This is a genomic window from Delftia acidovorans NBRC 14950, assembly GCF_001598795.1.
Classification (GTDB): Bacteria; Pseudomonadota; Gammaproteobacteria; order Burkholderiales; family Burkholderiaceae_C; genus Comamonas; species Comamonas acidovorans.
In genome coordinates this window covers 109,549-151,287 of record NZ_BCZP01000015.1, presented here as the reverse complement: position 1 = coordinate 151,287, position 41,739 = coordinate 109,549, and the positions used below count along the sequence as shown (strand labels likewise).

42 protein-coding genes (1 of these 42 only partly in view) are annotated in these 41,739 nt (G+C 67.4%); 16 read left to right on the top strand and 26 right to left on the bottom strand.

Features of this window, described 5'->3' with window-relative positions; genetic code table 11:
- The 9 genes from DA1_RS29860 to DA1_RS19440 form a co-directional block, all read right to left on the bottom strand.
- A partial coding sequence (locus DA1_RS29860; protein ID WP_218017180.1) for a GTP-binding protein occupies window positions 1-114 on the bottom strand: 114 nt, incomplete at its 3' end.
- 174 nt (window positions 115-288) lie between these two features.
- Entirely contained in the window at window positions 289-2,397 is a 2,109-nt protein-coding gene (fusA, locus tag DA1_RS19475) for an elongation factor G (protein ID WP_013800248.1), read from the bottom strand.
- A gap of 148 nt (window positions 2,398-2,545) precedes the next feature.
- Entirely contained in the window at window positions 2,546-3,019 is a 474-nt protein-coding gene (gene rpsG / locus DA1_RS19470) for a 30S ribosomal protein S7 (protein ID WP_012202326.1), read from the bottom strand.
- Window positions 3,020-3,179: 160 nt separating this feature from the next.
- Window positions 3,180-3,557, bottom strand: coding sequence for a 30S ribosomal protein S12 (gene rpsL / locus DA1_RS19465; RefSeq protein WP_012202325.1), 378 nt, complete (start codon window positions 3,555-3,557; stop codon window positions 3,180-3,182).
- Window positions 3,558-3,714: 157 nt separating this feature from the next.
- Window positions 3,715-4,884: a D-alanyl-D-alanine carboxypeptidase family protein gene (locus DA1_RS19460; protein WP_013800247.1), complete on the bottom strand. Its 1,170-nt coding sequence runs from the start codon at window positions 4,882-4,884 to the stop codon at window positions 3,715-3,717.
- Between the two features lie 92 nt (window positions 4,885-4,976).
- The gene (locus tag DA1_RS19455; protein WP_034397885.1) at window positions 4,977-5,612 is read right to left on the bottom strand and encodes an alpha/beta hydrolase; all 636 of its coding nucleotides are present in this window, start codon (window positions 5,610-5,612) and stop codon (window positions 4,977-4,979) included.
- A gap of 80 nt (window positions 5,613-5,692) precedes the next feature.
- Entirely contained in the window at window positions 5,693-6,067 is a 375-nt protein-coding gene (locus DA1_RS19450) for a (2Fe-2S) ferredoxin domain-containing protein (protein ID WP_012202322.1), read from the bottom strand.
- A gap of 10 nt (window positions 6,068-6,077) precedes the next feature.
- On the bottom strand, window positions 6,078-7,211 hold the full coding sequence (locus DA1_RS19445; protein WP_013800244.1) for a VanZ family protein: 1,134 nt from the start codon (window positions 7,209-7,211) through the stop codon (window positions 6,078-6,080).
- Window positions 7,212-7,242: 31 nt separating this feature from the next.
- On the bottom strand, window positions 7,243-7,671 hold the full coding sequence (locus DA1_RS19440) for a CopD family protein (protein WP_013800243.1): 429 nt from the start codon (window positions 7,669-7,671) through the stop codon (window positions 7,243-7,245).
- A 123-nt stretch (window positions 7,672-7,794) separates the two neighbouring features.
- Here DA1_RS19440 and hemB point away from each other — a divergent pair, with 123 nt between their 5' ends.
- The gene (gene hemB / locus DA1_RS19435) at window positions 7,795-8,802 is read left to right on the top strand and encodes a porphobilinogen synthase (protein ID WP_013800242.1); all 1,008 of its coding nucleotides are present in this window, start codon (window positions 7,795-7,797) and stop codon (window positions 8,800-8,802) included.
- A 4-nt stretch (window positions 8,803-8,806) separates the two neighbouring features.
- Window positions 8,807-10,009, top strand: coding sequence for a magnesium transporter CorA family protein (locus DA1_RS19430; RefSeq protein ID WP_034397884.1), 1,203 nt, complete (start codon window positions 8,807-8,809; stop codon window positions 10,007-10,009).
- Here the strand turns inward: DA1_RS19430 and DA1_RS19425 are convergent.
- Both DA1_RS19425 and DA1_RS19420 read right to left on the bottom strand, forming a co-directional pair.
- Window positions 10,006-11,964, bottom strand: a complete 1,959-nt coding sequence (locus DA1_RS19425; protein ID WP_034397883.1) for a sensor histidine kinase — start codon at window positions 11,962-11,964, stop codon at window positions 10,006-10,008. The two genes, DA1_RS19430 and DA1_RS19425, sit on opposite strands and share 4 nt — an antisense overlap.
- A 19-nt stretch (window positions 11,965-11,983) precedes the next feature.
- Window positions 11,984-12,721 (bottom strand): response regulator, encoded by a 738-nt coding sequence (locus tag DA1_RS19420; protein WP_034397881.1) that lies wholly within the window; start codon window positions 12,719-12,721, stop codon window positions 11,984-11,986.
- Window positions 12,722-12,930: 209 nt separating this feature from the next.
- Between DA1_RS19420 and DA1_RS19415 the strand changes: the two genes are divergently transcribed.
- The 3 genes from DA1_RS19415 (at window position 12,931) to DA1_RS19405 (ending at window position 16,864) form a co-directional block, all read left to right on the top strand.
- Complete coding sequence (locus tag DA1_RS19415) at window positions 12,931-15,543, top strand: choice-of-anchor Q domain-containing protein (RefSeq protein WP_034397880.1); 2,613 nt, start codon at window positions 12,931-12,933, stop codon at window positions 15,541-15,543.
- Complete coding sequence (locus DA1_RS19410) at window positions 15,540-16,184, top strand: molybdopterin-dependent oxidoreductase (RefSeq protein WP_016453577.1); 645 nt, start codon at window positions 15,540-15,542, stop codon at window positions 16,182-16,184. Before DA1_RS19415 ends, DA1_RS19410 begins: the two co-directional genes overlap by 4 nt.
- Before the next feature lie 362 nt (window positions 16,185-16,546).
- Window positions 16,547-16,864 (top strand): hypothetical protein, encoded by a 318-nt coding sequence (locus DA1_RS19405; protein WP_034397879.1) that lies wholly within the window; start codon window positions 16,547-16,549, stop codon window positions 16,862-16,864.
- A gap of 33 nt (window positions 16,865-16,897) precedes the next feature.
- Here DA1_RS19405 and DA1_RS19400 read toward each other — a convergent pair whose 3' ends face one another.
- From DA1_RS19400 to DA1_RS19390, 3 genes are all read right to left on the bottom strand, one after another.
- Window positions 16,898-17,266, bottom strand: a complete 369-nt coding sequence (locus tag DA1_RS19400; RefSeq protein ID WP_034397878.1) for a HepT-like ribonuclease domain-containing protein — start codon at window positions 17,264-17,266, stop codon at window positions 16,898-16,900.
- Entirely contained in the window at window positions 17,263-17,553 is a 291-nt protein-coding gene (locus tag DA1_RS19395) for a nucleotidyltransferase family protein (RefSeq protein ID WP_034399096.1), read from the bottom strand. The genes DA1_RS19400 and DA1_RS19395 overlap by 4 nt, the downstream gene beginning before the upstream one ends.
- Before the next feature lie 122 nt (window positions 17,554-17,675).
- Entirely contained in the window at window positions 17,676-18,368 is a 693-nt protein-coding gene (locus tag DA1_RS19390; RefSeq protein ID WP_013800233.1) for a dienelactone hydrolase family protein, read from the bottom strand.
- Between the two features lie 189 nt (window positions 18,369-18,557).
- On the opposite strand from DA1_RS19390, the gene DA1_RS19385 reads away from it, so the two are divergent.
- Complete coding sequence (locus DA1_RS19385; protein ID WP_012202311.1) at window positions 18,558-19,205, top strand: MarC family protein; 648 nt, start codon at window positions 18,558-18,560, stop codon at window positions 19,203-19,205.
- Between the two features lie 53 nt (window positions 19,206-19,258).
- Here the strand turns inward: DA1_RS19385 and DA1_RS19380 are convergent, their stop codons facing one another.
- The 3 genes from DA1_RS19380 to DA1_RS19370 form a co-directional block, all read right to left on the bottom strand.
- Window positions 19,259-19,759 (bottom strand): hemerythrin domain-containing protein, encoded by a 501-nt coding sequence (locus tag DA1_RS19380; RefSeq protein WP_034365659.1) that lies wholly within the window; start codon window positions 19,757-19,759, stop codon window positions 19,259-19,261.
- Window positions 19,760-20,005: 246 nt separating this feature from the next.
- A complete protein-coding gene (locus DA1_RS19375) occupies window positions 20,006-20,593 on the bottom strand; it encodes a hypothetical protein (RefSeq protein ID WP_013800231.1) in 588 nt (195 codons plus the stop codon).
- 144 nt (window positions 20,594-20,737) lie between these two features.
- Complete coding sequence (locus DA1_RS19370; protein WP_012202308.1) at window positions 20,738-20,956, bottom strand: CsbD family protein; 219 nt, start codon at window positions 20,954-20,956, stop codon at window positions 20,738-20,740.
- Between the two features lie 397 nt (window positions 20,957-21,353).
- On the opposite strand from DA1_RS19370, the gene DA1_RS30560 reads away from it, so the two are divergent.
- Window positions 21,354-21,527 carry a hypothetical protein gene (locus tag DA1_RS30560; protein ID WP_155294337.1) on the top strand — a complete coding sequence of 58 codons (174 nt, stop codon included), beginning with the start codon at window positions 21,354-21,356 and terminating at the stop codon, window positions 21,525-21,527.
- A 229-nt stretch (window positions 21,528-21,756) separates the two neighbouring features.
- Here the strand turns inward: DA1_RS30560 and DA1_RS19365 are convergent, their stop codons facing one another.
- From DA1_RS19365 to DA1_RS19350, 4 genes are all read right to left on the bottom strand, one after another.
- A complete protein-coding gene (locus tag DA1_RS19365; RefSeq protein WP_034397877.1) occupies window positions 21,757-22,425 on the bottom strand; it encodes an ABC-type transport auxiliary lipoprotein family protein in 669 nt (222 codons plus the stop codon).
- Window positions 22,426-22,438: 13 nt separating this feature from the next.
- Window positions 22,439-23,401, bottom strand: coding sequence for an MlaD family protein (locus DA1_RS19360; protein ID WP_013800229.1), 963 nt, complete (start codon window positions 23,399-23,401; stop codon window positions 22,439-22,441).
- A 198-nt stretch (window positions 23,402-23,599) separates the two neighbouring features.
- Window positions 23,600-24,403: an ABC transporter ATP-binding protein gene (locus DA1_RS19355; protein WP_016448536.1), complete on the bottom strand. Its 804-nt coding sequence runs from the start codon at window positions 24,401-24,403 to the stop codon at window positions 23,600-23,602.
- Window positions 24,403-25,533: an MlaE family ABC transporter permease gene (locus DA1_RS19350; protein ID WP_034397875.1), complete on the bottom strand. Its 1,131-nt coding sequence runs from the start codon at window positions 25,531-25,533 to the stop codon at window positions 24,403-24,405. The genes DA1_RS19355 and DA1_RS19350 overlap by 1 nt, the downstream gene beginning before the upstream one ends.
- 321 nt (window positions 25,534-25,854) lie before the next feature.
- On the opposite strand from DA1_RS19350, the gene DA1_RS19345 reads away from it, so the two are divergent.
- Window positions 25,855-27,582: a GMC family oxidoreductase gene (locus tag DA1_RS19345; RefSeq protein ID WP_034397873.1), complete on the top strand. Its 1,728-nt coding sequence runs from the start codon at window positions 25,855-25,857 to the stop codon at window positions 27,580-27,582.
- On the opposite strand, the gene DA1_RS19340 is transcribed toward DA1_RS19345, so the two are convergent.
- Window positions 27,579-28,502 (bottom strand): LysR family transcriptional regulator, encoded by a 924-nt coding sequence (locus tag DA1_RS19340; RefSeq protein ID WP_034397871.1) that lies wholly within the window; start codon window positions 28,500-28,502, stop codon window positions 27,579-27,581. The two genes, DA1_RS19345 and DA1_RS19340, sit on opposite strands and share 4 nt — an antisense overlap.
- 99 nt (window positions 28,503-28,601) lie before the next feature.
- Here DA1_RS19340 and DA1_RS19335 point away from each other — a divergent pair, with 99 nt between their 5' ends.
- From DA1_RS19335 to DA1_RS19315, 5 genes are all read left to right on the top strand, one after another.
- Window positions 28,602-29,630, top strand: a complete 1,029-nt coding sequence (locus DA1_RS19335) for a zinc-dependent alcohol dehydrogenase family protein (RefSeq protein ID WP_230590956.1) — start codon at window positions 28,602-28,604, stop codon at window positions 29,628-29,630.
- Between the two features lie 297 nt (window positions 29,631-29,927).
- Window positions 29,928-30,686, top strand: a complete 759-nt coding sequence (locus DA1_RS19330) for a sulfite exporter TauE/SafE family protein (RefSeq protein WP_034397868.1) — start codon at window positions 29,928-29,930, stop codon at window positions 30,684-30,686.
- 251 nt (window positions 30,687-30,937) lie between these two features.
- Entirely contained in the window at window positions 30,938-31,708 is a 771-nt protein-coding gene (locus DA1_RS19325) for an ABC transporter substrate-binding protein (protein ID WP_013800225.1), read from the top strand.
- Window positions 31,709-31,773: 65 nt separating this feature from the next.
- Window positions 31,774-32,556 carry an amino acid ABC transporter permease gene (locus tag DA1_RS19320; protein ID WP_012202298.1) on the top strand — a complete coding sequence of 261 codons (783 nt, stop codon included), beginning with the start codon at window positions 31,774-31,776 and terminating at the stop codon, window positions 32,554-32,556.
- Window positions 32,553-33,311: an amino acid ABC transporter ATP-binding protein gene (locus tag DA1_RS19315; protein ID WP_012202297.1), complete on the top strand. Its 759-nt coding sequence runs from the start codon at window positions 32,553-32,555 to the stop codon at window positions 33,309-33,311. The genes DA1_RS19320 and DA1_RS19315 overlap by 4 nt, the downstream gene beginning before the upstream one ends.
- A gap of 68 nt (window positions 33,312-33,379) precedes the next feature.
- Here DA1_RS19315 and mrdA read toward each other — a convergent pair whose 3' ends face one another.
- The 4 genes from mrdA to DA1_RS19295 form a co-directional block, all read right to left on the bottom strand.
- Window positions 33,380-35,425 (bottom strand): penicillin-binding protein 2, encoded by a 2,046-nt coding sequence (gene mrdA / locus DA1_RS19310; RefSeq protein WP_034397867.1) that lies wholly within the window; start codon window positions 35,423-35,425, stop codon window positions 33,380-33,382.
- A gap of 13 nt (window positions 35,426-35,438) precedes the next feature.
- Window positions 35,439-35,957 carry a rod shape-determining protein MreD gene (mreD, locus tag DA1_RS19305; protein WP_034397866.1) on the bottom strand — a complete coding sequence of 173 codons (519 nt, stop codon included), beginning with the start codon at window positions 35,955-35,957 and terminating at the stop codon, window positions 35,439-35,441.
- Window positions 35,954-37,009 (bottom strand): rod shape-determining protein MreC, encoded by a 1,056-nt coding sequence (mreC, locus tag DA1_RS19300; RefSeq protein ID WP_034397865.1) that lies wholly within the window; start codon window positions 37,007-37,009, stop codon window positions 35,954-35,956. Before mreC ends, mreD begins: the two co-directional genes overlap by 4 nt.
- A gap of 184 nt (window positions 37,010-37,193) precedes the next feature.
- Window positions 37,194-38,237, bottom strand: a complete 1,044-nt coding sequence (locus tag DA1_RS19295) for a rod shape-determining protein (protein WP_012202293.1) — start codon at window positions 38,235-38,237, stop codon at window positions 37,194-37,196.
- Between the two features lie 212 nt (window positions 38,238-38,449).
- Between DA1_RS19295 and gatC the strand changes: the two genes are divergently transcribed.
- The 3 genes in view from gatC to gatB are tightly spaced (at most 52 nt apart) and all read left to right on the top strand, a layout consistent with a single transcriptional unit that may run on beyond the window.
- Window positions 38,450-38,749: an Asp-tRNA(Asn)/Glu-tRNA(Gln) amidotransferase subunit GatC gene (gatC, locus tag DA1_RS19290; protein ID WP_012202292.1), complete on the top strand. Its 300-nt coding sequence runs from the start codon at window positions 38,450-38,452 to the stop codon at window positions 38,747-38,749.
- Window positions 38,750-38,801: 52 nt separating this feature from the next.
- Window positions 38,802-40,298 (top strand): Asp-tRNA(Asn)/Glu-tRNA(Gln) amidotransferase subunit GatA, encoded by a 1,497-nt coding sequence (gene gatA / locus DA1_RS19285; RefSeq protein ID WP_034397864.1) that lies wholly within the window; start codon window positions 38,802-38,804, stop codon window positions 40,296-40,298.
- 6 nt (window positions 40,299-40,304) lie between these two features.
- Window positions 40,305-41,739 carry the 5' portion of an Asp-tRNA(Asn)/Glu-tRNA(Gln) amidotransferase subunit GatB gene (gene gatB, locus DA1_RS19280; RefSeq protein ID WP_034397862.1) on the top strand. Its footprint extends 11 nt past the window's final position, so the window shows 1,435 of its 1,446 coding nt (coding positions 1-1,435); it begins with the start codon at window positions 40,305-40,307; its stop codon lies off the right edge, out of view.

Sequence of the window (41,739 nt, the reverse complement as noted above, 5' to 3'; positions counted from 1 at the left end):
CTTGGACAGAACGGTAGCGATAGCAGCCGTCAGGGTCGTCTTGCCGTGGTCCACGTGACCGATGGTGCCAACGTTGACGTGCGGCTTGTTCCGCTGGAATTTTTCTTTTGCCATGATTTCTCCGAAAGAGCAAAACCTGTGTGATGTTTAAGGTCTGCACCCCATTGCTTGGTCGCCCCGCACAGGTGACAGGGCGGCATGGGATCGCAGACCGGCAAAAACCGCAGCACCCCGGCGCCAAAATGCCTGGGTGCTGCGATTCAAAAGCCTTCAATTATACAAAAAAGCTTACTTCGAGCGAGCAGCAACGATGGCTTCGGCCACGTTACGGGGAGCTTCAGAGTAGTGCTTGAACTCCATCGTGTACGTAGCGCGGCCTTGCGTCTGCGAGCGCAGCGACGTGGCGTAGCCGAACATTTCCGACAGAGGCACTTCAGCCTTGATGGACTTGCCGCCGCCGGCCATGTCGTCCATGCCCTGCACCATGCCGCGACGCGAGGACAGATCGCCCATCACGGTACCGGCGTAGTCTTCAGGCGTCTCGACTTCCACAGCCATCATGGGTTCCAGGATGACGGGGCTGGCCTTGCGGGCAGCTTCCTTGAAACCGAAGATGGCGGCCATCTTGAACGCCATTTCGTTCGAGTCCACATCGTGGTACGAACCGAAGGTCAGCGTGACCTTCACGTCCACGACAGGGTAGCCAGCCAGCACGCCGGAAGTCAGCGCTTCGATCACGCCCTTCTCGACTGCGGGGATGTATTCGCGAGGAACCACACCGCCCTTGATGGCGTCGACGAACTCGAAGCCCTTGCCGGGTTCCTGGGGTTCGACCGTGAACACCACGTGGCCGTACTGACCCTTACCACCGGACTGGCGAACGAACTTGCCGTCCACGTCCACGACCTTCTGACGAATGGTTTCGCGGTAGGCAACCTGGGGCTTGCCCACGTTGGCTTCCACGTTGAATTCGCGCTTCATGCGGTCAACGATGATTTCCAGGTGCAGCTCGCCCATGCCGGCGATGATGGTCTGACCCGATTCTTCGTCGGTACGCACGCGGAACGACGGATCTTCTGCAGCCAGGCGCGACAGGGCAATGCCCATCTTTTCCTGGTCGGCCTTGGACTTGGGCTCCACGGCCTGTGCAATCACGGGCTCGGGGAAGACCATGCGTTCCAGCACGATGGGAGCGTCCACGGAGCACAGCGTTTCGCCGGTCGTCACGTCCTTCAGGCCCACGCAGGCAGCGATGTCGCCGGCGCGGATTTCTTCGACTTCCACGCGCTCGTTGGCCATCATCTGCACGATACGGCCGATGCGTTCCTTCTTGCCCTTGACCGAGTTGAACACGGTGTCGCCCTTGGTCAGGACGCCCGAGTACACGCGCACGAAGGTCAGCTGACCGACGAACGGGTCGGTCATCAGCTTGAAGGCCAGTGCCGCAAACTTTTCACCGTCGTCGGCCTTGCGGCTGAGCTTGGTTTCTTCGTTTTCGGGATCGGTACCGGTGACGTCAGGGATGTCCACAGGCGCCGGCAGGTAGTCGATCACGGCGTCCAGCATGCGCTGCACACCCTTGTTCTTGAAAGCGGTACCGCACAGCATGGGCTGGATTTCGGTAGCCAGCGTACGAGCGCGCAGGCCGGCCTTCACGTCTTCTTCGGACAGAGTACCTTCTTCCAGGTACTTGTTCATCAGCTCTTCGCTGGCTTCAGCGGCGGCTTCCACGAGGTTCTCACGCCACTTGTTGGCGGTCTCCACCAGCTCGGCGGGGATCTCGTGGTATTCGAACTTCATGCCTTGCGAGGCTTCGTCCCAGATGATGGCCTTCATCTTGACGAGGTCGACCACGCCCTTGAAGTTGTCTTCGGCGCCGATCGGGATCACGACGGGCACGGGGTTGGCCTTCAGGCGCAGCTTCATCTGGTCAACGACCTTGAAGAAGTTGGCGCCGGTACGGTCCATCTTGTTCACGAAGGCCAGACGGGGCACCTTGTACTTGTTGGCTTGGCGCCACACGGTTTCCGACTGGGGCTGCACGCCGCCCACGGCGCAGTACACCATGCAGGCGCCGTCCAGCACGCGCATGGAACGCTCCACCTCAATGGTGAAGTCCACGTGGCCGGGGGTGTCGATGATGTTGAAACGGTGTTCGGGGTAGGACAGGTCCATGCCCTTCCAGAAGCAGGTCACTGCAGCGGAAGTGATGGTGATGCCGCGCTCTTGCTCTTGCTCCATCCAGTCGGTCGTAGCAGCGCCGTCGTGCACTTCGCCCAGCTTGTGGGTCACACCGGTATAGAACAGGATACGTTCCGTGGTGGTGGTTTTGCCTGCGTCAATGTGGGCGGAGATACCGATGTTGCGGTAGCGCTCGATGGGGGTCTTGCGAGCCATGATGGATCCTTGATCGTATGGAGGGAGTCTCTGCCCGTTCCAGCCTCATGGTGCAGACGGACAGCAGTCTTATCTGGGGATGCTCCTAATCGAGACAAGGCCGCAGGCAAAAATGCATGCGGCCTGTCTGATCGGGAGCGAAGCGCTCTTAGAAGCGGAAGTGGCTGAATGCCTTGTTGGCTTCGGCCATGCGGTGAACTTCGTCACGGCGCTTCATGGCGCCGCCACGGCCTTCGGTGGCCTCGAGCAGTTCGTTGGCCAGGCGCTGGGCCATGGACTTCTCGCCGCGCTTGCGGGCGGCTTCCTTCAGCCAACGCATGGACAGGGCCAGGCGACGCACGGGGCGCACTTCGACGGGCACTTGGTAGTTGGCACCGCCAACACGGCGGGACTTCACTTCGACCATGGGCTTGACGTTGTTGATGGCAACAACGAAGGCTTCCAGCGGGTCTTTGTCAGGGTGCTTCTTTTGAATCAGGTCCAGGGCACCGTAGATGATGCGTTCTGCGACCGCCTTCTTGCCGCCTTCCATGATCACGTTCATGAACTTGGACAGCTCGACATTGCCGAACTTGGGATCCGGCAGGATTTCACGTTTGGGGACTTCGCGACGACGTGGCATTTTTTACCTCTATCTTGCTTCAGTTGGCATCTTTTCAGACACCGCGAGAGTCAACAGGACTCCCACTTACTCGACCCGCGCAAAACACTTGCGTTTGGGGTCACTACGCTGAATCTCGCGCCACGCGGGATACAGCACCTTCCTCGAAAAAACGCAGGGCTTACTTGGCCTTGGGCTTCTTCGCGCCGTACTTGGAACGGGATTGCTTGCGGTCCTTGACGCCTTGCAGGTCAAGGGAGCCACGCACGATGTGGTAACGCACACCGGGCAAGTCCTTCACACGGCCGCCGCGCACCAGAACAACGCTGTGCTCTTGCAGGTTGTGGCCTTCACCACCGATGTAGGAGATGACCTCGAAGCCGTTGGTCAGGCGCACCTTGGCAACCTTACGCAGAGCGGAGTTAGGCTTCTTAGGCGTCGTGGTGTACACACGGGTGCACACGCCGCGGCGCTGAGGGCAGTTTTCCATAGCAGGGCTCTTGGATTTGACAACTTCGACCGTGCGGCCCTGACGCACGAGTTGGTTAATGGTTGGCATTAATAAACGTCCCTAAACGTGAATTGCTTGCGAAAAGCGAAAACGTGAATCCCTTCGGAAATTCCGAAAAGCCCTCGACTGTACCAGCTTGCGGGAGATCGCACAACTGCACCCTCTCCAAGCCAGTACGCGAGGGCCTGCGCGACAGGCGCGGGGCTTACTTGATCCAGAGGCGGATCGCATCCCAGGCCCGGCCGAAGAAGCCTGCCTGCTCCACGCCTTCCAGCGCCACCAGCGGCACTTCGGCCACGGTATCGGCACCCATCTTCACCTTGAGCGTGCCCATGGCCTGGCCCTTGGTGAACGGGGCGATCAGCGGGTCCTGGCGCACGACTTCGGTGCTCAGCTTGCCGCCGCTGCCGGCCGGCACGGTGACCACGATGGGCGTGGTGCGGCCGATCTTGACGGTGTTCGCCTTGCCCTTCCAGACTTCGGGCGTGGCCACGGCCTGCTCGGCATCGAACAGCTTGACCGAATCGAAGGCCGCATAGCCCCAGTTCAGCAGCTTCTGGCTTTCATTGGCACGCGCGTTCTCGCTGGCCGCGCCCAGCACGATGGAGATCAGGCGGCGGCTGCCCACGTTGGGCAGGTCGCGCTTGGCGGTGGCCACCAGGCAGTAGCCGGCGGCGGCCGTGTGGCCGGTCTTGAGGCCATCGACGGTCGGGTCGCGGAACAGCAGCGAGTTGCGGTTGGTGCCGTTGGAGGCCGGCGTACCAGGATAGAAGTACTTCTTGGTCGAGTAGTAGTGCATGTACTCGGGGAAGTCCTGCATCAGGCGCTGGGCGAGGATGGACAGGTCGCGCGCCGTGGTCAGGTGGCCGGGCTCGGTCAGGCCTTCGGGGTTCTTGTAGCTGGTGTTCTTCATGCCCAGCGCCTTGGCCTGCTCGTTCATGAGCCGCACGAAGTTCTCGGCCGAGCCGCCCACGCCTTCGGCCAGGGCCATGGTGGCGTCGTTGCCGGACTGCACGATCATGCCCTTGACCAGGTCATCGACCGGCACCTGCATCTTGGGGTCGATGAACATGCGCGAGCCGGGCATCTTCCAGGCGCGCTCGCTCACGGGCAGGCGCTGCTCCAGCGTGATCTTCTTGGCGCGCAGCGCGTCGAAGACCAGGTAGCCGGTCATCAGCTTGGTCAGCGAGGCCTGCTCGATGGGCGCATCGATGTCCTTGGCGCCCAGCACCTGGTTGGCGGTGACATCGACCAGCAGATAGTTGCGCGCCGCGATTTCGGGCGGCTGGGGCGGGGTGATCTGCGCCAGCGCCAGGGCCGGCGCCATGGCGGCCGCCAGTGCCAGGACTCGCAGCGTGGAGGAAAGTGGCTTCATGAGGAAAACTCTCGCTAAAGGGCAGGGAATGCAGGAAAGGCGAAAACATGCCCGCCCGATGGGGCAGGCCTGTTGAGCAGCGGCGCGGGCCGCTAGGGGAGTGAGCGCAAATGGCGGACCACGAGGCTTTTGAGCAGCGGCAATTGTCCGTGAAAGAAATGACCGCCCCCGGGCACGACGGTAACAGGCAGTATCTGCGGGCGCGCCCAGTCCATGACGGCAGACAGAGGCACCGTGTCATCGGCTTCGCCGTGCACCACCAGGGTCCGGTCATGGGCTTCGGGCGGGACAGGCGCCACGGTGAAACGGCTGGCCGCCGTTCCCACCAGCACCGCCTTTTCCACCCGGCCGTCGTTCCAGAGCCCCGCCAGCACATGGCTGGTGACGAAGGCTCCGAATGAGAAGCCGGCCAGCGAGATCGGTCCTTCGGGGGCGACCTGGCGGACCACGGACAGCATGTCCTGGGCCTCGCCGACGCCTGCGTCGTGCTCGCCGGCACTGGCGCCCACGCCGCGGAAGTTGAATCGCACGGCCGTGTAGCCGCACTGCACGAAGGCACGCGCCAGGGTCTGCACCACCTTGTTGTCCATGGTGCCGCCGAACAGCGGATGGGGGTGGGCGATGATGGCCACGCCGCGCGGCGGTGCATCGGCGGCCGGCGCATCGCGCAGGGCCTCCACGGCCCCGGCAAGGCCGGTCAAGGTCAAACGTTCGGTCTGCGCATTCACAATCGCTATCCTAGTAGTAGCAGCCAATCCAAGCTGACAAAGCACTGATGCCCGGAAAGGCCCAAAGTTCCAGCCGGTGCTCAGCGGCCCACGTCGGGCGGCAGCAGCAGGCGCTCCACGGGCTGGCCGTTCTTGAGGTGGGACTCGACGATCTCGTCGATGTCGGACTCGTCCACGAAGGTGTACCAGGTGCCTTCGGGGTAGACCACGGCCACGGGACCGCCCGCGCAGCGGTCCAGGCAACCGGCCTTGTTCACGCGCACCTGGCCCTTGCCGGCCAGGCCCAGCTGCTTGACCTGCTTCTTGCAGTGGTCAAAGCCCGCCTTGGCGCCGTGCAGCGCACAGCAGTCCTCGCCGTTGGGCCTCTCGTTGAGGCAAAAGAAGATGTGGCGCGCATAGTAGTTGCCTGCGCCTTGCTGGCCGCTGTCGGCCCCGGGACGTGGGTGTTCGCTCATGGAGCGGATTCTAGGCCTGCGGCACTGCAGGCGCCGGGGGCGGCGGCGGTGCCGCATCGCGGCGCGCCAGCCTGAGCAGCACATAGACCAGGGTCGCATAAGGCCACAGCCAGCCCAGCCACTGGCCCAGTCCGTAGAAGCGGATGAAGCGGCCCTGCTCCCAGGCCTGCAGCGTTTCCGAGAAATAGGCGCTGGTGGGCGCCTGGTTCAGGATGCTCAATTGCAGCACCAGCACCAGCAGCAAGAGGGCCGCACAGGCCCGGCGCGGCAGCGGCATGGCCACCATGGCCAGGCCCAGGCCACCCCACACGCCCATGCGCACCGGCAGGTCCACCCACTCCCAGGCATGGGCCGGCCCCCAGCTCAGCGCGGCCGACAGTGCCGAGACACCGATGCCGATCACCACCGCAGAGCCCGCCAGCATGGCGCGCCGGCCCATGTGGCGCATCACGCAGTAGGCCAGCAGACAGGGCACCCACAGGCCCAGCATCACGCACAGCATCTCGGTCACGGGCGACAGCGGCGTCAGCGCGGACTCGCGCAGCGGCAGCCACATGAGGAAGGGCGTGCCTTCAAGCAGATCCAGCAGCCCCTGCTCCAGCCGCTCCAGCACCTGGCCCAAGCCAAAGGGCACGGCGGCGGGAAAGAGCAGCGCCCAGGGCCACAGTGCCAGCAGAACCATGGCGCCGCCGCCGTCCTCGCCCAGCCAGTGGGTGCGAAAGGCGCTCCAGCGCGCCAGCGCGCCCAGCCGCTCCAGCAGCAGCGCCACCAGCGCCCCCAGCAGGGTGCCGCCCGCATTGAGCACCAGATCCAGGTTGGAGGGAACGCGCCGCGGCAGGTAGATCTGCAGGAACTCCATGGACAGCGACAGCAGCGTGCCGGCCAGCGCCGCCAGCGGCACGGCCGCGCGCGGGCTGCCGCTGCGCACCAGGGCCAGCGCCAGGAAAAAGCCCAGCGGCGCGTAGCCGACGATATTGATGTTGATGTCGAACCAGGTCCAGTACGGCGGCGGGATCTTTGCCGTCAGGAAGACCAGCGGGTCAATGCCCTGGGCACGCCAGCCATCGAAAGGAAACAGGCTGGCGAAAACGATGAGCACCGCATAGACCAGTGCCAGCGGCCAGGCCGAAGTCTTTTGCACCACGCCCTGCCTCCCTCTTCGTTGGATCGGTTTCTCAGAAAGGTTTGACGACCACCAGGATGACGATGGCCACCAGCAGCAGCACCGGCACCTCGTTGAAGAAGCGGAACCAGCGGTGGCTGTGCTGGTCCCGGTTGTCGATCAGCTTGCGCAGCAGGCGCGCGCAGGCGTGGTGGTAGCCGATGACCAGCAGCACGCCGGCCAGCTTGGCATGCATCCAGCCGTTGCCCGGCCCCTTGCCGATGCCGTAGCCCAGGTACAGCCACAGGCCCAGGCCCAGTGCGGGCACGGCCAGCAGCGTGGTGAAGCGCAGCAGCTTGCGTGCCATCAGCAGCAGGCGCTCGCGCTCGGCCACCGAGCCGGGCGTGACCATGGCCACGTTGACGAAGATGCGAGGCAGATAGAACAGGCCCGCGAACCAGCTTGCCACGAAAACGATATGAAAGGCTTTGACCCACAGCATGCGGGCAGTGTACGTGCGTACAGGGGTGCGCCAGGCTGCGCAGGCGCAAAAGCCGAGTCCCGCGTGCCGGCGTCGTCGCCAGGGTTGCGGGGCCTGCGGCGGGAATGGGGCACAATTTTCGGCATGCATCTGTCCAGCCCCACCCCCTTCCCGCACAACCGCCCTCGCCGCCTGCGCCGCGACGCCTTCACGCGCAATCTGGTGCGCGAGAACGTGCTCACGGCCCATGACTTCATCTACCCCGTGTTCGTGCACGAAGGCACGAACCAGCGCGAGGCCGTGCCCTCCATGCCCGGCGTGGACCGCCTGAGCCTGGACCTGCTGCTGCCCGTGGCCGAGCAGTGCGTGCAGCTGGAGATCCCGTTCCTGGCGCTGTTCCCCGCCATCGAGACCTCGCTGAAGACGCCCGACGGCAAGGAGGCGCTCAACCCTGATGGCCTGATCCCGCGCGTGGTGCGTGCGCTCAAGAAGGAGTTCCCGCAACTGGGCGTGATGACCGACGTGGCCCTGGACCCCTACACCAGCCACGGCCAGGACGGCATCCTGGATGAGTCCGGCTACATCATCAATGACGAGACCGTGCAGGTCCTGGTGGGCCAGGCCCTGAACCATGCTGAGGCCGGCGTGGACATGGTGGCGCCCAGCGACATGATGGACGGCCGCATCGGCGCCATCCGCGAGGCGCTGGAGGCCCACGGCCACATCCACACACGCATCATGGCCTACAGCGCCAAGTACGCCAGCGCCTTCTACGGCCCGTTCCGCGATGCCGTGGGCACGCGCGGCGCGCTGGGCAAGGCCGACAAGAACGTCTACCAGATGGACCCCGCCAACACCGACGAGGCCCTGCGCGAAGTTGCCCAGGACCTGGCCGAAGGCGCCGACATGGTCATGGTCAAGCCCGGCATGCCGTACCTGGACGTGGTGCGCCGCGTCAAGGACGAGTTCGGCGTGCCCACCTTCGCCTACCAGGTCAGCGGCGAGTACGCCATGCTCAAGGCCGCCGCCGCCAACGGCTGGCTGGACCATGACCAGGTGATGATGGAATCGCTGCTGGCCTTCAAGCGCGCGGGTGCCGACGGCATCCTGACCTACTTCGCCATCGACGCCGCGCGCAAGCTGCGCGGCTGAGCGCATGCAGCCGGTGATGCCGCCCGCGGGAGCCGCTCCCGCCGCCAGGAACATGCGCATCTTCCACCTGCAGCCGGGCGGCGCCACCGAGCTGGCCGCCCTGCCCGACCAGGCGCCCGCGCAGGGATTCGTCTGGATCTCCTGCACCCGCGCCACCTTGCAGGAGCGGCTGGCCGAGGTGCAGCGCACGCTGCAGCTGCTGTCGGGCCAGCAGCTGGTGGACCTGCATGTCTCGGACCTGCTCAACGCCCAGCTGCCCTCGCGCTACGACTACACCTCGCAGTACGACCTGCTGGTGTTTCGCCGCCTGGCCAGCGGGCAGGCACGTGCTGCCCCGCAGGCCGGCACGGCCTCTTCGCCTGCGGCGCAGGCGGCGCCCCCCTCACCTCCCGTGCGCCGCACAGGTCCGCCCGTGCTGCGCAACATCGACACCAGCCCCGTGGGCTTTGCCATGTTCGATCAGGTGCTGCTGTCCGTGCACCCCGACGACTGCACCGTGCGCGACGCCTATGCCGCGCGGCTGCTGGCCGCCGTGCCCAATGACCCGCGCGAGGGACGGCTGAACCCCACCTCCGGCACGCGGCTGCCTGCCAGCCCGCCCGACCTCATGCTGCGCGTGGTCAACCTCATCGTGGACGGCTTCCTGGACCTGCGCCGCGAACTGTCGCGCCAGCTGGACCACTGGCAGACCGAGCTGCTGCGCCCGCGCACGCGCTTTGCCAACTGGAGCGCCCTGCTGGACGCACGCCTGGCCCTGCACGAGCTGGACGAGGTCTGCGAAGACCAGCGCGCCGCCGTGCAGGACTGGACGGACGCGCTGGAGACCTGGGCGCCCCCTGAAGATGCGGCGGCGCTGCGCGAGCTGGACCTGCTCAAGGTGCGCAGCCGCGACGTGCTGGAACACATAGAGCGCGTGGTCCACCACGTGCGGCGGCTGGAGCAAAGCACCGAGACCGTGGTGCAGATGCATTTTTCGGTGCAGAGCAACCGCACCAACGACATCATGCGCACGCTCACCGCGCTGACAGCCGTCTTCCTGCCGCTGAACCTGATTGCCGGCATCTTCGGCATGAATTTCGAATTCATCCCCCTGGTGCACAAGCAGGACGGCTTCTGGTGGGCCATGGGCTCGATGACGACGATTGCCGTGGGCCTGACCGTGTTCTTCTGGCGCAAGCGCTACATGGCGCGCACGGCGCAGGACTAGGGCCCTGCCCGCTCCAGCGGCATCCACAGCGTGAAGCGATTGCCGCCGGCCAGCGGCGCCCAGTCCAGCCGCGCCTGCAGCGCCAGCGCGCGCGTGCGCATGTTCGCCAGTCCCTTGCGGCCCTCGGTGGGTGCCTGGGCGCGGTCGAAGGGGTGGCCGTCGTCCTCCACCAGAACCTGCACGCCGGCCCGGCCTTGCAGCGGGGCCTGGGCCGTGCGCACCGTGATCTCGCGCGCGCCGCTGTGCTTGATGATGTTGGTCAGCACCTCCTGCAGGATGCGCAGCACATGCAGGGCGGCCTGCGCGTCCAGCCAGGGCAGCGCGGGCAGGTCGCTCACCTCCCAGTGCAGCCGCAGCCCTGCCCCCTCCAGGCGCGGCCCCAGCCGGTAGCGCAGCCCGGCCAGCAGCGCCAGCAGGTCGCAGTCCAGCGGCTCCAGCGAGTCGATGGACAGCTTCAGGTCATCGATGCACTCCTGCAGCAACTGCACCAGGTCCACCGTGCCGGCCTGGTTGAACTCCACCACGCGCAGCGCGCTCATCAGCGAGGAGCCCACGCCGTCGTGCATCTCGCGCATCAGGCGCTGGCGCTCCTGCATCAGCGTCTGCTCGCGCTCCACGGCCAGCAGGCGCTCATGGGCCTGGGCCAGCTCCGCCTCCTGGGCCTTGAGCCGTTCCGCCAGATGCAGGTTGGCGTTCTCTGCCACGGCCAGCGCGCCGTTGTAGCGCCGGTAGGCCACCAGCAGGAACAGCGTGAACAGCCCCAGGTACACATAGGGCGTGAGGTAGATGCTCTCTATGCTGATCAGGTAGCTCTGCAGCGCCAGGTCATGGAAGCCGATGGGAAACGACAGCAGCATCCACACCGCCAGCATGGTGCTGCCGCCATCGCGCATGCGCCAGGCGCCCGCCACGGCCATGCACAGCACCAGGATCTCCGGCGGCACCATCAGCAGCCGCAGCAGCGGCAGGATGGTCTCGTGCGCCGGCCCCCACAGCGGCACCGCCACCAGCAGCACCGTGCCCACATAGCCCTGCAGCACCCGGGCCAGCCAGGGCCGGCGCCTGCGCTGCATCAGGCACAGGAAATGGAAGGCCGCCACCGTGGCGCCCATGAGGCCGGCCAGCGTCAGCCAGGAGAACCAGCCGTCCGACAGGGCCAGCCCCTCGCCGTCCACCATGAACTGCAGCGAGCCCAGCAACTGGCACAGCGACATCAGGAAGAACAGCAGGAACACCACATCCCCGCGCCGCCGCTGCAGCGTCCACAGCGCCAGCGCGAACAGGCCCAGCACCAGGTAGGAGCCCGCCGTGTAAACCACCAGATCGGCCTGGAGCAGGCTGCGCAGCCGCCAGGACAGGCGCAGCGACTCGGCCGGCCCCGCCCACAGGCTGGACAGCGCCCCGCCCACGCCCTGCTGGCTGGCCATGCGCACATGCACCTGCAGCGGCCTGCCCGGCTGCGCCAGCCCGCCCAGGTCCAGCCACACCGGCCGGTTGAAACTGTTCCACACCCGGCTGCCGCGCGTCTGCCAGGCCAGCGCCCCGTCCACATACACCGCCACCGTACCCACCGTCTGCCAGCGCGGGATATACAGGCGCGCGCCCTGGGGCGTGGGCGCCAGGGCTTCAGGCGGCACCACGGCGCGGAACCAGCGCACCTCTGGCGGCGCCGCGGCCAGGTCGTCGCTGCCCGACACGGCCCTGTCGCCCCCATAGGGCAGGTCCACATCGCTCCACGGCGTCGATGCATCCAGCACCGCGTCGTCGGCCGACGCAAGCGCCGCAGGCGGCGCCCAGTGCGGGCTGTCCGACCGCCACAGCTGCGCCTGGCGCAGTTGCACCGCTTCGCCTGCGGCGGGGCCACGCAGCCCGAACGCCCCCGCCAGCAGCATCGCCAGCGCCACCAGCCCCGCCGAAACCAGCAAGACCCTCCCCTGCAGCAGCGGCTGCGTCATCTGCCCACCCTGGCGGTGCTCATTGCCGCCCCTCGGCCAGCCAGCCGCGCTGCAACGCCACATGCATCATCTGCGTGCGGCTGGACACCTGCAGCTTGCCGTAGATGCGCCGCACGAAGGTGCGCACCGTATGGCGCGACACGCCCAGCTGGCGCGCCACCTCGTCCAGCGTATGGCCGCGCGCCACCAGGCGCAGCACCTCCAGCTCGCGCGCAGACAGCGCCTGCGCGGCGGCCTGCGGCTCCACAGGCCGTTCCAGCCCGGCCACCGCCCCGGCCCGCTGCTGGCGCAGCAGCAGCTTGCGCGCCACCATGGGATTGATGGGGCTGCCGCCCGCGTGCAGGCTGCGCACTTCCTCCAGCACCGCGTCGGCGGCCAGGTCCTTGAGCAGATAGCCCATGGCGCCGGCCTCGATGGCGGCCAGCACATGCTGCTCGTCGCCAAAGATGGTGCTGACCATCACCGCCGCCCCGGGGTGGCGGGTGCGCACGGCAGCAATCACCTCCAGGCCGCTGCCGTCGGGCAGGCCCAGGTCCACCAGCATCACGTCCATGGCACCGGCCCCATCGGCCCGGCCGAGCTGGTGCAGGGCCTCCGCGCGGCTGGCTGCCGCCCAGCACAGGACCATGTCCTTCGCAGCATTGATCACGCCCACCAGGGCGTGGCGGCAGGCGGCATCGTCCTCCACCACGGCCACGCGGATGACTGTGGCGCCACCCGTCGCGGCGGCAGAGGAAGGGTCTGTGTGCGTGTCCATGGAGGTGGAGTGCGTGGAGAGGGCCGCATGTTCACATGGAACAAGACCGCTGTCATGTCGCCCGGATAGGTGACATGGGCGGCATGGCGGCCCCGCCCCTCTCATCGGCCATGTAGCCCGAACGGGGGACATACAGAAAGCCGGACACCCCATAGATTTGCCCTCTTCAGCACATCACCGAGATGCTGTGCCTACCGAGGGGGTCCGCCATGTCCATCATCCACCCGTCTGCTGCAGCCGACGTACCACCCATACCCACGCCTAGCCCCTGGGGCCGGACATTGCCGGGCCTGGCGGGCGGGTTGGCACTGGCCCTTGCCGGCGCCGCGGCCCAGGCCGCCACACTCACCGTCACCACCGCCGGCGAGATTGCAGACACCGAGCCGCTGTCTCGTGCGCAATGCTCGCCTGCCGCAGGCGACCGCAACTGCGACACCCTGCGCGACGCCATCAACCATGCCGCCGATGGCGACACCATCGTCTTCGGCGCGGCCCTGGATGGGCAGACCATCTCGCTGACCCGCTTTACCAACTGCCTGGACACCGGGCAGGCCGCCGGCGCCACCTGCCTGCCGCTGGCCAGCTGGCCCGGCTACGTCTCGCAGTTCGGCCCCAGCGCCTTCTTCATCAGCGGCAAGCGCATCACCGTCGACGCCACCGCGAATGGCCTGACGCCCCAGGGCGTGAGCGTGCAGCGCCTCGGGACCGCACCCGGTTTCCGGCTGTTCGACATCGATGCGCAGGGTGGACTGGTCCTGCGCGGCCTGACCCTGGCCGGGGGGCAGGCCACAGGCGGCTCCAGCCGCTTTGGCGGCGGCGCGCTGGGTGCGGGCGGTGCCATCTTCAATCGGGGCCAACTCACCATCGAACGCAGCACGCTCACGCGCAATCACGCACAAGGGGGGCAAGGAGGCAGGCTTTCCTTGAACTCTTTTGCAGGTGCCGGCGTGGGCGAGGATGGGACTTTGTCCCCGGGGGGACGGCCGAACGCTGGCGGCCCGGACGATGGCGGCCTGGGCGGTGGCAGTGGCAGCGCCAGCGGCAAGAACGGCGGCTTCGGTGGCGGCGGCGGCGGCTCCGGCGGTGGCGGATTTGGCGGTGGTGGTGGCCGTCGTGGCAGCGGTGGCGGCTTCGGCGCCGGCAACGGTGGCGGCGGCGCCTTCGACGCTGGCGGTGGCGCAGGCGGCATGGGAGGGGCCATTTTCAACAACGCAGGCACCTTGACGCTGAACCAGGTCACCCTCGCTGGCAACGGTGCACACGGTGGGCTGGGCAACAGCAGCGGCGGCGGCGCCGGCCTGGGTGGCGCCGTTTTCAACTACAACGGCGTGCTCACCATCCGTTTCTCCACCCTGGCCGGCAATACCGTGCAGGCCAATGGCGACGACAACCCGGCCGCGCAAGGCGGCGCCATCTACAGCCTGGGCGATTCCCAGGCCGCCTGCAGTGCGGGTGGCAACATCAGTTGCACCCGCAGCGGAGCCTCGCTGGAGATGCAGGCCAGCATTGCCCAGGGCAGCGTGTTCGAGCCGGCCACCAAACAGCCCGCTGGCAGGGACGTGGTGCTGGACCTGCGCAATGGCGGCACCAGCGATGCCAGCGGCAGCAACAATCTGCTGGGCCTGGCGCAGGCCCTGAACAATGCCGACATCAGCGCCCTGGCCTTCACCACGGGCAACCCGCAGCTCGGCCCCCTGGCCAGCCACGGCGGCCCTACCCAGACCATGTTGAACGGCACCGGCAGCCCGGCACTGGACGGGGTGGCCTGCACGGCCGCACCCGGCACGGACCAGCGCGGCGTGGTCAGGCCCCAGGGTGCGCGGTGCGACATCGGCGCCGTGGAGGCGAACGTCTTCCAGACGGCATTGACCGTGCTGGCCAGCGGCGCGGGCGGCGTATCGGCGCAGGCCTCCCCGCCTGCGGCCACGGGTGCCGTACAGGACTGCGGCCGCCCAGGCGGCCTGTGCCAGGCCGGCTATGGCTACTTCGAAGGCGCGCCCACCCTGGTGACCCTGGCCGCCACGCCCGACGCTGGCCATGCCTTTGCCACCTGGGGTGATGCCTGCAGCGGCAGCACGTCCACCTGCAGCGTCACCATCGATGCAGCCAGGAGCGTACAGGCCAGCTTCACGGCCTTCAGCGTCACGGCAAGCCTGCCCTCCGGCACCTACGGCACGGCCTACAGCCAGCCGCTGGCGCCCGTGCCCGGCGGCGGCGTGGGGCCGTTCAGCTACAGCGTGGGCAGTTTGCCCGCAGGCTTCAGCCAGGCCGCCGGCACCCTCTCGGCCCCAGCCACGCAGGCGGCAGGCAGCTACAGCTTCACGCTGACTGCCACCGATGCCAACGGCGCCACCACCGAACCCGCAGCCGTGACCGTGGTGATTGGCCCGGCAGCCACCAGCGCCCACCTGTCGGCCTCCCCCACTGCGCCAGGCCATGGCCAGAGCGTGACTTTCAGCGCCCAGGTCACGCTGCCTGCCGGCGCCAGCGGCACCGTGGATTTCTTGAACGGAACGCAGGTGCTGTGCGCCAGCGTTCCGGTGACCGGCGGGCAGGCCAGCTGCAGCGTGCCCCGGCTGCCACCGGGCACGGCCACGGTGCGGGCGCGCTATGTGCCCGGTGATGGCAATACCTCCGGCTCGGACAGCAACACCGTGACCGTCACGGCAGTCGCTGCGGCGCCCATTCCAGCGCTGGGCGCCGGGGGGCTTGCGCTGCTGGGCCTGCTGACCGCAGCGGGCGCGGCGTTGTCGCGCAGGATGGGCACTTCACGGAAAATCGGCGCTGGCAGATCGCCACGCACCCCCAGGAGTTCCTCATGACCGCATCCGCAAGCCGGAGCCCGCTTTCACGCCGCAGCCTGCTGGCCGCCAGCGCAGCCACCGGCCTGGCCCTGTGCGAAAGCGCCCTGGCCGCCCCCGCCGCCCCCGGGAAAAGCACCGAAGCCGCCGTGCTCACCATCAGCGGCCCCGGCGTGCGCGGCAACCGGGGGCCGCTGGACCCGGTGGCCGACCTGCTGCTGAAAAACCATGGCCTGGCCTTCGACTCGGCCTGGACCACAGGGGCCGGTGCGCTGGAGCGCCTGCCCACGGTGGAGATCACGCCCCATATCGAATACGACGGCCAGCCCCACCGGCTGCGCGGCCCGCTGCTGGCCACCGTGCTGCAGGCGGCCGGAGTGGACAGCGCCGCCGCAGCGGCCAAGGGCCAGTGGATCACCCTGCAGGCCATCGACGGCTACCGCGCCCAGCTGCCGCTGGCCCAGGCCCTGCAATGGCGCATGCTGCTGGCCACGCACATGGACGGCCGGCGCCTGGGCCTGGGCGGCCTGGGCCCGCAATGGGCCATGTACGACGCCGACCGCATTGCGGAGCTGGCAGGCAAGCCCCTGAAGGAACGCTTTGCGCAGGCGCCCTGGGGGCTGTACCACATGGGGCTGCACGCGCAGCAGCCGCAGGGCTGACCCCAAGGCCGCGCATGGTTCCGTTTCGGCGGGGCTGTGCAGGACCTCCGCAAGGGGGTGCCGGCTCCTTTGCCCGGCCCGCCAACCTGCACAGCCCTGCCACCCGTTGGCGGCGGCAAGCTCAGCATAGCGTTGACCACATTGCAACCCGGCCTGCGGCGCGCATTTGGAGTACCATTTCACGATCCCTTCGGGGATACGGGCTTGGCGGCCCGGAACAACGTAGGCGCAGCAGCCGCACGCCTTTTGATGAGGCAGCGGCTTTTTCATCTTCCCGGTGCTGCGCCGGGCACGGTTCCGTTTTTGGCGGGGCTGTGCGGGACCTCCGCAAGGGGGTGCCAGTTCATGCCAAAGGAGCCGCCATGTCTGACCTCGATGCACTCAGCGGAGCACACGCCTCCCCGCCTTTCTTCTCTTCCCCGCAAGTGCCGAGGGAAGAGACCGGCCTGTACTACCCCATTTCCGAATACGAGGTCTATCGCATCAAGGACTGCATGCACCAGATGGGCCTGGTGATCGACCTGTGCTGCATGGCCGGCCCAGACCAACAACTGAGTGACCTGGGCGGGCTGATGAGCTTCCTGACCGCGCAGCAGCGTGCGCTGCGGGGCACGTTGCAGACCGTGCAGGCGCGCAAGGCGACGCCGGGGCCGGCATGTGATCCGGACCCCGGGGGTTGATCAGGCCAGTTGCGGACACTCGCGCAGCACCGGTCAACCCGGCCTGGCGCCGTCCGCATCCCGGCGAATGGATGGCCATTGCCTGAGCAATTCAGGCAAGGCCGTCTGTACGGTGTCCCACACCAGATCGAGGTTGATGTCGAAATAGCCATGGGCGATGCGGTTGCGCATACCGCGCATGTTGCGCCATGGCACTTGCCCGTGTGTCTGGGCGAACTCGGCATAGCCATCCATGACCTTCGTGACAGCCTCGCCGATGATGATGAGGCTCATGATGACGGCCTGCTGGGTGCGCTTGTCCTCCAGGAAATCCTCCTTGGCCAAGCCCTCCACGAAGCTACAGGCATCCGTTGCGGCCTGCTGTATGTGATCGAGGTAATCGGGAAGGCGATGCCCGTTCATATCGGCTGCGCCTCCGCAAGCACCTGGGCCCGGAACTTCAAAGGCAGGTCGCCGGGCGTCAGCAGATCAACGCGAAGGCCGAGCAGCGATTCCAGCTCGACCTGCAGGCCGCCCAGGTCGAACAACGTCGCGCCCGGCAATGCATCGACCAGCAGGTCGAGGTCGCTGCCGTCCCGGTCGGTGCCATGCAGCACGGAGCCGAAGACGCGCGGGTTCGCAGTGCGGAAACGGCTGGCCATTTCACGCACTGCGCTGCGATTCATGTCGAGCACCACGGACGGTCGCATGGACATCCTTTCCTGTTGAGACTTCTGGAAAGCCTATTGCATCAGGCACCGGGTTTCAAGCAGCACTCCCGGAAATCCCGATGCCTGGATTTTCCATGCCGGGCCACGCCCGGCACGGCAGATCAGGCAAGGTGCTGGTCGAAGAAGGCCAGCGTGCGGTCGCGCGCCTGCAGGGCGCTGGCCTCGTCGTAGGCGCTGCGCTGGTCGCAGTTGAAGCCGTGGTCGGCGTCGTACAGGTGCACCTGCACATGCTTTTGCGCCTGGGCGAAGGCCTGCACGGCGTCCACGGGAATGTGCGTATCGCGCCGGCCGAAGTGGGCAATCACGGGGCACAGCGGCTCGCGGCCCATCTCCAGCGGCGTGGTCATGCCGCCGCCGTAGTAGCAGGCCGCAGCCGACAGGCTGGGCAGGTTGCAGGCAGCGCGCCAGGCCCACAGGCCGCCCCAGCAAAAGCCCACGATGCCCACCTTGCCGCCGGGCACCAGCGTGGCGGCATGGGCGATGGCGGCCTCGATCTCGGGCAGCACGCCGGGCTGGGGCAGCGCCTCGGCGGCGGATTTCAGCGCCATGCCCTTGGCACGGTCGGCGTCGCCGTAGCCCAGGTCCACACCGGCCTCGACACGCGTGAACAGCGACGGCGCCACGGCCACATAGCCGCGGGCAGCCAGGCGGTCGGCCACGGCGCGGATATGGGCGTTGACGCCGAAGATCTCCTGCAGCACCACGACGGCGCCGCGCGCGGGCACATCGGGCCGCGCCACCCAGGCCGGCGAAGCCGTGCCATCCAACGAAGTCAACTGCACAAAACTGCCCATGTCCGCGTTCCTTTCTGTCTGAGAACCTGTTGTGATTTCCCGGTGGGCGGACGCGCCCCGCAATGCTGTAATGGCGGCGGGCCGGCCCGTGCGGCAATTCTTTCACAGGAGACATTCGATGGAACGAAAAGTCGTGCGTACCGGCAAGCGCCGGGCACAGGTGGGCGGCGGCAACCTACAGGGAATGCGATGGACCTCAAACCGCTGATCACGCTGGTGGCCATCATCAACCCGCTGGCCATCGTCCCCTTCTTCATCCACTACACCGAGGGATTCAGCGCCCAGCAGCGCCAGCAGACCATTCGCACGGCGGCGTTGGCCTCGTTCTGCGTGATCGCGGCCTGCGCCATCATCGGGCTGCAGGTGCTGGACTTCTTCAACATCTCGCTGCAGAGCTTTCAGGTGGGCGGTGGCCTGCTGCTGCTGATCAGCGCGATGAACATGCTCAACGCCCGCCCGGCCGAGGAACGGCCCAACGCGCCCACGCTGGTCGCTGGCGCGGAAAAGGCCGCCATGGGCAACAGCATTGCCGTGGTGCCGCTGACGATTCCGCTGCTGACGGGGCCGGCCTCCATGTCCACCGTGGTGATCTACGCCGACCAGGCACGCACCATCTGGCAGCACCTGGCCCTGGTGGGCTATGGCGTGGTGGTGGCGCTGGTGGTGATGGTCTGTTTTTCGCTGGCGGACCCGATCGCCCGCGTGCTGGGCAAGACCGGCATCAACGTGATGACGCGGCTCATGGGCCTGATCCTCGCGGCCCTGGCCGTGGAGGTGATGGCGGGCGGGCTGGTGAAGATCTTCCCCATCCTGGCATCGCCCGCGATCGTGCCCTGAGCGGGCTGGCTGACTGGTGGCCTTACTGCCGGTTCAGATCGGTTCAGGCCGGATCAGGCCGGCACGGCCCGCGCGCGGTCGGCGCTGCCGTCGCAGGCACCGCCGCAGCCCGTGATGGGCTGCTCGGGCAAGGCCTCAGGGTGCGCCAGGGAGCCCGTGGCGGGATCGAAGCCCGCACTGCGCAGATGCAGGGCCAGCGCCGCATCCATGGTCTGCGCATGGTGCACGAACCAGGCCGCCAGCTCGCCCGCCATGCTGCGGATCACGGCCAGATCACCGGCCGCCGCCTTGGCCGCCCCCTCGCGCATCACCTGCAGCACCACCTTGTGCTGCAGGCTGTGGCAGTTGGTGCTGGTGAAGCGCGTGGACTGCATCCAGCGGTCTTCCTGGTCGAAATGCACCTGCGTATGCGCGATCAGCTCATCCCAGCGCGCGCACAGCTGCGCATCATCGGCCGCCTCCACCTCGGCCAGCAGCAGGACGAACTCCTGATGCACCTCGTCCATGGCCGGCAACTCCAATGCCAGCGCTCCGCTCCATTCCAGCACGGCCATATGCTTCTCCTGCCTTCATCGTGAAAGCCTGCAGCTTAGGAACAGCACCGCCCAACCCGTTTGACCCACATCAGCCAACCCGAAAACAGCAAAGCCCCGCGAGCGGGGCTTGGTCAAGGCGGATAAAACTGGCGCGGCCCAACATCAGGGACGCCAAGCAAGAGCCGCCTCGCGGCGAGGGCGTCGTCCCCCTCCCTCGCGTAGCGAGTCGAGAGGGGGAAGCGGCGTCAGCCGCTCAGGGGGAGCTTACTGTCCAAACTTCCGCTTGGCATCAGCCACGCAGGTGTCCTTGGCAGCGCCGCTCATGGTGTCGCAACGGGCCTTGGCAGCCTTGTAGTCGGCTTCGCGGGTTTCCTCGGCAGCGTCCTTGCGGGTTTCTGCCACGTTGGCAGCCTTGGCTGCGGAGTTGGAAGCGGGCTCGGCCTGGGCCTTGTTCACCTTGGCGGCTTCCACGGCGTGCACGTGGGCGGCCTTGGCATCCTTCACGCAGACATCCTTGGCGTCGCCCTTGAGGTCATCGCACTTTTCCTTGGCGATGTCGTAGTCCGCATCAGCCTTGGCCTTGAGTGCCTTTTCGCTGTTCTTGGGCGAAGGATTGCGGCGCGATTCCAGTTCGGCCTTGGCCACATTTTCCTGGCCCTTGGCCTGCTTCTCGCAGACGTCCTTGGCGTTGTCCTTGAGCGGCTTGCACTGTTCCTTGGCAGCCTTGTAATCGGCCTCGATCTGGTTCTTGGCGGCCGTGTGCTCCGCATTGGTCATGGCCATGGCGCCGGAGGCCATCAGGCCCAGGGCGACGGCGGACAGCATGTGGCGAAAGCGTTGCGGTGTTTGCATGATGGAACTCCTTGTATTTGTACTGAACCGGCCCTTGGTGCCTGCGGCGGCGGGCCATTGGTGCGTGCCCTCAGGCACGCTGGCTGTCGAGGAGCGGATGGCGGCGCCGGCCAGGGCGTCCAGCCCATCCGCAGTCCACCCTCGTCAGTCTTCGAAGCGGAAGTCGGGGTTGCGCTTTTGCCAGTCGGTCAGCTGCTTTTCGGCAGCGTCGCGGGCCAGGCCCTGGCGCTCCTGCAGCTTGCCCAGGAATTGCTCGCGCTTGCCGGCGATCACATCCAGATCGTCATCGGTGAGCTTGCCCCATTGCTCACGGATCTTGCCGGTGAATTGCTTCCAGTTGCCCTTGATTCGGTCTTCATTCATGGCTTGGTCCTTTCAGTGATGTTGAAGTAGCGCTGTGCAATCAGGCCTTGTTTTTTCAAAGCCGCGATCTGCATCAGCGACGGTTCCACTGTAAAAAACCTGGGGGCTGCGCGCCGTAGTCTGGACCTAGTGTTGACGGTCGTCCCAGGGGCAGCCGAGACGGTGGGATCGGGACTACAGCCCCTGACGGACGCGCGGGAAGCGCTGGGTCAGGCGCGGCCCGCCCCTGCCCCGAATACCCGGCCTTTTCCCCGTATGTCCGCGCCTGCGTCGTGGCGGTTGAGCAAGTGCAATGACAGCCGGAGAGTGGGCCGTTCGATGAAGCATCGCCGAGCAAAGATGCTTAAGGCCCCATCGCAAAGCATCGTCGCTAAGATTCATTCAACAGGAGCCTGCCATGCTTACCAAAGAACGCACTGACATCAACACCGAAGTGCTCAGCCTGAAACAGGCCAGCATGTCGCGTGCACTGATGGCTGCCCGCAAGGCGGTGAACACCGGCCTGCTCCGCACGCGTAGCAGCTCCAGCAAGGTGGCCTACACAAGGGAGTTGAGGGTCAAATCCTCCTGATTCAGGCGTAAGGCCTTCGCCCTGCCAAAGCCCAGCTCTGCTGGGCTTTTTGCTTGAAGGAGCGCGGTCAGGCTCACAAGCGCTGCAATCGCCCTGACGTGGCCTCGCCAAAGCGGCTCGAACCTGAGTCCACTCCACGAAGAAACAGCCGAACAGTGCAGTGCACCAATCGGCTGTTGTTGAGAGGGGAAGAAAGGAAAAACGGCGGGCTGGCGGCCAAAGCTACCGCTCAGTGCCCCTGCTGCCCCAGCCACGCATCGATCTGCGCAATGGCGGCATCGGCCGCCGTCGCCAGCGCCTTCGCGCCGCCTGCGGCATCGCCCGAAGCTGCAGGACTGCGCACCTCGAAGAGTTTTTGGCCCAGCAGGCGGTCCACGGCACCGCTTTGCTCGACCAGGGTGGCGCGCAGGCGCACGACGCCGGCACTGGAGCCGGGCGCGTCAAAGACCTGGCTGAACTCTTCGATGTCCACGCGCAGCAGCGTGGGCACGGCGCCCTGCAGGCGCGGCTGGGCCACGCTTTCGCTGCTGGCCAGCACGGGGCGCTGCAGGCCCAGTTGGCTGCGCAGGCGCTGTTGCAGCAGCAGTGCAGGAGGCTGGCTCCAGCGCGCCAGCTGGTAGGGGCGCAGTTCCTGGCCGTTGGCATAGGCCAGGCGGTAGAACATGGCTGTGCTGCCGTCAGACAGGGCGGGTGCCTCCACATCGGCCAGCGCCAGCGGCGTGCGTGCCTGCGGGGGGGCGGATGTGGCGGACTGCGCGGGCGCGGACAGCGGCGCCAGGCCGAAGTCATAGCGCGCGGGCTGGGCGGGGGGCTGCGGCAGGGCCGAGCAGCCGGCCAGCAGGATCAGGGCGGCGGCCAGTCCAGCGCTGGCCACGGCGGTCTTGCGAAATGGGGACATGGGGGTTCCTCGGTCAGGGCTGGGTGGCTGCGGACGGGGCGACGAAGCCGGGCTCGCCCGGCCCCGGACGGGCCTGGCCCGGCCCGTAGATCACGGCCTGCGGGTTGTCGCTGAAGCGGCTGGCCGCCGTGCCCATCTGGCGCGCGGCGCGCGAGACATCATCGGCCGCGCGGTTGGCGTGCGGCACCGTGCTGCGGCCCAGGGAGTCGGCCATGCGGGTCAGTGCGCGCGTGCTCTGGGCGATCTGCTCCAGCGGCCCGTCCTGCGCGTTCACGCGGCGCACGGTCTGCTGCAGTTCGGAGGCCACGGCAGAGGCGCCGTTGCTGGCCTTCTCCAGCGACTGCAGGGTGTTGTGGGCGTCGGCGGCGAGCTGCGGCACCTGGGTGGACAGCGTGCGGTCCAGGTTCTGCGTGAGCTGCTGCACGCCTGCGGCGGCGGCCGCAATGTTCTCCAGCGCCTGGCTCACGCGCTTTTGGTTGTCGGTGTCCAGCATGTCGCTGAGGCGGCGCGAGATTTCATCGGCGCGCTCCAGCAGCACCTGCCCCTGGTCGGCCAGCATGCTCAGCGGCGACGAGCGCAGCGGCAGGCGCGGCAGGCCGCTGGGGCCGGGCGGCAGCTGGGGCTGGGGCTGGTCCGCATCATCGAGCTGCACATGGGCCAGGCCCGTGACGCCCTGGTAGCCCAGCACGGCGAACGTGGTGGGCGTGATGGGCGTGTTCACACCGATGGCGATGCGGATCAGCACATTGCCATTGGTCTGCGGATCGAACCCGATCCGCGTGACCTTGCCCACCGCCACGCCCTTGTAGCGCACGGCAGCCTGGGCCTGCAGCCCGCTGATGCCGTCCTTGGTGGACAGTTCGTACTCGTTGTACTGCCGCGTATCGCGCGTCAGCCAGATCGCCAACCCCGCCAGCAGGGCCGCCACGACCAGCACGAAAATGCCGGCCGCCATGGCATGTGATTTGTTTTCCATATCAATGGTCCATAACGTTGAGCCCAGCAAAACAAGGCATGGGGCCACAGCCCCAAGGGCCAGCACTCAGAGCGCGGCCTTCAAAACCGGCGCACCCCAAGGCGAGGGACACCGAGCAAGGGCCGCCCCGCCGCGAGGGTGTCGTCCCCCCCCGCAAAGCGAGAGGGGGGAAGGCGCGAAGCGACTCAGGGGGGCTTCTCATACCGTGCTCATCGCGCGCCTGCCGCGCTCCCCCTGGAAGAAATGCTCGATGAACGGATGCTTGAACTCGGCCACCTCGCGCGGCGGGCCGCTGACCAGCACCTTCTTCTCGGCCAGCACGGCCACGCGCGAGGACAGGGCGAACAGCGTGTCCAGGTCGTGCGTGACCATGATGACGGTCAGGCCCAGCTCGGCACGCAGCTCGCGCAGCAGTTCGCAGAATTCGTCGGAGCTGGTGGGGTCCAGGCCGGCCGTGGGCTCGTCCAGCAGCAGCAGGGGCGGGTCCATGATCAGCGCCCGCGCCAGCGCCACGCGCTTGATCATGCCGCCCGAAAGATCGGCCGGCATGCGCGAGGCATGCTCGGGCTTGAGGCCCACCATCTGCAGCTTGACCAGGGCCGCGTCGCGCACCAGTTCGTCGGGCAGCGTGCCCTGCTCGCGCAGCGCGAAGGCTACGTTGTCCAGCACGCTGAAGGCCGAGTACAGCGCCCCATGCTGGAACAGCATGCCCACGCGGCTGGCGGCGCCCTCGCGGCCCATTTCGCTGGCCGGGCGGCCCAGCACTTCGACACGGCCCTTGGTGGGCTCCAGCAGCCCCAGCATCTGGCGCAGCAGCACGGTCTTGCCCGTGCCCGAGCCGCCGACGATGGACAGCATCTCGCCGCGCTGCACATCCAGGTCCAGGTCCTGGTGCACGGCAAAGGCGTTCTCGCCTTCGCCGAACACGCTCCACAGCCCGGCGATGCGCACGATGGGCTCGTCGGCTGCGGGCGTGGAGGAGGTTTCGGTGTCCATGGCCATCAGATTCCGACATCTTTGAAAAGAATTGCGAAGATCGCATCCACCACGATCACCATGGTGATGGCCGTCACCACCGAGGCCGTCGTGCCCTTGCCCAGGCTCTGCGTATTGGGCTCCACGCGCAGGCCCCAGTGGCAGCCGATGAGGGCGATGAGGGCGCCGAAGACCACGGATTTGCCCATGGCGATCCAGAGGTTGCCGATCTTCACGGCGGCAGGCAGGGCCTCGGCAAAGTAGGCGCCCGTGACGCCCATGGTGAGGTCGGCCGCGAGCATGCCGCCGGCCAGCGCGGCCAGCGTGGTCCACAGCGAGACCAGGGGCATGGCGATGGCCAGCGCCAGCGCGCGCGGCAGCACCAAGCGAAAGCCGTGCGGTATGCCCATGACCTGCATGGCATCCAATTCCTCGGTCACGCGCATGACGCCGATCTGGGCGGTGATGGCCGAGCCCGTGCGGCCCGCCACCAAAATGGCCGCCAGCAGCGGACCCAGCTCGCGGATCAGCGAGATGCCCAGGATGTTGACGATGAAGGATTCAGCCCCGAACTGGCGCAGCTGCAGCGCCATCAGGTAGGCCAGCACCACGCCGATCAGAAAGCCCACCAGGGCCGTGATGGGCAGGGCCGTGGCGCCCATGGAATAGAGATGGCCGGAGATGTCGCGCCAGGGCCCCCGGTGCGGCGCACGCGCAAAGCGCAGCAGGTCGATCAGCAACTGGCCGATGAGCCGCGTCATCTGCGCGAAATGGCCGCAGGCGTTGATCACCAGGCACCCCAGGCTGTCGATGCGCTCCAGCAGGTTCGGGCGCGGGGGCGGCGGCGCAGGTTCCTTGGAGAAACGGCCCACGCGTTCGAGCATGGCGCGCTGCGCATCGCTGGCCGCCAGGCGCGCGGGCAGGCGACGGCCCCAGTGGTTCCACAGCAGCTGCGCGCCCACGTGGTCCAGCCAGTCCAGCCCTTCGAGGTTCCAGCCCAGGTCATCGCCCTTGGCATCGGCCAGCTGCGCACGCAGCCTGCGCCATTGCGCCCGCCGGCCCAGCTCGGCCGCGCCCCAGGAGCCGGTCAGCAACGCCCACTGGCCGTCGTTGTCGCGGCGCAGGCTGCATTGGGGGGGATTGTTGAGGGCAGACAAGTGCGGAAAGTCCTTGGGGGTTGCGAAGGCGGGGCGCGCAGGCAGGGCCGGGCGGCATTGCAGCCAAGACCGCAGGATAACCGAGCGGCACGGGCCGCAGATTGCCTGGCGGCGCCGTGCGGACGACAGCTTTGCCCTACGCGTGCAATTTTTATCAAAAAACCAGCGCGACAGCCATGACTGCTGCATGCGATGCTGCAAAAAAAGGAGTCCAGCGCGCTTTCCCTCTCGACAGTGCGCATGCCGTCCGCACAATGGGCCGAAGCACCAACCCCGGCTCCCAAGGACGTTCCGGCCCGCAGCGGACGCCCGCCCATCTCCATGAGCAACACCACCTTCGACTACATCGTCATCGGCGCCGGCACGGCGGGCGCCCTCCTGGCCAACAGGCTTTCGCGCGATGGCCGCAGCCGCGTGCTGCTGATCGAGGCAGGCGCCAAGGACGACTACCACTGGATCCACATCCCCGTGGGCTACCTGTACTGCATCGGCAATCCGCGCACCGACTGGCTCTACCAGACCGAGCCCGACGCAGGGCTCAACGGCCGCAGCCTGCGCTATCCGCGCGGCAAGACGCTGGGCGGCTGCTCCAGCATCAACGGCATGATCTACATGCGCGGCCAGGCCCGCGACTACGACGGCTGGGCCGAGCTGACCGGGGACGACGCCTGGCGCTGGGACCAGGTGCTGCCGGCCTTCCGCCAGCATGAAAGCCATTGGCGGCTTGATGCCGGCGGCAACGCCGATGCGGGCTTTCGTGCCCTGCACGGCGGCACGGGCACAGGCGGCAGCGCCGAATGGCGCGTGGAGCGGCAGCGCCTGCGCTGGGACATCCTGGACGCCTTTGCCGAAGCCGCGCAGCAGGCCGGCATTCCGGCCACCGAGGACTTCAACGGCGGCAGCAACGAGGGGGTGGGCTACTTCGAGGTCAACCAAAAGGGCGGCCTGCGCTGGAACACCGCCAAGGCCTTCCTGCGGCCCACCTGCTATGGCCGCCCCAATTTCGAGCTGTGGACCCATGCCCAGGTCAGCCAGCTGCTGTTTGAACAGCTGCCCGCCGGCGGCCTGCGCTGCAGCGGCGCCCAGGTCTGGACCGGCTCGGAAATGGTCAACGTGCAGGCAAGCCAGGAGGTGCTGCTGTGCGCGGGCGCCGTCAACTCCCCGCAGATCCTGCAGCTGTCGGGCATCGGCCCGGGCGCGCTGCTGCAGAACCACGGCATTGCCGTGCGCCACGACCTGCCCGGCGTGGGCGAGAACCTGCAGGATCATCTGCAGATCCGCTCGGTCTACAAGATCAAGGGCGCGCGCACGCTGAACACCATGGCCAATTCGCTGTGGGGCAAGGCCGGCATCGGCCTGGAATACCTGCTGCGCCGCAGCGGGCCGATGAGCATGGCGCCCTCCCAGCTGGGGGCCTTCACGCGCAGCAGCCCGCAGCAGGAGCACCCCAATATCCAGTACCACGTGCAGCCGCTGTCGCTGGACGCCTTCGGCGAGCCGCTGCACGGCTTTCCGGCCTTCACGGCCAGCGTCTGCAACCTCAATCCCACGAGCCGGGGCACGGTGCGCATCCACAGCGGGGACTTCCGCCAGGCGCCGGCCATTGCGCCGCACTACCTGTCCACGCCCGAGGACCGGCAGGTGGCCGCCGACAGCCTGCGCGTGACGCGGCGCATCGTCAGCCAGAGCGCGCTGGCGCGCTTCGTCCCCGAGGAATGGAAGCCCGGCGTGCAGTACCAGAGCGACGAGGATCTGGCGCGCCTGGCCGGCGACATTGCCACCACCATCTTCCACCCCGTGGGCACGACGAAGATGGGCCGCGCCGACGACCCCATGGCCGTGCTGGACAGCCGCCTGCGCGTGCGCGGCGTACAGGGCCTGCGCGTGATCGATGCAGGCGCCATGCCGCGCATCACCAGCGGCAACACCAACAGCCCGACGCTGATGATGGCGGAGAAGGCCGCCGGCTGGATTCTTGCGGACCGGCAGGGACAGGGCCAGGAGACCGCACGGGAGAGCACGGAACCGGCCGTTGCGCTGGCCGCCTAGGACTGCTCCTGCAGCAGCGGCGGAATCGCCGCCAGCAGCGCATCGATGGTCACGCGCAGCCGGTAGGGCAGAAAGCGCGTGCGCGGCCACAGCACATGCAGGGGAATGCGCGCGGCCGGCACGTCGGGCAGCAGGCGCACCAGCGCCCCGCTGTCCAGCGCACTGCGCACCCGCCACAGCGGCATGTGGGCCAGGCCCGCGCCCTGCAACGTGGCCGTGGCAATGGTTTCTATGTCGTCAAAGCCCAGCGCCGGCTCCAGCACGGGCGAGGCCAGCGATCCATCCTCACCTGCCAGCCTCCAGGGGGCGGCGCGGCCGCTGCGCATATAGGCAATACAGCGATGCCCGGCCAGGTCGGCCACGCTGCGCGGCGCGCCATGGGCCTGCAGATAGGCGGGTGATGCGCACAGCACCATGGTTTGCATGCCAAGGGGCCGCGCAACCAGCCAGTCGCTGTCAGACAGTTCCCCGCTGCGTATGGCCAGGTCGATGCCGTCATCGGCGAAGTCCAGCTGGCGGTCGGTGAAGCTGGCCTCGATGCGCAGGCGCGGATGCAGCTGCGCCAGCTCCAGCAGCAAGGGGGCCACGTGGTGGCGGCCGAAGACCACGGGTGCGCTGATGCGCAGCCGTCCCACCACTTCCCGCCGCCCGGCTTCCAGCATGTGCCGGGCGGCATCCAGGTCCTCCAGCGCCTGCGCGCAGCGCTCGTAGAACATCTGGCCGTCCTCGGTCAGCCCCAGGCTGCGCGTGGTGCGCACGAACAGCCGCGCGCCCAGGCGCTCTTCCAGCCGCGCCACGGCCTTGCCGACAGCCGAGCGCGTAAGGCCCAGGCGCTCGGCCGCCTGGGCGAAGCTGCCGGCCTCGGCCGAGGCGACGAAAGCGCTGACGCCTGCCAGCCTGTCATTTGCAATTGGTTCCATAAATTCTACAAACCATAGCCTCAATTGAATCAATGCAATTATGAAGGAATCAATAGACTGAAGTCCTGTTTGATACCTGCCTCGAAAGGACCGCCTTCCATGACCGTGCCTGCGTCTTCCCCATTCATGCAGCAATGGCAACTGCCCGCTCTGGGCCACGAAAACCTGCAGCTGGTGCAAGTACCCATTCCCGAGCCCGGGCGGGGCCAGGTACTGGTGCGCGTGCATGCGGCATCGCTGAACTACCGCGATCTGATGATCCTGCGCGATGGCATGGGCATGGTGCCGGCCCTGCCCCTGGTACCCGGCTCGGACATGGCTGGCGAGGTGGTCGCCCTCGGCCCGGGCGTCTCGGAGTTCGCGGTTGGCGACGCCGTGATCAGCACCTTCTTCGCCGGCTGGCAGGACGGCGTGCAGCCGCGCACCAGCCTGCCGCTGGGCTCGCCCGGGCCGGGCATGCTGTCGGAATACGTGGTGCTGGGCGAAGACAACCTGGTCGCCGCACCCCTTCGGCTGGACTTTGCGCAGGCCAGCACCCTGACGTGCGCGGGCGCAACCGCCTGGTTCGCGCTAGCCGAGTCCGCGCCCACGCGGCCCGGCGACACGGTGGTCATCATGGGCACGGGCGGCGTGGCGCTGTTCGCCATGCAGATTGCCCATGCGCAGGGTGCGCGCGTGGTGGTGGTTTCGGGCAGCGACGACAAGCTGGCGCGGGCTGCGCAGCTGGGTGCAGACCACGGCATCCACCGCCACCGCACGCCCGACTGGGCCGCCGAAGTGCGCGCCCTCACGGGAGGGCGTGGTGCCGACCATGTGCTGGAACTGGCCGGGGGGGATAACTTCGGCCGCTCGCTATCGGCCCTGGCACAGGGCGGTCGCGTGTCGGTGATCGGCAATCTGCAGGGCGATGAGCTGCGCGGCTCGGTCTATCCGCTGCTGCTGGGGCGCGCCACCGTTCAGGGCATCGGCGTGGCACACCGGCGTGCGCTGCAGGATCTGGTGCGGGCCGTGGACTGGCTGAAGCTGCAACCTGTGATCGACAGCGAATACGCGCTGGCCGATCTGCCGGCAGCCCTGGAGCATCTGGAGCGAGGTGCTTTCGGCAAGCTGGTGCTGCGCATGCGCTGAACGTCCGGCAACCGACAATCATCGCTCCAGCCCTTTGCTGGTGCAATCCCGCACTTTTGCGGTAACTGCGGGAAATCCCCGATGCACCACCCAGGTGCGGCCATTAAAGTCCACCCACTCTCGCGGCACCACAGTGCTGCACAAGAGGGGCCGAGGAGACAACTCGTACACAACCAGATCAACATTCATAAATAGCATCTCAAGATGCATTTCCCAGAGCGCCGGCAAGTCCGGCGCTTTTTTTATGCCTGCGGCCAGCCTGCTGCGGCACCTGGGCGGTGCGACAATCGCCGCCCTATGGAATGGATCATCGTCTCGCTGGCCTCGATGCTGGCCGGCTTCGTGGACGCCATCGTGGGCGGCGGGGGCCTCATCTTGCTGCCCGCGCTGTTCGCCACCTTCCCCACCGCACCGCCCGCCACGCTGCTGGGCACCAACAAGAGCGCCTCGGTCTGGGGCACGGCCATGTCCACCTGGCAGTACGGCCGCAAGGTGCGGTTGCCCTGGCGCGCGATGATGCCGGCGGCCTGCGTGGGCATGGCGGGCTCCTTTGCGGGCGCCTGGGCCGTCACGCAGATCTCCCCCGATTTCCTGCGCCGGCTGCTGCCGCTGGTGCTGCTGGGCGTGCTGGTCTACACGTTGGCGCGCAAGGATATGGGCCGCCACCACACCCCGCACTATTCGGGCCGCGCCGAGACGCTGATCGCCTGCGCCATCGGCCTGGTGATTGGCTTCTACGACGGTTTCTTCGGCCCCGGCACGGGCAGCTTCTTCGTGTTCCTGTTCGTGCGGCTGATGGGCTATGACTTCCTGAACGCATCGGCCTCGGCCAAGCTGCTGAACATGGCCACCAACCTGGCGGCGCTGGCGCTGTTCGCGCTCAAGGGCCATATCTGGTGGCACTTGGCCGTGCCCATGGCGGTGGCCAATGTGCTGGGCGCCATGCTGGGCACGCACATGGCCCTGCGCCATGGAACGGGCTTTGTGCGCGGCATTTTCATCGGCGTGGTGAGTCTGCTGATCCTCAAGACCGGCTACGACGCCTTCATCGCCTGAGCACGGGCCAGCGGCGTTCGCAACACCTGCCATCGGCGTTGGCGACGGCAACCTTCTATAATTGCCGACTTTTCGCCTTGAGCTGCGGCGGCTGGTGCATGTCGCACCCCTGCCAGCGGCCGTACCCGACCAGCCGACCAGCCGCAAAAAACCGGCCCCGCCGTCCATGGCCCATGCACTGATGCGTGCCTTGGCGCTTTCTTCATGCTGCGGCGCCGGGGTCAGGTCTTGAGCGACAGCCCAGGAGTTCCATGAAACGCTTTACCGTCATCGCCGCCGCCGCGCTGGCCCTGTGGACCGCCGCCGGCGTTCAGGCCCGCCCCTTCGACGCCATCCAGAAGGAAGGCACGCTGCGCCTGGCCACCGAGGGCTACTACGCGCCCTTCGCCCATTTCGAGGGCAAGCAGTTGACCGGCTTCGAAGTCGAGCTGGCCCAGATGATGGCCGCCAAGATGGGCGTGAAGTACGAGTGGAAGACCATCAGCTTCGACGCCCTGCTCACCGGCCTGCAGCAGGACCGCTGGGATCTGGTGATTTCCTCGCACGGCATCACGCCCGAGCGCGAGAAGGCCGTGACCTTCACCCAGCCCCACTACTGCTCTGGCGCCATCGTGATGTCGCTGGACCCGGCCATCCGCTCGGCCAAGGACCTGGCGGGCAAGACGGTGTCGGTGCAGACCGGCACCACCTATATGCAGTACATGGAGAAGAACCTGCCCGGCATCAAGCGCCTGGTCAACTTCCCCACCAACGAGGCAGCCCGCAATGCGCTGCTGTCCAAGCGGGTGGACGCCTGGGTGACCGAACGCTTCATTGCCAAGGAACTGCAGCAGAAGAACCCCAATGCCCAGCTCAAGCAGGGCGAGTTGCTGCTGGTCGAGCGCATTGCCGCCGCCGTGGCCAAGGACAACAAGTCGCTGGCCGATGCCTGGAACAAGGCCTTCAAGGAAGCCCTGGCCGACGGCAGCTACGCCAAGCTGTCGCAGAAATACTTCCACGAAGACATCCGCTGCCCTGACTGAGGCCCCGGGCAGATCTGCCCGACCGGCGCCCACTTGCAGGGCGCCTTTTTGTTTCTAGCCCACCTATGCTTACCGTCCTCTGGCCCGCCCACTGGAGCCGCTCGCAGCGCAGCAACGCCACCCTGGTCACGGCCCTGCTGCTGATGGTGCTCGTGGTTTCGCTGCTGGGGCAGTTGCTGTCCCTGCTGCCCGAGCCCATAGGCTCCAATGCCGACACCTTCGCCGAAGGCGCGCGCACCACGCTGTACCTGACGCTGGTCAGCGGCGCCGCCGGCCTGGTGCTGGGCATCGCCGCCGCGCTGGCGCGCACCTCGCGCACGGCCGCCCTGCGCTGGGCCGCGGGCTTTTATGTCTGGGCGATCCGCGGCACGCCGCTGCTGGTGCAGATCCTGTTCATCTACTTCGCGCTGCCGGTGCTGATCCCGGGCCTGAACCTGCCCGACTTCGCCGCCGCCTGCATTGCGCTGGCGCTGAACGTGGGCGCCTACAACGCCGAAGCCGTGCGCGCCGGCCTGCAGGCCGTGCCACGCGGCCAAGCCGAGGCCGCACGCGCCCTGGGCCTGCCGCGCATCTGCGTTTTCATGGACGTGGTGTTCCCGCAGGCCTTCAAGATCTCGCTGCCGCCGCTGGTGAGCAACTTCGTGGCCCTGCTCAAGGATTCGTCGCTGGCGTACGCCATCGGCGTGGTGGAGTTGACCAATGTGGGCAACCGCATCCAGTCGGCCACCTTCCAGCCCGTGGAGACCCTGGTCACCGTGGGCGTGACCTACCTGGTGCTGACCACGCTGGTGACCCAGGTCACGGCTGCCGTGGAGTACCGCTTCGACGTGGAGGGCCGCCACAAATGAGCGCCGACAAGCTGGCACGGGGCATGCCCTACATCGTGGCCGAGAAGGTCACCAAGTCCTTCGGCAGCCACCAGGTGCTCAAGGGCGTTTCCACGCAGTTCTGCACGGGCGAGGTGACGGTGATCATCGGCGCCTCGGGCTCGGGCAAGTCCACGCTGCTGCGCGCCATCAACCGGCTGGAGCCGCATGATGGCGGGCGCATCACCATCGACGGCGTCGAAGTCACCGACAACGAAGCCACGCTGCAAAAGCAGCGCTGCGAAGTGGGCATGGTGTTCCAGCAGTTCAACCTGTTCGGCCACATGACGGTGCTGGACAACGTGACCCTGGCGCCGCGCCGCATCCACAAAACGCCGCGCGCCCAGGCCAATGCCAAGGCCATGGCCCTGCTGGAGCGCGTGGGCATGCAGGCCCATGCCCACAAGTACCCTTGGCAGCTGTCGGGCGGCCAGCAGCAGCGCGTGGCCATTGCCCGCGCCCTGGCCATGGAGCCGCAGGTGATGCTGTTCGACGAGCCCACCAGCGCGCTGGACCCGGAGATGGTGCAGGAAGTGCTGGACGTGATGCGCGAGCTGGCACGCGGCGGCATGACCATGATCGTGGTCACCCACGAAATGGGCTTCGCCCGCGAGGTCGCCGACCGCGTGATGTTCTTCGACCAGGGCTGCATCGCCCACGAGGCCCCACCGGCCGAGTTCTTCGGCAACCCGGCCAGCGAGCGGATCGCGGCGTTCATCGGGCGCATGGGGCATTGAGGCCTGGGCCTGCGCACGCAGGCTGCTCAAGAAAACAAAGAGCCGGCAATGCCGGCTCTTTTGCTTTCTCAATCCTCCAGCTCGCCAGCAGACGGCGGTGGCAGCGCGGCAGCGCGGTTGGATGCCACGGGCGCCGATGCCTCGGGCGGCTCGTAGCGCGGCAGGCCGGGCAGGTTCACGGTTTCTGCGTCCAGCGTGATTTCGGAGACGCGGCGCGGGGCGCCTATGGGCACGCCAGCCTGGCCCTTGCGCATGGCGGCCATGTCCTCCAGGCTGGGGTAGCGGCCCAGCAGCCAGTAGTCGAACACGCGGCGTGCCAGCGGCGCGGCGGCGGCGGCGCCAAAGCCGGCGTTCTCCACGATGACGGCGACGGCGATGGTGGGGTTGTCGGCCGGCGCGTAGGCGATGTACAGCGAGTGGTCGCGCTGGAACTCGGACAGGCGCGAGGCGTTGTACTTCTCGTTCTGGCGCACGCCCACGGCCTGGGCCGTGCCGGTCTTCCCGGTGGAGGTGTAGGGCGCGTTGCCGAAGATGCCGCGCGAGGTGCCCTCCACCGTCACGGCGGCCACGGCGGCGCGCACGGCTTCCACGTTCTCGGGCTTGTAGCCCATGCTGGTGCCGGGGTCCTTGTTGATGGCCGAGAACTGCTGCGTCACGGCATCCACACGGCCCACGGCCAGGTGGGGCCGGTGCTTGACGCCCTTGGCCGCCAGCGTGGACATGGCGTTGGCCAGCTGCAGGATGGTGAAGTTGTTGTAGCCCTGGCCGATGCCCAGCGAGATGGTCTCGCCCGCGTACCACTTCTTCTGCTCGGGCCGCTTGTAGGTGTTGCGCTTCCACTCGGTGCTGGGCAGCACGCCGCGCGCCTCGCCGCGCACGTCGATGCCGGTGATCTGGCCGAAGCCCAGCGGCTTCATGTAGTCGTGGATCATGTCCACGCCCATGTCGTTGGCCAGCATGTAGTAGTACACGTTGGACGACTTGATGATGGAGCGGCGCAGATTGGTCGGCCCGTTGGGGTGGCCCGAGCGGAAGGTGTGGCCGCCGAAGGTCCAGCTGCCGTTGTCCATGATGGTGGTGTCGGGGCGGCGCTTGCCCGACTCCAGCGCGGCAATCGCCATGAAGGGCTTGTAGGTGGAGCCCGGCGGATAGGTGCCCCGCAGCGCGCGGTTGAGCAGCGGGCGGTTGATGGATTCGTTGAGCGCGGTCCAGCTTTCCTGGTCGATGCCATCGACGAAGAGATTCAGGTCGAAGGTCGGGCGGCTGACCATGGCCAGCAGCTCGCCGCTGCGCGGATCGATGGCCACCAGGGCGCCACGGCGGTCGCCGTACAGCTCCTCCACCATGCGCTGCAGCTTGATGTCCAGCGACAGCACCAGGCTGTCGCCGGGCGTGGCGGGGCGGCTGCCGAGCTTGCGCACGGCATGGCCGCCGGCCGAGGTTTCCATCTCTTCCCAGCCGGTCTGGCCGTGCAGGTCGGTTTCGTAGCTCTGCTCCACGCCCAGCTTGCCGATGACGTCGGTTCCCCGGTAGTTGGCGGCGTCGTCGGAGTCTTCCAGTGCTTCCTTCTCGCGCTGGTTGATGCGGCCGATGTAGCCGATGACGTGGCTGGCCGTGTCCTGCATGGGGTAGGTGCGGAACAGCCGCGCCTTGATGTCCACGCCCGGGAAGCGGTAGCGCTGCGCGGCGAAGCGCGCGACCTCGTCATCGGTCAGGCGCGTGCGGATGGGCAGGGAGTCGAAGCTGCGGGAATCGTCCACCAGGCGCTTGAACTTGCGCCGGTCGCGTGGCGTGATCTCGACGATCTCGGCCAGGCCGTCGATGGTCTCTTCAAGGTTGCCCGCGCGCGAGGGCATGATCTCCAGCGTATAGGCCGAGTAGTTGGTGGCCAGCACCACGCCGTTGCGGTCCAGGATCTGGCCCCGGTTGGGCACGATGGGCACCACGGCCGTGCGATTGCTTTCGGCGCGCTCGGCCAGCTCCTCATGGCGCTGCACCTGCAGCACCAGCAAGCGAGCCACCACCAGCCCGAAGGCCAGCAGCACCACCACGCTCATCACCCATGCGCGCAGCCTGAATCGCTGCAGCTCGGCTTCTGTATTGCGGATTTCCATCACGCGTCAAGCCTCACAGAGGACGGTTCTCGTCACTGTCCGGCGGGCGGCGCTGAGGTGCCAGCAGCAGGCCGCTGACCAGGGGCCACAGCAGGGCCTCGATCAAGGGAGCCAGCACCACCAGCGGGCCGGGCACGATGCCGCCGGCCACCATGCGCAGCAGCACCTGCAGGCCATGCACCACGGCGAACAGGGGCAGAAGGTGCAGCGCCTGCACGGGCGTGGAGAACCAGGACAGGCGCCGGCCCATGGCGCCGGCCGCGAACACCAGCAGCGCATAGGCCAGCGCATGCTGGCCCAGCAGGGAGGAGCGGTCCACATCCATGCACAGGCCCAGCAAAAAGGCCACGCCCATGCCCACGCGCTGGGGCTGGTTCAGCGCCCAGAAGGCCAGCAGCACCATCAGCAGGTCGGGCTGCCAGGCCTGGCGGCCCAGCGGCAGCATGTTGAGTGCCAGCGCCGCCAGCAGGCTGACGACGATGAACAGGGGGTTGACCGGCAGCAGCAGCTGCTGGCCGCGCGGCATGATCATGCGGGCTCCTTCCTGGCGGAGGCGGGTGCGGCGGGAGCAGCGGGTGCTGCAGGCGTGGCCGGTGCATCTGTCTTGCCGGCCTTGCCGCCGTCCCTGGAGGCTTCCTTGCCCTTGCCGTCCTTGGCCTTGTCTTTTTCCTTGCCCTTGCCGGCGCGCAGGGGTTCGGCGGCGCCTTCTGCCTCGGGATGGGTGGCGCGGTCCAGCGGCTTGAGCACCACCACGTGGCGCACGCCCTGCACGCGGCCCACGGGCTCGCAGTAGATGCGCGAGAAGGCCGAGTCGGCGCGGCGCTCCACCGAGACCACCTTGGCCACGGGCAGGCCCGGCGGGTACAGGCCATCGACGCCGCTGGTGGTCAGCAGGTCGCCTTCCTGGACATCGGCATTGCTGGGCATGAAGCGCAGCTCGATGCCGCCGGTGCGCAGCGGCGACGGATCGCCATAGGCCACACTGCGCGCGCCGGTGCGCGGGTTGAAGACGGGAATGGCCTGGTCGCGGTCGATGAGCAGGGTGACCTCGGCACGCAGCGGATACACGCGCGTGACCTGGCCGACCACGCCTTTTTCATCGAGCACGGGCGAGCCCTGGTCGATGCCATCCACCTGGCCGCGGTCGATGACCACGCGGCGCGTATAGAGGTCGGGGCTGTCGTAGACCACCTCGGCAGCGGTGCCGGGCGTGGTGAGGCGATCGCGCAGCTGCAGCAGCTCGCGCAGGTGGTCGTTTTCCTGGATCAGCTCGTCGGCCAGCGATGCACGCTGGGCCATGGCCACCAGTTCCTTGCGCGCGGCCTGTTCGCGGGCCTGGGCATCGTCCAGCGAGCCCAGGTAGCGGCTGGCGTCGTGCACGGCCTGCACAGGCTTGAGCATCACCCATTGCACGGGGTACAGCACGGTGGCCACGGCCACGCGCACGGGATCGGTGATCCTGAAACGCGCGTCGGCCACCATCAGGAACAGCGCCAGGGCGCTGTACAGGGCCAGTTGCGAGACCCGCGAGGGCCGCCGCTTGAACAGCGAGGGCGCCGAGTGGTCCAGGGTATTGGGATTCATGCCGCCCTCCCGCGTGGCAGGGCCTGCCCTGCCGCACTTGCTGCAGCCTGGAAAGCACGGGCCGGTCCCGGTGCGAAGGAAGGCAGGGCAAGCATGCAGGTCACCACGGAAGGGGGAGAAAAATCGTTGCAGTCAGACGGCTGCGGCCCCGGGCCCGCGACAACGGGCCCCGGCCTGCGCCGCATCAGTCGCTGGTGAAGATGCTGCCCTGGCGGTCCATGGTCTCCAGCGCCATGCCGCAGCCGCGCACCACGCAAGTCAGCGGCTCTTCGGCCACCAGCACGGGCAAGCCGGTTTCTTCGGCCAGCAGGCGGTCCAGGTCACGCAGCAGCGCGCCGCCGCCGGTGAGCATCATGCCCCGCTCGGCAATGTCGGCGCCCAGTTCGGGCGGTGTCTGCTCCAGCGCGTTCTTGACGGCGCTGACGATCTGGTTGAGCGGATCGGTCAGGGCTTCCAGCACCTCGTTGGACGAGATGGTGAAGCTGCGCGGCACGCCTTCGGAGAGGTTGCGGCCCTTGACTTCCATCTCCTTGACTTCGGAGCCGGGGAAGGCCGAGCCGATGTTCTTCTTGATGGACTCGGCCGTGGGCTCGCCGATCAGCATGCCGTAGTTGCGGCGGATGTAGCTGATGATGGCTTCGTCGAACTTGTCGCCGCCCACGCGCACGGAGCCCTTGTAGACCATGCCGCCCAGGGAGATCACGCCGACTTCGGTGGTACCGCCACCGATGTCCACCACCATGGAGCCCGAAGCCTCGGACACCGGCAGGCCGGCGCCGATGCCGGCAGCCATGGGTTCCTCGATCAGGTAGACGGAGGTGGCGCCTGCCGCCTCGGCCGCGTCCTTGATGGCGCGGCGCTCGACCTGGGTGGAGCCGCAGGGCACGCAGATGATGATGCGCGGGCTGGGCGTGAGCACCGAGCGCGGATGCACCATCTTGATGAACTGCTTGATCATCTGCTCCGTGATGACGAAGTCGGCAATCACGCCGTCCTTCATCGGGCGGATGGCCTCGATGTTGCCGGGCACCTTGCCCAGCATGGCCTTGGCCTCGCGGCCCACCGCCTGGATCACCTTCTTGCCGTGCGGCCCGCCTTCGTGGCGGATCGCGACAACGGAGGGTTCGTCCAGAACAATGCCCTTGTCGCGGGCGAAAATCAGGGTGTTGGCTGTGCCAAGATCAATGGCAAGGTCGGTGGAGAAATACCGACGGAAAGCTCCGAACATTACGAGAGTCCTCTCAGGCACGGCATGCTCGTCGGCCTGCCATCGCCGGGATGAAAGTTAGGGAGTCTGGATGGGGTTGGCTTTTCGCACAATGACCGGCTCGGAGAGGGTATTGCGGCAAAGCCGAGATAATACCGTATCCCCTGTGAATAACTTCTACTGCCGGGGCTTGAAATACGGGTTTACATCCCGTTGCCCCCTTCAAAAATCCTATGGCACTGAACGCACAAGACATCGCACGCATCGCGAACCTGGCACGACTTGAGCTCTCCTCCACCGAGAGTGAGCGCATGCTAGGCCAGCTCAATGATTTTTTCGGCATCGTGGAGAAGATGCAGGCTGTGGATACTTCAGGCGTCAGCCCGCTGTCACATCCGGTCGCCGCCATCCAGGACATTGCCCTGCGTCTGCGCGAGGACATTGCCAGCGAGCCCGACCAGCGCGACGCCAACCAGCGCAGCGCACCGGCCGTCGAGCGCGGCCTGTTCCTGGTCCCCAAGGTGATCGAGTAAGCGCCGCGCGCCCTCGTCACTGGCATCCGTCCCCGTTTTCCGCACCCCATACATGACCCAGCAAACCACTGATCTGCACACGCTCGGCGTGTCGGCCCTGTCGGCCCTGCTGCGCGAGCGCAAGCTCGGCGCCGTCGAAGCCGCCCAGCATTTCCTGGCCCGCGCCCAGGCGCACCAGAACCTGGGCGCCTTCGTCAGCATCGACGAAGAGGCCACCCTGGCCCAGGCCCGCGCTGCCGACGCCCTGATTGCCCAGGGCAAGGGCGGCCGCCTGGCTGGCGTGCCCATTGCGCACAAGGACATCTTCGTCACGCGCGACTTCCCGACCACGGCCTCCAGCAAGATGCTGGCCGGCTACCGCTCGCCCTTCGACGCCACCGTGGTGACGCGCCTGGCCGAGGCCGGCGCCGTGACGCTGGGCAAGCTCAACTGCGATGAATTCGCCATGGGCTCGGCCAACGAGAACTCGGCCATCGCGCCCGTGGGCTTCGATGCCCCTGCGCCCGTGCGCAACCCCTGGAACACGGACCGCGTGCCCGGCGGCTCCTCGGGCGGCTCGGCCGTGGCCGTGGCCGCCGGCCTGGCGCCCGCCGTCACCGGCACCGACACGGGCGGCTCCATCCGCCAGCCCGCATCGTTTTGCGGCATCACCGGCATCAAGCCCACCTATGGCCGCGCCAGCCGCTACGGCATGATCGCCTTCGCCTCCAGCCTGGACCAGGCCGGTCCCATGGGCAAGAGCGCCGAGGACTGCGCCCTGCTGCTGTCCGAGATGTGCGGCCCCGACCTGGACCGCGACTCCACCAGCCTGGACGTGCCCGCCGAGGACTTCACGGCCCGCCTGAACGACAGCATCGAAGGCCTGCGCATCGGCATCCCCGCCGAGTTCTTCGGCGAGGGCCTGTCGGCCGACGTGCGCGCCGCCGTGGATGGCGCGCTCAAGGAATACGAGAAGCTGGGCGCCCGCCTGGTGCCCATCTCGCTGCCGCGCACCGAGCTGTCGATTCCCGTGTACTACATCCTGGCCCCGGCCGAGGCATCGTCCAACCTCTCGCGCTTCGATGGCGTGAAGTTCGGCCACCGCGCCAAGGACTACACGGACCTGGTGGACATGTACAAGAAGACCCGTGCCGAAGGCTTCGGCGACGAGGTCAAGCGCCGCATCATGATCGGCGCCTATGTGCTGTCCGAGGGCTACTACGACGCCTACTACCTGCAGGCGCAGAAGATCCGCCGCATGATCGCCGACGATTTCCAGGCCGCCTTCCAGCAGTGCGACGTGATCGCCGGCCCCGCCGCGCCCACCGTGGCCTGGCAGCTGGGCGGAAAGAGCGACCCGCTGGCCAACTACCTGGCCGACATCTTCACGCTGCCCGCATCGCTGGCCGGCCTGCCCGGCATGAGCGTGCCCGCTGGCTTTGGCGAGGCCGGCATGCCCGTGGGCCTGCAGCTGATCGGCAACTACTTCAAGGAAGGCCAGTTGCTCAACGCCGCCCACCGCTTCCAGCAGGCCACCGACTTTCACCTTCAAGCTCCGAAGGGCATCTGATCCCCCATGACCGCGAAACTCATCCAGGGCTATGAAGTCGTCATCGGCTTCGAGACCCACGCCCAGCTGGCCACCCAGTCCAAGATCTTCAGCCGCGCCAGCACCGCCTTCGGCGCCGAGCCCAACACCCAGGCCTGCGCCGTGGACATGGCGCTGCCCGGCACGCTGCCGGTGATGAACAAAAAGGCCGTCGAGTGCGCCATCCGGCTCGGCCTGGCGCTGGGCTCGCACATTGCGCCGCGCAGCATCTTCGCGCGCAAGAACTACTTCTACCCCGACCTGCCCAAGGGCTACCAGATCTCGCAGTTCGAGATTCCCGTGGTCCAGGGCGGTGAAGTGTCCTTCTTCCTCGGCGACGAGAAGAAGACCATCCGCCTGGTGCGCGCCCACCTGGAGGAAGACGCCGGCAAGTCGCTGCACGAGGACTTCATCGGCCAGTCGGGCATCGATCTGAACCGCGCCGGCACGCCGCTGCTGGAGATCGTGACCGAGCCCGACATCCGCAGCACGGAAGAAGCCGTGGCCTACGCCAAGACGCTGCACCAGATCGTCACCTGGATCGGCATCTGCGACGGCAACATGCAGGAAGGGAGCTTCCGCTGCGACGCCAACGTCTCCGTGCGCAAGCCCGGCCAGCCGCTGGGCACGCGCCGCGAGATCAAGAACCTCAACAGCTTCAAGAACATGCAGCTGGCCATCGACTACGAGATCCGCTGGCAGATCGAGGAAATCGAGGACGGCCGCCGCATCCAGCAGGCCACCGTGCTGTTCGATCCCGACACGGGCGAGACGCGCTCCATGCGCACCAAGGAAGACGCGGCCGACTACCGCTACTTCCCCGACCCGGACCTGCCGCCGCTGGTGGTCGCGCCCGAATGGGTGGAACAGGTCAGGGCCGACATGCCCGAGCTGCCGCGCGCCATGGCCGCGCGCTTTGTCGAGCAGTACGCCCTGCCCGAGTACGACGCCACCACGCTGACGCAAAGCCAGGCCATGGCCGCCTACTTCGAGGACACGGCCCGGGCCTGCAATGCGCCCAAGCTGGCCAGCAACTGGATCATGGGCGAGATCTCGCGCCGCCTGAACACCGAGGAAATCGGCATGGAGGCCGCCAAGGTCTCCAGCGCCCAGCTGGCCGCGCTGATCCAGCGCATCGGCGACGGCACCATCTCCAACAACGCCGCCAAGCAGGTCTTCGAGGCGCTGTGGAGCGGTGAAGGCAGCGATGTCGATGCCATCATCGAGGCCAAGGGCCTCAAGCAGATGAACGACACGGGCGCCATGGAGAAGATCATCGACGAGGTGATCGCCGCCAACCCGGCCAACGTGGAGCAGTACCGCGCAGGCAAGGACAAGGCCTTCAACGCCCTGGTCGGCCAGGTCATGAAGGCCTCCAAGGGCAAGGCCAACCCGGCGCAGGTCAACGAGCAGCTCAAGGCCA

Coding starts and splice junctions, on each gene's coding strand:
- fusA (WP_013800248.1), bottom strand. CDS start 2,397: ATGGCTCGCAAGACCCCCATCGAGCGCTACCGCAACATCGGTATCTCC.
- rpsG (WP_012202326.1), bottom strand. CDS start 3,019: ATGCCACGTCGTCGCGAAGTCCCCAAACGTGAAATCCTGCCGGATCCC.
- rpsL (WP_012202325.1), bottom strand. CDS start 3,557: ATGCCAACCATTAACCAACTCGTGCGTCAGGGCCGCACGGTCGAAGTT.
- DA1_RS19460 (WP_013800247.1), bottom strand. CDS start 4,884: ATGAAGCCACTTTCCTCCACGCTGCGAGTCCTGGCACTGGCGGCCGCC.
- DA1_RS19450 (WP_012202322.1), bottom strand. CDS start 6,067: ATGAGCGAACACCCACGTCCCGGGGCCGACAGCGGCCAGCAAGGCGCA.
- DA1_RS19440 (WP_013800243.1), bottom strand. CDS start 7,671: ATGCTGTGGGTCAAAGCCTTTCATATCGTTTTCGTGGCAAGCTGGTTC.
- hemB (WP_013800242.1), top strand. CDS start 7,795: ATGCATCTGTCCAGCCCCACCCCCTTCCCGCACAACCGCCCTCGCCGC.
- DA1_RS19430 (WP_034397884.1), top strand. CDS start 8,807: ATGCAGCCGGTGATGCCGCCCGCGGGAGCCGCTCCCGCCGCCAGGAAC.
- DA1_RS19425 (WP_034397883.1), bottom strand. CDS start 11,964: ATGACGCAGCCGCTGCTGCAGGGGAGGGTCTTGCTGGTTTCGGCGGGG.
- DA1_RS19420 (WP_034397881.1), bottom strand. CDS start 12,721: ATGGACACGCACACAGACCCTTCCTCTGCCGCCGCGACGGGTGGCGCC.
- DA1_RS19415 (WP_034397880.1), top strand. CDS start 12,931: ATGTCCATCATCCACCCGTCTGCTGCAGCCGACGTACCACCCATACCC.
- DA1_RS19410 (WP_016453577.1), top strand. CDS start 15,540: ATGACCGCATCCGCAAGCCGGAGCCCGCTTTCACGCCGCAGCCTGCTG.
- DA1_RS19405 (WP_034397879.1), top strand. CDS start 16,547: ATGTCTGACCTCGATGCACTCAGCGGAGCACACGCCTCCCCGCCTTTC.
- DA1_RS19400 (WP_034397878.1), bottom strand. CDS start 17,266: ATGAACGGGCATCGCCTTCCCGATTACCTCGATCACATACAGCAGGCC.
- DA1_RS19395 (WP_034399096.1), bottom strand. CDS start 17,553: ATGCGACCGTCCGTGGTGCTCGACATGAATCGCAGCGCAGTGCGTGAA.
- DA1_RS19390 (WP_013800233.1), bottom strand. CDS start 18,368: ATGGGCAGTTTTGTGCAGTTGACTTCGTTGGATGGCACGGCTTCGCCG.
- DA1_RS19385 (WP_012202311.1), top strand. CDS start 18,558: ATGGACCTCAAACCGCTGATCACGCTGGTGGCCATCATCAACCCGCTG.
- DA1_RS19380 (WP_034365659.1), bottom strand. CDS start 19,759: ATGGCCGTGCTGGAATGGAGCGGAGCGCTGGCATTGGAGTTGCCGGCC.
- DA1_RS19375 (WP_013800231.1), bottom strand. CDS start 20,593: ATGCAAACACCGCAACGCTTTCGCCACATGCTGTCCGCCGTCGCCCTG.
- DA1_RS19370 (WP_012202308.1), bottom strand. CDS start 20,956: ATGAATGAAGACCGAATCAAGGGCAACTGGAAGCAATTCACCGGCAAG.
- DA1_RS30560 (WP_155294337.1), top strand. CDS start 21,354: ATGCTTACCAAAGAACGCACTGACATCAACACCGAAGTGCTCAGCCTG.
- DA1_RS19365 (WP_034397877.1), bottom strand. CDS start 22,425: ATGTCCCCATTTCGCAAGACCGCCGTGGCCAGCGCTGGACTGGCCGCC.
- DA1_RS19360 (WP_013800229.1), bottom strand. CDS start 23,401: ATGGAAAACAAATCACATGCCATGGCGGCCGGCATTTTCGTGCTGGTC.
- DA1_RS19355 (WP_016448536.1), bottom strand. CDS start 24,403: ATGGCCATGGACACCGAAACCTCCTCCACGCCCGCAGCCGACGAGCCC.
- DA1_RS19345 (WP_034397873.1), top strand. CDS start 25,855: ATGAGCAACACCACCTTCGACTACATCGTCATCGGCGCCGGCACGGCG.
- DA1_RS19340 (WP_034397871.1), bottom strand. CDS start 28,502: ATGGAACCAATTGCAAATGACAGGCTGGCAGGCGTCAGCGCTTTCGTC.
- DA1_RS19335 (WP_230590956.1), top strand. CDS start 28,602: ATGACCGTGCCTGCGTCTTCCCCATTCATGCAGCAATGGCAACTGCCC.
- DA1_RS19330 (WP_034397868.1), top strand. CDS start 29,928: ATGGAATGGATCATCGTCTCGCTGGCCTCGATGCTGGCCGGCTTCGTG.
- DA1_RS19325 (WP_013800225.1), top strand. CDS start 30,938: ATGAAACGCTTTACCGTCATCGCCGCCGCCGCGCTGGCCCTGTGGACC.
- DA1_RS19320 (WP_012202298.1), top strand. CDS start 31,774: ATGCTTACCGTCCTCTGGCCCGCCCACTGGAGCCGCTCGCAGCGCAGC.
- DA1_RS19315 (WP_012202297.1), top strand. CDS start 32,553: ATGAGCGCCGACAAGCTGGCACGGGGCATGCCCTACATCGTGGCCGAG.
- mrdA (WP_034397867.1), bottom strand. CDS start 35,425: ATGGAAATCCGCAATACAGAAGCCGAGCTGCAGCGATTCAGGCTGCGC.
- mreD (WP_034397866.1), bottom strand. CDS start 35,957: ATGATCATGCCGCGCGGCCAGCAGCTGCTGCTGCCGGTCAACCCCCTG.
- mreC (WP_034397865.1), bottom strand. CDS start 37,009: ATGAATCCCAATACCCTGGACCACTCGGCGCCCTCGCTGTTCAAGCGG.
- DA1_RS19295 (WP_012202293.1), bottom strand. CDS start 38,237: ATGTTCGGAGCTTTCCGTCGGTATTTCTCCACCGACCTTGCCATTGAT.
- gatC (WP_012202292.1), top strand. CDS start 38,450: ATGGCACTGAACGCACAAGACATCGCACGCATCGCGAACCTGGCACGA.
- gatA (WP_034397864.1), top strand. CDS start 38,802: ATGACCCAGCAAACCACTGATCTGCACACGCTCGGCGTGTCGGCCCTG.